This window comes from Paenibacillus sp. S28 (assembly GCF_016624415.1).
In the GTDB taxonomy this organism is placed as follows: domain Bacteria; phylum Bacillota; class Bacilli; order Paenibacillales; family Paenibacillaceae; genus Paenibacillus_AQ; species Paenibacillus_AQ favisporus.
In genome coordinates, this window is record NZ_JACVTM010000021.1 from 1 (window position 1) to 57,671 (window position 57,671).

Here is a 57,671-nt window from a genome sequence, read left to right on the forward strand (position 1 = left end):
GGCTTCCTGATATTGCAAGAAAAACTTCCTTTAAACGCGGTCTGTCTTCTTAGAAGGTACGTCGATAGACGTTTTTCTTATTTCTCCGACTGATCCCGGAGTTGAAGTACGGATAACCGTGTTCTTGCTGCATCCCACAAACGGAGGTTACTGCGGAACGCTGCCGTTTAATCTCTTCAAGGCTTCCTCCACCGGAGTATCGCCTTCAAGCAGGTCGAACGACTGGTTATGGGTCTGCCGGATTTGCAGCGCCGCGAGAACAGCTGCGGCCACATCATCTCTGGATACCCGGCCGTGACGCTGCAGCTCCGGAGCGGCATGCACCTTGCCTTTGCCAGGCTCGTTTGTCAGCCCGCCCGGACGGATAATCGTATAGTTCAGTCCGCTTTCCTCCAGGATGGTCTCGGCCTTGCGTTTGGCCATCAGGAAGGGCTTCAGGAAAGAAGGCATGGCGTCCGGATCCTTGGTGCCCATAGAGCTGATCAGCACAAACCGCGGAATTTGCTCCAGCACGCTCTGCTCAATGAGCCGAACGGTTCCGACATGATCCACATGCTCCGGATCACCCGAGGTGCCGGCCCCTGCGGCGCAGACGACGATGTCCGCTCCTTTCATACCGTCAGAGAAAGCCCCCGACAAGTCTCCAAGGTAACCCTTGGCTCCTGCGGATTCCAGATCCCGGAGGTAGTCTTCTTTACGGACCAGCCCTCTCACGTCATAACCTGCCTCAACCAGCTTCGATACGATTCTGCGCCCGGTCTGCCCGTTTGCGCCTGCCACAAAAACGGTTGTCATCGTTGATCACCTCTACGTATGCATTACCCCGATGTCCAGGGCGGGAACACAGGTTTTGATAGGATTCCAAAAATAAACAAATTCGCCAGGTCGGCGTCCGGGGGAACGAAACATCGACCTGGCGAATTCGGTTGGGAGTGGTCCATGATATATGGCATAGCAGGCAGGGCGAACACGGTTCGTCCACTCTATGCTCCTGTTCTTTTTATACCCGGCGGCCATAGGGTTGAAACAGGAGTCCTCATTTTTTCTTTTGCGGATTTTGCCGACTCGCTTTAAGATAGAAATACAAGCATATACAGACTTCATATAGAGGGAGATGGAGCGGGAGATGATCGAGCAAGAGAACGGCGTTTTTCCTGCGGTGTGCCCGCTGGACTGCCCGGATACCTGCGGCCTGCTGCTGCACAAGGAGAACGGTAGAATCGTCAAAGTGACCGGCAACCCGGATCACCCGATTACTCAGGGTGCGATCTGCAATAAGGTAAGAAACATGACAGAGCGGGTTTATCATCCGGACCGGGTGTTGTACCCAATGAAGCGTACGGGGCCCAAAGGGGAAGGCCGTTTTGAGCGGATTACCTGGGACGAAGCCGTGACAGAAATTACTCAGCGCTTTCGGGATATTATTGCGGAGCATGGCTCCGAAGCGATACTGCCCTACAGCTTCTACGGCAATATGGGCATTCTCAGCGTCGACGGCATGGACCGGCGTTTCCTCAATGCGCTGGGTACAAGCCGTTTGGACCAAACGATATGCAACTCCGCCGGCGGCGCCGGCTGGAAATATACGATGGGCTTCGGCGGCGGGACGACGCCGGAGGATACTGAATACGCCGACCTGATTCTGGTCTGGGGCGGCAACATCATCAGCACGAACATGCACCAAGTCGTCATTGCGGAGAGAGCCCGCAAGCGCGGAGCCAAAGTGGTCGTCATCGACGTGCACCGCAACCGCACCGGCCAGTGGGCCGACTGGTTTATTCCGCTGTATCCCGGAACGGATACGGCGCTCGCACTGGGCATGATGCACATCCTGTTCCGCGACGGACTGACGGACAATGACTTTATGGTCAAGTACACTGTCGGCCATGAGGAGCTGCGGGAGCATGTGAAGGCGTACACCCCGGCCCGTGTATCCCAAATTACGGGCATTCCTGAGGAAGATATCGAGAAGCTGGCCCGTATGTACGGCGAGGCGGAAGCCGCCTACATCCACATCGGCAACGGGCTGCAGCATCATGACAACGGCGGCATGAACATCCGCAGCATCGCCTGCCTGCCGGCGCTGACCGGCCACTGGCTGAAGCAGGGCGGAGGTGCCGCCAAGTCCAACGGCGGCTATAACGCGATGAACAGCGAAGCGCTGGAACGCCCGGATCTGCGGCCGAATCCGGAGGCGCGCAGCATCAACATGAACCGGATCGGGGAAGCGCTGGCCATGACGGAGCAGCCGATCAAGGCGCTGCTTGTCTACTGCAGCAACCCGCTCGTCGTCGCGCCGGATACGGCACGGGTTCAGGCCGGATTTGCCCGGGAGGACCTGTTTACGGTCGTGCATGACCTGTTTATGACCGATACGGCGAAATACGCCGATATCCTTCTGCCGGCGACCTCTTCCTTTGAGAGCACAGATTTGTTCGGTTCATACTGGCATCAATATGTTCAGATCCAGGAGCCGGTCATTCCCGCGCAGGGCGAGAGCAAGAGCAACGTGGAGCTGTTCTCTCTGCTGGGCCGGGCGATGGGCTTTGATGAAGAAGCCTTCTCCCAGACAGAGGAGCAGATGATCGAAGCGGCGCTGGATTATCCGGACAATCCCTATCTGAACGGAGTAACCTTGGAGTCGCTGAAGGAGCGGCGCTTCGTCAAGCTCGACATGACGCCGAAGCAGCACTATTTGGACCGGCTGCCGACCCCTTCAGGCAAAATCGAGCTGTATTCCGAAGCGATGAAGCAGGCAGGATTGCCGCCACTGCCGGAGTATGTCCCGCTGAAGGAAGGCTATGACGGTGAGCGACGTCCTGCGGCAGGAGAGAGCTTCCCGCTCATGTTCATTTCGCCGCCGAACCACAATTTCCTGAACTCCACCTTCGCCAATGTGGAAAAGCATCAGAAGCTGGAAAAGGAGCCGGTGCTGCAGATCCATCCGGAAGACGCCGCTGCTCGCGGCATTACCGACGGGGATCCCGTCTGCGTATACAACGAGCGGGGACAGTATGAGCTGAAGGCTGTGGTCACGGATAAAATGCTTCCCGGCACTGTCGTAAGCCAGGGATTGTGGTGGGCAAAGGACGGCCGCAGACAGCGGGCCAACGCCTTGACGCCCGACCGCCTGGCCGACATGGGCGGTGGAGCCACGTTCTTCTCAACCACTGTCGAAGTAAAGCGTCAGTGAAGGTCATTGCGGGATGACACAATATGATAGATACTGTCATGTGGGACGGCAGACATAACGAAAAATTGCTACAGGTGTCAGCCGGCTTTACGCTTGGCGGACACCTGCCGGAGAGCCCCCAGGGGCTTTCTTTTTTTCGTTCGTTATCTGCCGGTTTCAGAAGCCGGACATCTGCCCGGCCTTACCACATACCGCTGCACAGGAGATTCCTAACATGAAATTTCTGCAATCCTATCCAAGGGAAGTTCAAATATTTTTGGCGGCCAGCCTGATCAACTCGGCGGGCGGGTCGCTGATGTGGCCGCTCACCACCATGTACGTGTTTGAGGAGCTGGGCCACTCGATGGCCGACGCCGGCCTGGTCATCATGGTCCAGGCGCTGGGCGGCATCATCGGCCAGCTGCTCGGCGGAGCGCTGTACCACCGGGTCGGGGTGAAGCGGCTCATCGTCGGGTCGCTTGGCCTCAATGCGCTTGGTTTGTTCGCCCTGCCTTTCATCAGCCCGTATTGGTATTTATACATGGCTTTGATGGGCTTTATCGGCTTCTGCAACGCCGTGTCCATGCCGGCGATCCAGGCGTTCATCGGGTACCGCTTCGCCGACCGGCGGGGCGAGCTGTTTAACGTCGTGTACGTCGCCAACAACATCGGCGTTGCCCTGGGGACGGCACTGAGCGGATTCCTTGCCGATCTGTCCTATGACCTGACCTTTATTCTGAACGGGGTCACCTCGGCGGTTTTCGCGATGTTTTTCCTGAATTATCTCAGCCGGCTCGATAAGGAGCAGGGGCCGGTTCATCTGCAGAAAAAGGACAAGCCCGAACGTGCCGAAGGTACCTGGTCCCTGCTCTGCAATACGAGGGTTTACCTGTTCATCGGCATCGGTTCCCTGTTTCTCTGGCTGGGGAACTCGATCTGGAACACAGGCGTGTCCCCGTTCATTATCTCCGAGGGCATGCCGAAGCGGGCCTATGGCTTCCTGTGGACGATGAACGGCATTCTCATTTTTGTCGCCCAGCCGCTGACAAGCCTGATCAAGCGCTGGTTCGCACGGACCTCGTCGGCCCAAATTACGGCCAGCGGCCTCTTTTACCTTGGGGCCTATCTTGTCATTGCTGGTCTGCACAGTTATCCGGGAATGGTCATGGCTATGATCCTGGCGACGCTCGGAGAGATGCTGATCTCGCCGGCCATCCCGGCTTTTATTTCCGATCACGCCTATAAGGCGGCTCCGTTCTATATCGGTTTGACCGGGGGAATGGGGGCCGTCGGAAGAATGGCAGGGCCCTATGTCATGGGAATACTGTATGATAACGGAGGAATCATGCCGGTGACCTGGCTGGCGATTGGGGTAGCGGTGCTGTCGGTCGTGTTCTTTGTGACGCACGCGGTTCGCAACCGGCAGGCGGAGATCGATCTGGCCGAATCCTTCGGAAGCTGACGATGACTCGAATACCCCCCCTGAACCTGGTCCTAGTTTACTATCAATTGAGGTGAAGCTGTTATGCCATCCGAACATCGTGTTTTGACCATCCGCCTCTCGGAAATGAGGGACGCCCTGGCGCTGATGGATATCGACGCCCTCGTGTGGAACGAGTGGACCGCTCCGGAACCGGTCCGCTGGTCTTCCCGGGAGGACTATCTGCGTCACTGCCCGCCGGGTTCCCAGCTGGTGGCCGTGGTGGACAACGTATTGTGCGGGTACATCGGATTTCGTCCGGCTACGGGCCTCTCCAGCAACAGCCATGTTTGTGAAATTAACATTGCGGTTCATCCCGATTATCAGCAGGAGGGGATCGGGTCGAGGCTGATCGAGGCGGGAAAGAAATGGGCGCAGGAGCAAGGAAAAAGAAAGCTGAGACTGCGGGTCCTGTCTTCCAACCCCGGAGCCATCGCATTTTACCGCAAATGTGGATTTATACAGGAGGGCTGCCTGGAACGGGAATTTTGTATCGGCGGCCGCGATGTCGATGATATATTGATGAGCTGTTTTCTGGCGCGTCCTTAATGGGGCTATGGGGCTATCCGTCCTGTAAAATACCATAATATGACATTTTTTGTGCATAATTAGTCAGTCTGCCCGATATAAAACGGTACAAAAGGGACTTTCACAAGGTGAAGGTTCCTTTTTATACTATAATTAACGCTTTGTCATCAGCAGCATTCAAGAATCCGAATGGTTTCATCCCCGAATGATCAGTTTATAAGGGTATAGCAGAATTTATAGAAGAGGGGTCATAAGAGAATGGATCTTCATCTTGAGGGTAAAAAGGCGCTTGTCATTGCATCCAGTCAAGGACTGGGCAAAGCGATCGCCGCTGAACTGGTGCGAGAAGGAGCCGATGTGATGCTGGTCAGCCGCAGCGACGGCAAGCTGGAGGCGGTACAGCAGGAGCTGCAGAAGCTCGGCAGCGGCGTGGTGGAATATTACGCGGCGGACATTACGATTCCGCATGAAGTGGAAGCGATGGTGCGTTATACGGCCGAGAAGTTCGGCCGCATCGATATATTGGTCAATAACGGAGGCGGTCCGTCTCCGGGAACGTTTGAAACGCTGACGGATGAAGACTGGGATAAAGCTTTCCAGCTGAACCTGCTCAGCTATGTCCGAATGATCCGTGAGGTGCTTCCACATATGAAGGGACTGGGCGGGCATATCGTCAATTTGACGTCGACGTCGATCAAGCAGCCGATTCCCGGGCTCATTCTGTCGAATACGTTCCGCAACGGCGTAGCCGGCATGAGCAAGTCTTTGTCTCAGGAGCTGGCTCAGTACGGAATCTTGGTGAACACGGTGGCACCGGGGCGGATCGAGACCGACCGGATCATCCAGCTGAACGAATCGAATGCGAAAGCGAAGGGTGTTAGCGCGGAAGAGGTCGCAGAGCAGTCCCAGAGCGAAATTCCGCTCGGACGGTACGGAACGCCGGAGGAATTCGCCAAGGGCGTCGTATTCCTGTTATCGGGTGCCAATACCTATATTACCGGCACAACCCTTGTCATTGACGGCGGGCTGGTACAGGCCCTCTAAGGGCCATCCCAGCTCGTGTAATTCTTTTGTACCGGCACACCCCCAAATGCTATGATGGGAGCAAGATGATCAATTTGGAGGGAAGCCGCAATGAATCAGGTGGATACCGCTTACCGGATCGTATCGGTGAACGTCGGCAAGCCGATCACGGTGGAGTATATGGGCAAACCGCTCACAACCGGCATACATAAACGCCCGATTGAAGGAGAAGTGTTCGTCGGACGCACGCAGATGGACGGGGACGGCCAGGGCGACATGATAAATCATGGCGGACCGAACAAGGCGGTCTGCGTCTATCCTGTAGAGCATTACGCTTATTGGGAGAGAGAGCTGGGGATTCCGATGGAATGCCCGGCCTTTGGCGAGAATTTGACCGTATCCGGGCTGCTGGAAGAAGAGGTGTGCATCGGCGATACGTTTGAAATCGGCGGGACGGTCATGCAGGTCGCCCAGCCGAGATTTCCCTGCTTCAAAATCGCCAGCAAGCACGGGGTGACCGACTTCCCGGCGCGGGTGCTGAATACCGGGTACAGCGGATTTTATCTCCGCGTACTCCAGGAAGGGGTGCTGGACCGTCAGTCGTCCATCGTCAAGCGTGAATCCTACCCGGGCGGCGTGACGGTAGCCGCGGTTCTGCGCCAGCTGGCGCTGGGACGCAAGCGGGCGGACCGGGAAGAGATTGCCCGGATGCTCCAAGTCGAAGCCCTTGCTTCGACCGTGAAGGAGCAGTTCAGCAACTGGCTGGCCTAAACCGGACATGCTGCGGCCAGACCGCCGGCCGCCCAGTTATCCAGGCTGCCGAACGTCTGCGCATCGCTGAATGACCGCTTCATCGTATGGCAAAAATGCCGCCGTCCCCTGTCCGTTGGACAGGAGCGGCGGCATTTTGTCTGCCTTGGAGGAAGGGTTTTCAAAACGGGCTACCGAAGCAGCTTCCATTCGCTTTGTATCATCCCATAGACCGCGTGATTCACGTATCCTTGGGGCAGCTTCTCCGCTTCACGGACGATTCCCTCGAGAACGAATCCCAGCCGTTCGGGGATCGCGCGGCTGCGGTGGTTGCCCGTTGCGCAGCGGATTTCGACCCGGTTGAGATCCATGTCCATCAGGGCATAATCGACAAAGGTCCGGCAGGCGCTGGTCATGATGCCTTTGCCTTCAAATTCCTTCCCCAGCCAGTAGCCGATGCTGACGGAGCGGTTGTTCCAGTCGATCTGATGGTAGCTGATCAGACCGGCGATCTCATCGTCTACCCAAATGCCGGCGGAAATGCCGCCGTTCTCGGCGCCCTGCTTAATGGCATTTTTCACAAAATTGGCCGTATGCTCCACTTCCCGGATCGCATCCACCCAGGGGAGCCATTCCCGCAGCCGGTCACGTGACCGGTCGGTCAAGTGAAACAGCGGGCGTGCATGCTGCAGCGCCAGGGGCCGGAGCTCAATTTGGTCGTCAAGTGCGTATGTAAACATGAATGAATCCCTCTTTCTTTTCCCAAGATCGGCGAAATTGGCGGCCAGCTTATAAATGTAACCAACCATGCGTTTTCACTTCTCCCCTCGTACTTAACGGGACGCTTTAACCTTTTGTTCCAATGCGTATATATCGTCTTCCAGGGATATCATTCTCTGGCTGACCACATGGCGGCAGTCGCTCAGCGCCTGGTTGTACACATGCGGAGCGATGCGCGTCATAAAGAAGTCCAGCACGCCGTCCGCTGCCAGCTCACCGATGGCTTCGCCGCGTTCATTCTCAAAAAACTGCTGGATCTGCTGAATCGCCTGGTCCCGCTGTTCCTTCGCCAGCTTCATCGATTGCATATGCCTTTAGGCCCCCTTCGGCTTTTATTTCCATGCTACCTTATTCCTCAATTGGCGTCAAAATGGTATTAGCCCCAATTTTCATGTTTGTCCCTGGGTTGGGGAAGGATGTATAAGGCTTCGCGTTCACGTAAAAGGGGAGAGGAGCGCGAATGATTGAACTCTCCCGGCATTACAGGTATATTTATATGAAACAAGCTTTATACAGAGAATAAGATGGACGAGGTCTATCTATAAAGAAGACTTTATGGATGAAAGGTTGATAACTGTGGAGAAACCAAGCACTCCCTCCAATTTTATTAAAAATGTCATAACGGAAGACCTGAAGTCGGGCAAGGTTCAGAAAGTAGTCACCCGCTTTCCTCCGGAACCGAACGGCTATTTGCATATTGGGCATGCCAAGGCGATCTGGATCAATTTCGCGCTGGCCGGCGAATTCGAAGGCGCAACGAACCTGCGCTTTGACGATACGAACCCGCTGAAGGAAGACGTGGAGTTCGTCAGATCCATTGAGGAAGACGTGAAATGGCTTGGATACGAATGGGCAGAGAAGCGTTATGCCTCGGACTATTTCGATGAGATGTACAACCGTGCGGTGCTCTTGATCAAAAAAGGCAAAGCGTATGTCGACGATCAGACAGCCGATCAAATCCGCGAGACGCGTGGCACGCTGACCGAACCGGGCCAGAACAGCCCTTACCGTGACCGCAGCGCCGAGGAGAACCTCGAGCTGTTTGAGAAAATGCGCAACGGTGAGTTCAAGGATGGGGAGAAGGTGCTTCGGGCCAAGATCGACATGGCCTCGCCGAACATCAACCTGCGGGATCCGGTCATTTACCGGATCGCCCATGCCACGCACCACAACACGGGGGACAAGTGGTGCATTTACCCGATGTATGCGTTCGCCCATCCGCTGGAGGACGCCATCGAAGGCGTAACGCACTCCCTCTGCTCGTTGGAGTTTGAGGATCAGCGCCCGTTCTATGATTGGGTCATCCAGGAATGCGAGATGGAGAGCACGCCGCATCAATACGAATTCGGCCGCCTGAATCTGGCGCAGACGCTGACCAGCAAGCGGAAGCTGAAGCTGCTCGTGGACGAGAAGATCGTCGACGGCTGGGACGATCCCCGCATGCCGACGATTTCCGGACTCCGCCGCCGCGGCTACACGCCGGAAGCAATCCGGAATTTCGTGTACGAGACCGGCATCTCGAAGAGCCAGGGCCTGGTGGATCTGCAAATGCTGGAGCATTTTATCCGGGAGGACCTCAAGCTGAAGGCTCCGCGCACGATGGCGGTGCTGCGGCCGTTGAAAGTGGTCATCACCAACTATCCGGAAGGCCAGGTGGAGTGGCTCGAAGCGGAGAACAATACCGAGAACCCGGACATGGGCACGCGGCAAATCCCATTCTCGCGCGAAATTTACATCGAGCAGGACGACTTCATGGAGAACCCGCCGAACAAATATTTCCGTTTGTTCCCGGGCAACGAGGTCCGGCTGAAGAATGCCTACTTCATTAAATGCCATGACTTCGTGAAGGACGAGAACGGCCAGGTGACGGAAATTCACTGCACCTATGATCCGGAGACGAAGAGCGGCACCGGCTTCACCGGCCGCAAGGTCAAGGGAACCATCCACTGGGTCGAAGCTTCCCATGCCGTACCGGCCGAGTTCCGTCTGTATGAGCCGCTGATCAAAGCGGAAGAGACGGATGCCCCAGCCGAGGAGAACGAAGCCGAAACGGCAGAGAAAAGCTTCCTGGACCAAATCAATCCGAACTCCCTCGAAGTGCTGCACGGCTTTGTGGAAGCGGACATGAAGAATGCCAAGCCGCAGGACAAGTTCCAGTTTTTCCGGCACGGATATTTTAACGTGGATTCGAAGTATTCTGCGCCCGGACAACCGGTATTTAACCTGGTCGTCTCCCTGAAGAGCTCGTTTCAACTGCCGAAATAAGGCGGAATCGTCTCGGCACAAGAACCTATGAGAAGACCTGCAACGTTCGAATGACATATAGAAAAGCCAGCCGCAGATGCAATCATCCAGCGGCTGGCTTTTTGTTTATGTTTAGCTTGCTCTGTCTCGCTTTTGTCAAGCTTTGGCCCGGCCAATCGAGTCCAGCTTCTTTAGAGCGGTGAATCGTCATCATCGGCAGGCCCGGTCACAGTTCCGGCAGCCCCTGCCTGGGTATGATGCTGAACGCGAATCCAGTACCACATAATGCCGAAGCCGGCCGCGCCGATCAGTGCCAGCATCACGCAAATTTTGTACATGGCAGCCCCGCCGAAGTTCTGGAACAGCCAGCCGCCGGCCAGGCTGCCGAGCATGCCGGAGATGCCGCTCCAAGTGAGCGTGTAGAGCGCCTGAGCGGGTCCGCGGAATGGGGCCGGCGTCAGCAGGCGCACCACCTGGGTTCCGACAAAGAAGAAGCCGCCGAAGGTGATGCTGTGAAGGATCTGGATGACGGCGATTTCGACCGGGCTCGTGGCGTTCGCCATCAGCTGCCAGCGAAGGACAAACAGAAGGCTCACAAGGGAAAGGCAGCCCACGAGCGTGGACAATTTACGCCTTAGATAACGATTGAACAGAATCAGCACGCCCATCTCCAGAATGGACGACAGGAAGACGGCAAGTCCCACTACCGTTTTTGATCCTCCCAGTTCCGTGATGTAGAGCGACATGAACGTATTATTCATAAAGGTAGGGACGGAGACAGCCACCCCCAGAACGATAAAAGCGATAAAATAACGGTTCACCGCAAATCTGCCAAAGCCCCGAAGACGCATCGGCGGCGTTTCGGAGGTCCGCTTGAGCGGAGGCAGGAGCAGGACGGACACGATCGCCAGGACAAGGATTCCCGTAAACACGAAGGAAAGGCGGGAGATTCCGATCCGGTCGAGGAAGAGGCCGGCCGCCACAGCCGTCACCGCCCAGCCTATAGAGCCCCACATCCGGAACGCGCCGAACCGGTGCGGCTGATCCGGAATATAGCCGAGAATCAGCGTGTTGCTCTGCGCAAACATCGGGCTTTGAAAGAAGAAAAAGAGCATCATGGCCACATAAATCATCGTAAACGTATCGGCATGAAATACAAATTGAGTCAGCAGCAGGGTGCCCGCCATCATGAGCAGCAGGCTGCGCTTGGTGTCCCGCAGGCGTTCGCTGGCAAACGTCCAGACCGGATTGGCCAGCAGGGAGATCAACGGCCCCAGTGCCATCAGGCTGCCGATTTCCAGTTTGTTCATTCCCGCATCCTGCAGGTATAATTGAAAATAGCTGGTGAAAATCACCATGGTGCCGTAAATTAAAAAGTTGAACGCCTTGAGCGACGTTAACGAAGACGGCTTGATTCCGTTTTCCTGCACGCTAGCACATTCCTTTCCGGCCGTTTGCTAATATATAGGTTGAACTGAAGTTCCGCATTGTAATCTTCTGATGACCCGCTTCTATGCGCAAAGTTAGAAATTCTTCCGTTCATTCCATATCGAAAGCGGCGTTTTAAAGACTGCCAATCCCACTTTATCATTAGTTGAAAAGGGATACAAACCAACTTTTGAGAATTATCCCATAATTTATTTGGAGCTACTTTAAATGTATGAAAAATAGGACCTGGATTGCCTGTTCATGCTTGTAACGAGAGGGATGAGACGAACGATGTTCAAGGTCACAGGAATTTTGCTGGCCGGGGGTCAATCCAGCCGGATGGGGACCGATAAGGCACTGCTGAGCGTGAACGGCGAAACGGTAATCGAGCGGATCGTCCGCTTGATGTCGCCGTCTGCTTCAAATATCATCATTTCGGCTAATGACGACGAAAAATATGCGTTCCTGGGCAAAGATGTGGTGCATGACCGTTATCCGGGACAGGGACCGCTGTCGGGATTGCATGCCGGACTGCATGCTGCCGCCACGCCTTGGAGCATCGTCACGGCTTGTGATATGCCGTTTGTGACGGAAGAGGTTTTTCGTTTTCTGGCACAGAAGGCAGAAGAAGCGGTGGCGGTTATGGGTGATGATAAAAGCGGACTCCAGGCCATCGTCCCGGTATCGGGGGGGCGCATTCAGCCGCTGCTGGCTGCCTACCATCGCAGTGTTCTGCCGTCCCTGGAGACGTGCTTGTCTTCCGGCCGGCTGCGTCTGACCGGGTGGCTGGAGCAGCTGAAGGTGTGCTATGTCTCCGAGGAAGAGCTCATCCAGGAGCTTGGGCCTGGTGCGGACAAAGCCTTCTATAACATGAATGAGCCTTCAGACTATAAGCGTGCCATGACAGGTCTTTCTTGAGAGAGGATTTTTGTTAAGTTGTCTGTATATTCCGATTTTATGCATAGGTTAGTAGGTTAGGTTTCGTCGGCAAGCCTAAACTCTATAGAAAAAGGACGTGCCCTTTCCCGTTAGGGAGAGAAGCACGTCCTTTTTATTTGAAGATATTAATCCTCTACTTTCGGTTTCCGGAATTTCATCAGGAACTCGTACACAACCGGCACGATAACCAGCGTCAGCAGCGTGGAGCTGACCAAACCGCCGATAACCGTGATGCCGAGACCTCTGGAGATGATGCCGGCACTGTTCTCCAGTCCCGATACGAGCGGCAGCAGGGCACCGATGGTGGCGAGCGCCGTCATCAGAATCGGACGGAGACGGGTGGCTCCGGCTTCCAGCAGTGCTTCGCGCGTCGACAAGCCTTCGCGTTCCTTGTGAATGACCCGGTCGATCAGAACGATCGCGTTGGTTACGACGATACCGATCAGCATCAGGGCGCCCATCAGGGCTGATACGTTCAGCGTCTCTCCGCCGATCCAGAGGCCGACAAGTCCGCCAATGATCGTAAACGGCAGGGAGAACAGGATCGCAAACGGCGCCAGGCCGCCGCCGAAGGTTACGACGAGCACGAAGTAGACGATGGCGATCGCCGCAGCCATGGCCAGGCCGAGCTGGGTGAACGTATCGTTGATCTGCTGGGTGGTGCCGCCGAATTTAACTTCGACGCCGTCCGGTAAATCGATCTTGTCGATTTCCTTCTGCAGGTCCGAAGAAGCTTTGCCGACGTTGGAGGTGACGATGTTGGCCGTCACGTCCACGACCATTTTGCCGTCGTTGCGGGTGATCGTATCCGGCGATGTGCCTTTTTCCACTTTGGCGACGTCTTTGATCGGAACGTTCATGCCAAGCGGCGATTGAACCGTTTCGTTGGCAATATCGTTGATGCTCTTGTATTCCTTGTTGTCGGTTTCGATATAAACCTTGTAGTCTTTGTTGTCGACCGTCACTTCGGTCAGCACCGGACGTTCGCGGACCGGGCTCAGCTTCATGGCGATTTGACCGGCCGTCAAGCCCATCGAGCTGAGCTTTTGCTGATCCGCCACGATCGTGTATTGGTCATAAGCTTTGGTCAGGCTTGTTTTCGCTTTTTCAAAATTATCCTTGTCTGCCTGCACCAGCTTCAGGATTTGCTCGGAGACCGGCTTGATATCATCCAGACTGTTGCCGTAGACGCTGACGCTGAGCGAGCTTCCGCCCATGCCGCCGGACATGTCCATCAAGCTCCATTCTCCGGTGGATACTTGTTTCTTCAGACCTTCCACGAGGTTTTTCTTCACGTTCTCAAAGTCTTTCGTATCTTTGTTGTACTCTACATAGAACAGACCCGAATTGGACGAAGATCCTCCAGCCAGCGGATTGCCGCTGCCGCCGACGGAGTACTGCATCTTGTCGATGTTCGGCTGGCTCAAAATGTATTTCTCGGCTTCAAGGGCCCGCTTCTCTACGGTTTCCAGCTGAGCGCCAGGTTCAGGCGAGTAGGTCACCATGATGTATTTGTCTTCCTGGTCCGGCAGGAAGCTGGTGCCGATCAGCGGGGTCAGGAAGAAGCTTGCCACGAGCAGAATAACCGCTGAGCCGAATGTGATCAGCTTGTGGGACAAGGCCCAGTTCAGAATCCGCTGATAGCCGCGGGCCATCCGGCCCGGCTTGTCGTGGTCATGCTGCTTGGAGGACTTGATGCCCTTCTTGAACAGGCTGTGGGCCAGCATCGGCACGAGCGTGATCGCCACGAGCAGGGAAGCCAGCAGGGCGAAGACCATCGTGAGCGCAAACGGCAGGAACAGCTCGCCGACCATGCCGGTGACGAACGCCAGCGGCAGGAAGACCGCAATCGTTACGATCGTCGAGGACATGATCGGAACGAACATTTCGCGCGTCGCTTCGCGGATAAGTTCGCGTCCGCGCAGCTTCTCGCCGCTGCTGGTCAAGCGGCGGTAAATGTTCTCGATGACGACGATGGAGTCGTCGACGACGCGGCCGATCGCGACGGTCATCGCGCCGAGCGTCATCATGTTGAGCGTAATATCGAGCCGCCACAGAATCAGCAGGGCGATCAGCAGCGACAGCGGAATCGACAGGATCGAGATGATCGTGGAGCGAATGTTCCGCAGGAAGATCAGGATGATGATAACGGCGAAGAGCGCGCCGAAGACCGCTTTATCCAGCATCGTCGACACGGAGTCTTCGATCGGTTTGCCCTGGTCGAGCAGCACCGTAAGCTCCATGCCCTTGAACTGGCCTTCAAGGTCTTTGGCTTTGTCCTTCACGGCATTGACTACGTCCACCGTGTTGGCGTCATTGTCCTTGACGATTTGCAGGCCGATCGAGGCCTTGCCGTTCGTGCGGGACACCGACTCCGCGCTGCCGACGACCTTGATGTCGGCGATATCGCTGAGCTTCACCGTCGGAATGCCGGTTGGAACGCCGGCCTGGCCGCCTTGAACGGAAGCTGCAGCATTGCCTGCCCCAGCACCGGCTGCGCTGCCTGCGCCTGCACCAGCAGCAGCGCCCGCGCCACCGGTACCTTGACCGGCTGCCCCGGCAGTGCCGCTCTGTCCTTGTGCGCTGCCCGCTCCCGGCGTAACCGGAATCGTCAGTTTTTTCAAATCATCGAGCGTTGTGATGTTGCCATCCACGACAACCGCTTTGGAGGACTGCTCCAGATTGAACAGACCGAGCGGAACCCGTACGGAGGAGCCTTGAACGATGCCCTTGACGGTATCTTCGGTCAGGCCGAGCTGAGCCATTTTCTCCTTATTAAATGTCAGCTGGACGTCTTTCACGTATTGTCCGGAGACGGAGACGGAAGCGACGCCTGGAATTTTCTCCAGTTCAGGCACGACTTCATCCTCAATGTTCTTGGTCAGACCCTCAAGATCGCTTGAGCTGTCGGACGCGCTGAGGGATACGACCGGAAACGAGCTCAGGCTGAACTTGGAGATCGTCGGCTTCTGGGCGCCGTCAGGCAGCGTCACTTCGTTGAGCGCTTCCCGGACAGCTGCGGTGGCCTGATCGAGGTCCGTGCCGTAGTCGAATTCCATGGCGATGTTGGCTGCGTTCTCCATAGACGTAGAGGAGACGTTCTTGACCCCGTCCACGTTCTGCAGCCGCTGCTCCAGCGGGATCGTAATATCCTGCACGACGCCTTCCGGCGCTGCGCCCGGGTAAACGGCGGTCACGCTAAGAAACGGGATGTTGATGTTCGGAATCGTCTCCTGCTTCATCACCAGCCCGCTGTACAAACCGGCGGCGGCGACGATGACCGTCAGGATCCAGATGGCGAATTTATTGTTCAACGAAAAATTAATAATGCTCTTCATTTCGCAGGTTTCTGCTCCTCTCCTTTATATCTCTTGCTCACGCTTCAGGTACGGTCGGTTCTTGAAAACACGTACAGCTTGCAGATTTCCTTCAGTTCGCGGCTTAAGGAACCAAGCTCGGGCACGCTCTCCAGGTTGGCGATCATGCCGGCCAGGATCGCTTTGCGCGGTTCGATGTCCCGAAACTCCTTATCGATGATGTCGATCGACTCTTGGGCCAGATCACGCTCTGGTCCTTCCGGCAGCTTGTCCTTCAACAGATCCCGCATCTGCTTGGTAATGATTAGCGGATGCCGCAGGCTTCCGCCGGACCGGTCCTTCAGCTTCTCCGTCCACTCGGTCCATATCCCGGGGGAAATAAGCGGATCCCGCTGTGACCGGACCATGCCGCCGACGACTTCGTCCAGCAAGTACACGATATGGTCGGCAACCCGCCGGATGTTCAGCGGCAGACCCGGAATAAACAGCGTCCGGATATATCCGTCGAGAAGGCCCACCACAAACATGGTAAGGTCCAGCGTGTAAGGATACACGTCATCCCCATAAATTTGCTCGAGCTTGTTTTTAAACCACTGGATGCCGATGATTTGCTTTTCACGCAAATGTTTGTGGGACGGAGGCTTTTTTCCCGAAGCATGGTGATCCTGAATTTGCACCACCAGGAACTCGCGGAGCTCCACGAGCAGATTCAGCACGACTTCCAGCTGTTTCCGCAGCTGTTCTTTGGGAGTCAGAAGGTGTTCCTGTTCCACCTGCATGACGCTGTCCCGGATCAGGCCCTCACAATACAGATAGATGCTGCTCTCCAGATCCTCCTTGGATTTGAAATGCAGATACAAGCTGCCTTTGGACATGCCGCAGTATTCCGCGATTTCCTGCATGGAGGTAGCCGAAATTCCCTTTGTGGAAAACAGCTGCAGGGCGGTTTTCAGAATCTGTTTTTTCTTGTCCGCCAATTTCTCAGACAAATGCACCTTCACCCCTTTCTGACACTTCGGTTCTCAAATTGACCGCCTAGTCAGAACGATTATATTACAAAGCGAAGGTGGTTTTCAAACAACCCGGCGCCATTTACAAAAAAAGGCACCTTCCTGGTTGTAATACGCAGGAAGGTGCCGGTTGGGCTCCATATTTATAGAGAATGAATATGGCGAAATTGTGACGGTTTTGATAGGCGGTTCTCTTAACCCATACAGCCCGGGAACATGCCGGTCGAAATGGCTAAACGGTTCCAGCAGTTAATGGCGTTGATCGCCATCAGCAGGTCGACGATTTCCTTCTCGTCAAAATGTTCCCTGACCCTGCCGAACACTTCTTCCGGGACGCCCGCCTCGGAAATTTTCGTCACGTATTCCGCAAGCTCCAGCGCAGCACGCTGCTGCTCGGTGAATACGGGAGCTTCCCGCCATACGCATACCAGCGTCAGCTGCTCCTGGTAATCTCCCAGCTTGAGCAGGTCCTTGCTGTGCATATCCAGGCAAAACGCGCATCCGTTAATTTGCGACACCCGGATCTTGATCAGCTCGTAGAGAACCTTGTCGATCGAGCTGCCGTGGGCAAACTGCTCAAAAGCAAGCATCGCTTTAAAAGCCGGCATATTGGCGTCCCTGTAATTCAATCTGATTTTCATCGATAACAGCCTCCTTTAGGTTCATTCACTAAGAAGACTAATCAGGGACGGAATTTGTGACATCAATCCATAAAAAAGCAAAAAAATTATGAGATCAGCTTCAAACCTACCGCTGAGGCCAAAATCATCGCAATAAACAGAATTCGCCGCCATTCCTTGGGCTCGCCGAACAGAAACATGCCGGCCAGCGTGCTGCCGACCGTACCGATGCCGGTCCAGACGGCGTACGCCGTTCCCATCGGAATCGAGTTCATGGCGTAGGACAGCAGGGAGAAGCTGACGATAAAGGACAGGATCAGCATGACATATGCCGGCAGCCCTTTCTTTTGCGTGACGCCCTTGATCCCGATGACGCCGAACATTTCGCACAGGCCGGCGATGACGATTGCAATCCAAGCCATCAGTGATTCGCCTCCTTTTGTCCCTTGCCGTCTTTGTCAGTGACCAGCTTAAGGCCGATCACTCCGGCGAGAAGAACGAGAATGAGCAGCGACTTGGACCATCGGAACGGTTCGCCGAAGAACAGCATCTCGGCAACGACGGTGCCGGCCGTTCCCAGGCCGGTAAACACCGCGTACACCGTCCCGACCGGCAGATGGTTCGAAGCGTTAATAATGAGAATGAAGCTCGCGATGATGGCGATGACAGTGAGAATCCATTCAAGCGCATTGTCCGAGTGCTTCAGGCCGGACACCCACAGCACTTCCACAACGCCCCCGATAATAACAGAAAGCCAGTGGCGGTTCATGATGATCCTCCTTTATTTGTCCGTTAGGATGCCACTTGCGTCAAATATGATGAATGCCCGCCCAGTATACGGGCCATGATGCCGTCAGTCTTCGCTGCGATCCCTCCAGCCCGCCGCACACCATTTCGATAAGGACCCCGTCAATCAGCGTCATATAGGCGACGGCTGCACCGTCCGGATCCTTAACCGGGAGGTGGCCGGCGGAAGCGTGGTGGCGCATGACGCGAATCATCCGCTTTTCCATCGAATCCAGAAACGGAAAGACCAGTTCCATGACCTGATCATGCAGCGAGGAAGGCGGAAAGTAGGCCATGCGCAGCACAAACTTGGTTTTGCTGCTCCGGGTGTACTCCTCCTGGAGATACTCCAGCAGTCCTTTGAGCCGCTGCTCGAGCGGCTGGTCTTTCAGGCTGATATAGCGGCGGATAATACGGGTCCCTTCCTCATCGAGGGCGCCCTTCAGCGTTTGCAGGAACAGCTCATCCTTCCCTTTGAAATGCGCGTAGATGGATGGCTTTTTGATGCCGACTTCCTCGGCTATTTTTTGCAGGGACGCTCCTTCATATCCATCCTTGGCAAAATGCGATAATGCAGCTTCGAGCAGGGTGTTTTTGGCGTTCATATCATCGACTCCTATTGACTACCTAACGGTCGTTAGGTGATATTTTTTCACACAATGCAGCCAATGTCAAGAAGATGGGCATTCTAACATCAGGCATGCACGGAAATTTCAGGCGGGCTTGTCCATTCGATAAAAATTCGTAGGAACTTTGAACTTGTTCATGTAAAATATACCTTATGGGTTTGGACGATGACCATGGATATGCATGTTTTTTAATGATACTTAAGAGAGGTAACATATGAGACGGGGAATACAAATCTTTATCATTGCCGCGATATTATTTGCGTTTTACTATTTTGGTTTCGGCGTGTTCGGCAAAACCGCGGGAACCATTGTCAGTATATTTTCCACGCTTACCGTCGTGTCGCTCGGGTTCATGATTTTTATGGAGAACCGCAACCCGTCCTCGACGATGGCCTGGATTCTGCTGCTCGCCCTGATGCCGGTGGTGGGTCTGTTCTTTTATCTGCTCTTCGGGCAAAACTACTTCAAACGTCGCAAGTTCGATAAAAAAGCCGAGCAGGATCTCAGAACATATGACCGGCTGGAGGAGAATGGTGCGCGGTTCCATCCGGATCTATCTTCCTTTAATCCCATGCAGCAGCAGCTGCTGCATCTCTCGCAGCGGCTGGCGCGGACTCCGATTTCCTTCTCCAGCGATACCAAAGTGCTGACCAACGGGCAGGAAACGTTCTCCACCCTGCTGAAGGAGCTTGAGAAGGCCAGGCATCATATTCATATGGAATACTACATTTACCGCGCCGATCATATCGGAACAAGGATTCAGCAGATTTTAATTGAAAAGGCCAAAGCCGGCGTGCAGGTCCGTTTTATGTACGATGCCTGGGGAAGCATGCAGCTGCCCAAATCGTTCCTTCGGGCCATGCAGGAAGCCGGGGTTCAGGTCGTCGCGTACGGAAGCTCCAAGGCGTTTTTTCTCTCCCGGGTCAACTTCCGCAACCACCGCAAAATCGTCGTGATCGACGGCAAGGTTGGCTTTATCGGCGGGCTGAACGTCGGGGACGAGTACCTGAGCCGCAATGCGGCATACGGCTTCTGGAGAGACACCCATATGCGCGTCAGGGGCGAGGCGGTGCGGACGCTGCAAATTATTTTCCTGCAGGACTGGCTCTATATGACCGGGGAAAAGGTGCTGGACGCCGAATATCTGTCTCCCGAGCTGGCGGAAAGCAGCGGCGGCGCCGTGCAGATTATCCCGAGCGGACCGGACAACGACCGGCGTACGCTCAAAAATATTTTTTTCTCGATGATCACCTCGGCGCAGAAATCGGTCTGGCTGGCGACGCCTTATTTTATCCCGGACGACGATATCCTGACGTCCTTGCGCGTGGCCGCGATGTCGGGGCTCGACGTACGCATCCTTTTTCCGTCCAAGCCGGATAAGTGGCTGCCGTTCCTGGCTTCCCATTCGTATTTTCCTTCGCTGCTCGACGTGGGCGTCAAAATTTACGAATACGAAAAAGGGTTCCTGCATTCCAAGCTGCTGATCATTGACGGCGAGGTGGCGACGATCGGAACCGCCAATATGGACATGCGAAGCTTCCATTTGAATTTTGAAGTGAACGCGCTGCTGGTGCAGACCGAGAGTGTGCAGCGGATCGTGTCGGACTTTGAACGGGATTTGGTATATACGAAGCAAATCATTCCCGATAAATTTAATAAGAAAAAAATACCGGAACGCTTTATGGAGTCGCTCGCGAGGCTGCTATCCCCTTTGCTGTAGCGGCTTTGCGGTGGTACGAGGTAGGCGAAAAAGCTTCTTTGGGCGGCCCGTGAGTGGTTGACATTCACGCGGCCGCCGATTATATTTGTGATAATGATTCTCATTATTGTGGACGGACGTTATTAGGCAGTTTTAAATCATAGGATAGGCAGAATTGGGGGTTACGGGAAAGATGACGCTTTTGCAAACGGAAGCACTGACGCTGGGGTACGGCGATACCGATATTATTAAAGACCTGCATTTGGACATTCCCGAAGGCAAAGTTACGGTTCTGATCGGCAGCAACGGGTGCGGCAAATCCACGCTGCTTCGTTCCATGGCGCGTCTTTTGCGTCCGAAGAGCGGATCGGTTCTGCTCGACGGCAAGGAAATCCATCGGACGTCGACCAAGGAAGTTGCCCGGAATATGGCAATTCTGCCGCAGGGACCGACGGCTCCGGAGGGGCTGACCGTGCTTCAGCTGGTGAAGCAGGGGCGTTATCCGCACCAATCGTGGCTGAAGCAGTGGAGTGCGGAGGATGAGCGTCTGGTGAACGAAGCGCTGGAAATGACGCGCCTCACCGATTTGGCCGACCGCGCGGTCGACTCCCTGTCCGGCGGACAGCGGCAGCGGGCCTGGATTGCCATGACGCTGGCGCAAAACACCGACCTGATTCTGCTTGACGAGCCGACGACGTACCTGGATTTGAGCCATCAGATCGAGGTGCTGGATCTGCTGTATGAGCTGAACCGTGAGCAGGGACGGACGATCGTGATGGTGCTTCATGACCTGAACCTGGCCTGCCGTTACGCCGATCATATGATTGCCGTGAAGAACCAGGGCGTCTATTGTGCCGGTGCACCGGAAGACGTGCTGACGCCGCAGATGGTCAAGGAAGTATTCTGCATGGACTGCATGATTGCGGAGGATCCGATCTTCGGAACGCCGATGTGCGTGCCGCACGGCAAAGGCCGCTTGTGCGGAGACCGGTGCAAGCTGTCGGCGGTCTGCGAAGCTTAGTGAATCCGTTCCGCGAGCAGGAATTCACTTGAATTGTAATAACGAGATGGAACATATAACAGAAGGCGCTTCTGCATTACAGAAGGCGCCTTTTTTGCGTTATATGATCAATAATGGCCAATATCGGTGGATCCATCCGGATGAAATGACTGTGCTGATAAGGCCTAGGTCCAAACCGGGAGAATTGAGGACATCCGTGAAAGCATCGGCACTTGGTGACAGATCAGAAGGTCGTAAATCCAAGCAGCTTCTGCACCCGGAACAGAAAGTCCTTGAACCAGGTGGACTTTTCCTGATACGCGCTCAGGTCCAGACTGTAGTGCCCGTCCCGGTTGTTCCAGAGCCGGTCAAAATAGCCGGCCATCTGCCGGTCCAGCGCATCGCCGTGTGGAACGGATATCCAGAGGTCGTTCTCCAGATTGTAATTGTCCAGGTTCCGCGGCGTGAGATTGGTTGAGCCGCCCATGATCACGGAGCTGCCTGAAGGATTGGAGATGTACATCAGCTTCGTATGATACTGTTCCTCGGTCGTGTTGTACCAGCGGATGGCGATACGGCCATCGGAACGCTTGGTGAGCTCTTTCGCTACCGGACGGTTCGGGATGCCGATTTTGTCCTGACCAAAAGCGTTCTGATTGGGGTCAAGCAGCAGCCGGATGTTAACGCCGCGGTCGGCGGCATCCAGCAGGGCGCTCATCACCTTTTCATCGGCCAGATAGAACATGCCCATCCACAGGGTGGACCCTTGCGGCGCCTGGTTGATCTCCAGCAGCGTATACTTGTCGATTTTGCCTTCGGTCAGATAGCGGACGGCTATTTTCCCTTGGGATGATTTCTTAGCGTCCTCGGAGGCAGGGGTATAAACCGGGAGCCGGTAGTCTCCGGACAGCCGGGCCGCGGCCTGCTCGCCTTTCAGGATATCGCCGATAATCGGGCCTTGCACCTCAAAGGCAATATTGGAGTGGTAAGCGCTGGCATCATGCACGTTACCGGAAGAGACCAGAGCGGTCTTCTCGCTGACCACAACCTTGCGGTGGTTGGCCTTAACGTTCAGCATTTTTAAATACGACCTTGCGGTGACCTTGGGCCCGTCGTTGGCCATCAGATTCGGAATCCATCCGTTGCCCGACTGGCCGAACCACTGGATAAACGTCCGCCACACGGCGGAATAGATCGGGTTCGAATCCCGCAGCGGATCCACATCGGTCACGACGACCTGGATGCCCGCAGCCTTCATCGCTTCGAGCAGGGGGTTGGGGGCGGAGCCGTAATTCGTATTGATCTGGTCCGTAATAAAGACGATCTGCATCTGGGGATACTGCTTTTTATGCGCTATGAGCTTGTCCGCCAAGTCCTTGCTGACGGTCGGAAACTTCTGCCCTTTATGCTTGTAATCGTTAAACAGGAACAGATCAATGACAAGAAACTCCCTGGATTCATCGACAATCTGCATGATCCGATTCGTAATCTGGGGCTCATGGATGACCTGCCCTTGGTTATCAGGGTAAGTCAAGTCGCGATAGAAGCGGACTTGATCGACATGGTAGAGCGGGCTCTCGTAGGAAATGCCGGGAGGAAGCGGCTTGTGTGTCTGATAAACGATGACCCCGGCGAGCCAAAGGATGAGCAAGCAGGCCGCAGCCAGAATCCAGCGCCGAACCCGGCGTTTACGGCTTTTCCCCTGCGGCTGCCAGCTGGCCGTACGCGAATGGTACGGTTCAGGTGCGTGCTGAGATGGGATATGGTGGGTCATCGAGTCATCGCCTCCTTTGCTTGTCCACTGCAGCCGGGTTAAACGGCAGGGTTCTCTGAGGGAATGCCCCACGGTTTGGAACCCTGCCTTGCTTGGTACAGCGGTCTAACCAACTATTAACGTCGAAAGGGCCTGTTTGAAGCAGCGGAACGTTGTCATCATATGGGAAAAGGGCATGGTGACCCTCGGTAGCCTAGAAAAACGTGCCATACAGCAAATAGATGTTCAGCGCTGCGATGACGGCTGCTACGATCCATGCCAGTATCCGCACCCAGCGCGGGGCGATAAAAGGTCCCATCTTAACGGGATCGGATGTGAATTTGACGAGCGGGAACACGGCAAAGGACAGCTGCAGCGAAAGGATGACCTGGCTGAAAATCAGCAGCTGGCCGGTGGAGCCTTCCCCGTAAATTCCGATCACGATCACGGCGGGAACGATAGCGATCAGGCGCGTAATCAGACGGCGGATCCATGGCTTCAGGCGGATGTTCATAAAGCCTTCCATAACGATCTGGCCTGCGAGGGTTCCCGTCAGCGTCGAGTTTTGGCCGGAAGCGAGCAGCGCGACGGCGAACAGAACGCTGGCCGCACCTGTGCCGAGCAGCGGAGTAAGCAGCTGGTAGGCGTCTTGAATCTCCGCTACTTCAGTATGCCCCGTTGAATAAAAGGCAGACGCCGCAAGGATCAGAATGGCCGCATTGACGAACAGGGCGATGGTGAGCGCCACGGTGGAATCCGCGGTTGCGAAACGGATGGCCGATTTCTTGCCGGCGATGGACTCATCGTACCGCCGGGTCTGCACGATCGAGGAGTGCAGGTACAGGTTGTGGGGCATGACGGTCGCGCCGAGCATGGCCAGGGCGATGTACAGCATTTCCGGGTTCTGCACGATGTCTGCCGTTGGAACGAATCCGGCCATGACCGCGCCCATCTCCGGCTTGGACAGGAACAATTCGACCCCGAAACACATGATGATAACAGCGATAAACGAAATGACCAAAATTTCGATATGCCGAAATCCTTTGTTTTGCAGCAGCAGCACCAGAAGGACGTCCACAGATGTAATGAGGACACCGGCCAGCAGCGGCAGGCCGAACAGCAGCTGCAGCGCGATGGCTGAGCCGATGATTTCGGCCAGATCGCAGGCCGCAATCGCCAGCTCGCATAATATCCAGAGCCCAACGCTGACGGGCTTGCTGTAATGATCGCGGCAGGCCTGGGCCAAGTCCCTTCCCGTAGCAATGCCAAGGCGGGCGGACAGGGACTGGAGTAGAATCGCCATGAGGTTCGAAATCATGATGACCGACAGCAGCGAGTAGTTGAACATGGCGCCGCCGGCCAAATCGGAGGCCCAGTTGCCGGGATCCATGTATCCGACGGCGACGAGGTATCCGGGACCCGCGAAGGCGAGCATTTTGCGGAAGAAGCTGCCCTTCAAGGGAACCTTCATCGATTTATGGACCTCGGGCAGGCTTGGCGGACCGCCTCCTTTGCGCCAGCCGCTTCCGGCGGCGGCCAGTCGGCTCTCCTCACTTGCGTTCATGGGCAGCACTCCTTTCACAACATTCTTTCGATTCAAATCGAGTCTAAACGGCTATCACATCCTATTGGAAAGCACCTGGGCGGTTGCATGTACTTCAAAAATTTTCCCCAAGGAAACTTTGTGGGCTCCTAAGCTAACGCTTCGGCCGAACAACCTGCAAAGCATTTATGGCTCGCTGCTGTGATATGTGCCTGTGTGAGCAGCCAGCATTACACTGCGATGTGTGAACCGGGTCGTGGGAGAAGAGAGGCACGGCGTAATCATCGGGATGTACAGGATGGAAGGTCGGCTCGGTTTGAGGCAAGTTGGCGAATTTACCAGAGGTTCTGTGGTATAATACTTTCTTTAGAGAATCGTGCGGTGACGAGCGGGTCACGAAGTGAATCAAGGTTTGCAGCATATCCATGAAAGGGGCGCATCAGATGAACGGAAACGAAGCGGAAAGCGGGTCTTTGCTGCCCGAAATACCTACAGGGGAAAGAAAAATCGAGCACGTGCGCCTGTGCTTGAACGAAGATGTGGGCAGTGGCGTAACCTCCGGCCTGGAGCAGTACCGCTTTCGCCACTGTGCGCTGCCGGAGATCGGCTTCGAGGAGATTTCCCTCGAAGCCTCCTTCCTCGGGCGGACGCTCCGGACGCCGCTCCTGATCAGCTCCATGACGGGCGGAAGCGATGCGACTGGGGCGATTAACGCTCGCCTGGCTGCCGTCGCCGAGCGGCGCGGCTGGGCTCTCGGGGTCGGCTCGGTCCGCGCGGCGGTGGAGAAGGAGGAGCTCGCGCCGACCTTCCATGTGCGCGCGCATGCGCCGACGATCCCGGTGATCGCGAACCTGGGCGCGGTCCAGCTGAACTACGGCTTCGGCGTGGAGCAGTGCCAAAGGGCCGTCGATATCGCCGGAGCGGACATGCTTGTGCTGCACCTGAACGGCCTGCAGGAGGTGTTCCAGCCGGAGGGGAACACGAATTTCAGCGGCCTGCTGTCCCGGATCGGAGAGGTGTGCCGCCGGCTGGACGTGCCGGTCGGCGTCAAGGAGGTCGGCTGGGGCATCGACGGGGACACGGCGGCGCGGCTGTACGACGCGGGCGCGGCCTTCGTCGATGTGGCCGGCGCCGGCGGGACTTCGTGGAGCCAGGTCGAGAAGTTCCGCAGCCGGGACGTGGTTAGGCGCCGGGCGGCGGAGGCGTTCGCGGGCTGGGGCATCCCGACCGCGGAATGCATTGCCGAGGTGCGGGCGGTATCCCCGCACGGAGGGCTGATCGGCAGCGGCGGGCTGCAGGGCGGCGTGGACGCCGCCAAGGCGCTGGCGCTCGGCGCCGATCTCGCGGGCTTTGGCCGCAGCCTGCTCGGCCCGGCCGTCTCGTCCGAGCAGGCGCTGGACGAGGCGCTGGCGCAGGTCGAATTCGAGCTGCGCACCGCGATGTTCGGCATTGGCGCGGCGGACGTCGCCGCGCTGAAGGGTACGCGCCGGCTGGTGCGGACCCGGCCGTAACCTGGGCGGCGGACCGCAGTCCCCAGGCCGCAGGCAGCTGGATGATGGCAAAAAGCAAACAATCAACCAAAGGCCCATTTTCCTCATCGGAAATTAGGCCTTTTTTGCTGCCCTTATGGGTGTTGCCGCATTCCGTTGGGTCATAGATCCAAAAAATTTATATAATATTTACCAAAAAAAGTTTTGCCTTCGTTTCTGCCTGCCCTTATATTAAGAGTACAAATAACGTGAAATGTTCGCCTTTAGGACATGAAGGTTGTTGAATTTGATGTAAAGGGGAAGGTGACTCTGCTTTGAAGAAATCCATTTTTCAGTTGAACACAAGAACTGTGGTGACGATAGGCATCGGTGCGGCCCTCTATGGAGCCACCAGCTTTATTGGAATTCCCGTGGGACCCGATACCTCGCTGCGTCCGGCGATTGCGCTGCTGGCGATTTTCGGCGCCCTGTTCGGCCCGGTGGTCGGGTTTATCGCAGGGCTGATCGGCCACGTGCTGAACGACCTGCTCACCAGCGGTACGGTATGGTGGGGCTGGGCGCTCGGTTCCGGCATTACAGCCGCATTTATGGGACTCATTTACTTATCCAAGGGGTTTGACCCGCAGAACGGTACATACAAAGGAAAACATATCGGATTGTTCATCGTATACGGCGTCGTCGGCATCATTCTGTCGCTGCTCTTCTCGGGATGGTTTGACATCACGTTTATGGGCGAGCCGTCGGATAAGCTGCTGGTGCAGGTTACGGCCGCTTCGATTTCGAATATCGTCGTCTTTTTGGTGCTCGGGGTTCCGGCTGTGATCGGATTTGCCCGCAGAAACGCCAAAGTCAGCAATTTAAGCGTCAACGAGTAGGTGCTTGGCAGAGCGCCACAGGATAGGAGATTTACGTCATGATGCAGCCGATCATCTCGTTTCAACAGTACAGTTTTAAATATAAAAATCAGTCGGAGCCCACGCTGAAGGACATTACGCTGGACATTTATCTCGGAGAAAAGATCTGGATCGCCGGTCCCAGCGGCTCCGGCAAATCGACCTTGGCCCATTGTATCAATGGGCTTATTCCTTTTACCTACGGCGGAGACATCCGCGGCAGTCTGAGTATTGCCGGACGGAATCCCGCCGAATTGAGTATATTCGAACTGAGCCGCACGGTGGGGACGATTTTGCAGGACCAGGACTCCCAGTTCGTGGGCTTAAGTGTGGCCGAGGACGTGGCGTTTGTCATGGAAAATAAAGCGATGCCCCGCGAGCAAATGAAGCGGGAAACGGCCGCTTCCCTGGAGCGGGTCGGCATGCTGGATTATATCGACCACAGCCCTTACGAGCTGTCGGGCGGGCAGAAGCAGAGCGTGTCCCTGGCCGGCGTGCTGTCGACGGATGCGGAGGTGCTGCTGTTCGACGAGCCGCTGGCCAACCTCGATCCGGCAGGCGGGCGCAAAGCGATGCAGCTTATCGACGATATCCACCGGCAGGGCGGCAAAACGGTTATCATCATCGAGCACCGGGTGGAGGATGTGCTGCAGCAGCCGATCGACCGGATCGTGCTGATGAAGGACGGAGGCATCGAGGCGGTCGGTACGCCGGACGAGATTCTGGCGTCCGGCCTGCTGCGCGGCTGCGGCTTGCGGCCGCCGCTGTATGTCGATGCGCTGCGGTATGCCGGCGTATCCCTGGATGGCGTTCAAGGCCTCAGCCGGCCGCAGCCGCTGGGCATTCCCGGCCTTGGTGAGCGGCTGGATGGATGGAGCGAACAAGCAGCTGCCGGGGCGCCGTCACAGCCAGCAGAACCGCTGCTGGACGTACGCGGGCTGACCTTCGGGTATGAGCCCGGGCAGCCGGTTCTCAAGGATGTGTCGCTGCAAGTCGGCGCCGGAGAAATCGTTGCGCTCCTGGGGAACAACGGGGCGGGCAAATCGACGCTGTCCCAGCTGATTACGGGCATTCTGAAGCCGCAGTCCGGCTCGATGCGGTATGCCGGCCAGGATATGGCCTCGTGGTCGATCCGCCGCCGGGGTGAAGCGATCGGCTATGTGATGCAGAACCCGAACCGGATGATCACGCAGCATATGATCGCGGACGAGGTTGGCCTCGGCCTGAAGGTCCGCGGCGTGCCTGCCGCTGAGATCAAGGAGCGGGTCGCCGGCGTTCTGCAGACCTGCGGGCTGTATCCTTTCCGCAACTGGCCCGTTTCCGCGCTCAGCTACGGCCAGAAGAAGCGGCTCAGCATCGCCGCGATTCTCGTGCTGGCGCCGAAGCTGATGATTTTGGATGAGCCCACGGCCGGCCAGGATTATCGGCATTACCAGGAGTTTATGGATTTTATCGAGCAATTGGCCGGACAAGGCATCGCATTCCTGCTCATTACGCACGACATGTATCTGGCTTTGGAGTACGCGCAGCGCGCCGTGGTGCTCAGCGGAGGAGAGGTGCTCGCCGCCGACACGGTCGCCTCGGTGCTCAGCCGTCCGGAGGTGACGGAGCCGGCCCATTTGAAGGAGACGTCGCTGTCCCTCTTCGCCAAAGCCAACGGCCTGGCTTCGCCGGAGCGGTTTGTGCGGGCTTTTATCAACGCAGAGAAGAAGGGGAAGAAGGGCCATGAATAGAACGGGCAGCCTCTATGTCACGGGGAACTCGCTGTTTCACCGGCTGGACGGAGCGGTCAAGCTGGTGCTGTTTATGGCCTGGACGGTCATGACGTACATGTTTCTGGACCTGCGGGTGTTTGTGCTGATGCTGGTTGTCGGGATCGCGCTGCTGATGACGGCAGGGATTCCTTTTAAAAAGATGGCGTTTTTGTTTTGGCTGATGATTATTTTCACGGTACTGAACGGCATCTTTATTCTGCTCATCACGCCGACCTTCGGCACACGGCTGACGGGGACGGATACGCCGCTGATTCCGCTCGGCTATAACACGATCAATGCGGAGACGCTGTTTTATGTGCTGACGCTGTCGGCTAAATATTTGACGCTGCTGCCGATTACGATCCTGTGCATTTTTACTACGCAGCCTAGCGCATTTGCCGGTAGTTTGAACCGGATCGGCGTCCCTTATAAAATCGCCTACGCAGTGAGTATTGCCCTCCGCTATATTCCGGACCTGACGGAAGAATTCCGGAGCACGCTGAACTCGATGCAGGCACGCGGCATGGGGATCACGAAAGAGGACGGGAGCATTGCGCAGCGCCTGCGCAATCTGGCGGCGGTCGTCGTTCCTGTGCTGCAATCGGCACTGCACCGGATCGATTCGGTGACCAACGCGATGGAGCTGCGGGGCTTTGGCACGCAGAAGAGGCGCACCTGGTACAGCGGCAAGGAGATGGGAGGGCTGGACTGGACGTTAGCCGTGCTTGGCGTGCTGCTGCTGGCTGTGGGCATTTGGCTGAAGGTGCGGGTGCTGAAAGGATTTTGGTATCCTTTTTAGAGATCGTCTGGCAAATGTTCTGGTAAGGGGCCCGGAGAATCCGGGTCTTTTTCGTCGAAAGCTTGATTGCCTGCGTCTGCGGCATTGGTTTTCGCAGCTTTCTTTCATTCTGCCGCCTTTTCGTTTTCACACGCTCGCTGCATCTTTATCCTTACGCACTTTACTCTCCCCGGTTCAGATCGTCCCAGCAGCAAGGCGAAATGAAGGCTTAAGCCGGGCATCCGATAGTAAAGTCCAATCCTTGCCGCTCCGGGGGTTCTAATATATAATGGGTAGGATTGAGAGACGTCTGTTTAACTATTACCTAAATAGGAGTTGTCATATAAATGGCTTTGAAAGCAGGGATCGTTGGACTGCCGAACGTCGGCAAATCCACGTTGTTTAACGCAATTACCCAGGCGGGCGCCGAGTCTGCCAACTATCCGTTCTGTACGATTGATCCAAACGTCGGGGTTGTCGAAGTTCCGGACGAGCGTCTGGATAAGCTGACCGAGCTGGTTCAGCCGAACAAAACCGTACCGACCGCTTTTGAGTTCGTTGATATCGCCGGCCTGGTCCGCGGCGCGAGCAAAGGGGAAGGTCTGGGCAACAAGTTCCTCGCCCATATCCGCGAGGTGGATGCGATCGTGCACGTGGTGCGCTGCTTCGAGGACGAGAACATCACGCACGTGGACGGCAAGGTCAACCCGGTCAGCGACATTCAGACCATCAACCTGGAGCTGATCCTGGCCGACCTGGAGAGCGTGGAGAAGCGCATCGACCGTTCGCGCAAAAACATGAAGGGCGGCAACAAGCAGTACGCCCAGGAAGTTGAAGTGCTGGAGCGCCTGAAAGAAGCGCTGTACAATGACCAGCCGGCCCGCAGCGTGGAGCTGTCGGACGAAGAGAAAGTGATCGTGCGCGATCTGCACCTGCTGACCCTGAAGCCGGTTCTGTACGCGGCCAATGTGAGCGAGGACGGCGTGGCTGATGCGGACAGCAATCCGTACGTGCAGCAGGTCAAGGACTTTGCGGCAGGCGAGAACGCCGAAGTCGTTCCGATCAGCGCCAAGGTCGAGGCGGAAATCGCCGAGCTGGAAGGGGAAGACAAGGAAATGTTCCTGGAGGAGCTCGGTCTCGAAGAGTCCGGCCTGAACCGTCTGATCAAGGCGGCTTACCGCCTGCTCGGCCTGTACACGTACTTTACGGCAGGCGTGCAGGAAGTGCGCGCGTGGACGATCCGCAAAGGAACGAAGGCGCCGCAGGCAGCCGGCGTTATCCACACCGATTTTGAGCGCGGCTTTATTCGTGCCGAAGTGGTCTCCTACGACGACCTGGTCGCCGCCGGTACCATGAACGCCGCGAAGGAACGCGGCCAGCTTCGCCTGGAGGGCAAAGATTATGTCGTTGCGGACGGCGACGTAATGCATTTCCGTTTCAACGTGTAAACGTGTAACGGATGCGAACATTTGGATTTCGAGTAAGCTGATAATCAACGTAAAACCGCCATTCCCCGGGTAACCCTTGGAATGGCGGTTTTTTGGTAGGGCTGAGTGGTCGGTTATCCCCGTCCTACCCAGCGCAAAAGGCCGATTATCGCTTGCAGCCTGCGACGCTCACAGCCCCTTAATGATTCACGGTAATGCTGCCGTTGGACGTGGCCAGCCCCACGGTAAACTGTCCGTCCCCCAAGGTGGCCGTGGCGCGGGAGTCGCTCTCATCCACCCAGCCAATGTTGCCCTTGATGGAGGAGTTGGACGTCTTGGCGGTCAGCTTGGCGCTGGCGCCCTCGGGAACGGTCAGGTTAATGCTGCCGTTTGAGGTTTTCACGTCCCAATTGCCGGCGATGCCGCTATCGCCCCGAACGGCACCGTTGCTGGTCCGGATGTAGACCGGGCCGCCAAGCTGGTTGGCCGTCACCGTACCGTTGTTGGTCACCAGCTCGGAAGGGCCGCTGATGTTCGCAGCTACGATCCGGCCGTTGCTGGTCTTGGCCGACACCTTGCCCTGAATATCCTTTACGTTCAGAGTGCCGTTCGACGTCACGGCCGTCAGTCCGGCATGAAGTCCGGAAGCGTCGATGGTGGAATTTTTCGTATGCACTTCCACTTCGACTGACTCCGGAACCTGGAGGTTAAAGTAATCTTCAGGCATCGCCCAGCCGCCGATCAGGACGATATCCGGCTGGTGTTTATCCAGTGTCAGGGTCAGCGTGTCTCCTGACGTTTCCGACTTCCAGTGCTGGTTCGTCCATTTGTCGGCATTAGCCTGGGAGGATTCGGTGCGCACGCGGACTTTTCCCTCATAGGCAATATTCGAGCCTTGAGCTTCCGTTACGTTGACCTTGCCGCTGTCGAGGAAAACTTCCACCCGCTTGATCTCTCCCTGCGCCGGAACCGATCCCTGCACGGCGCTGAGGTAACCTTTGTTAAAGAGGAACGTCCAGTCGGGGTAAATCGCCTGGGCTCCACTGACAATCAGAAGCAGAATCAGGATCGTGACGCTTCCGCCGCCCAGACGAACCCGCTGGTTGGCATGCACGACATTGGAAATGACAACTTCAATGCCGAGCAGGATGAGCAGGGTGGGCCATACATATTTCAGAACTTCAAAGCTGATGAACTGATTCATTTGAAGAATGATGATGACCCCAAGGCCGATCAATCCGATGGCGGTGGTCCATTTGCCGATCTTTCGGACCGGCGGGCGCGTCTCAAGCGGTGCGGTCACAGATGCTCACTTCCCTTATGGTTTGGTCTTTTGCCAAGCAGCCACATGCCGTAAACGATCAGGCCGACGGCCAGCAGCACGCTGGTAATATTGCGGTTCAGCAGCCATTCCCACAGGCCGGGGAAGACGCCGACGAGGAGGACGAGAATGCCCATGCCGATGCAGGTCGCCCCGATCCAAAACGGATGGACTGCCGATTCTTTCTGATATCCGTTCATTTGAATCCAGTCACGCTCGGTCCAAGGATAGCCGAAAGTATCCTGGCCCATCATCATCCGCTCATGCTCCATGGCCGCGGCTTTCATCCAGCTCGCCTTCTGCAGGGCGTCAAACAGCTGGTAGAACCACAAAATCGCCAGAGCGAACGGAAACAGCATCGGAATCGACGGGATGAGGATGATGCAGACGCAGGCGCCGATCATGTACTGCAGTCCCTGTTTGGCGAATCCTAAATATAAATGGCCGAGGCCGGGAATCATGGACAACATAAACGTGAGCCATCTACTTTTTCTAATCATGGGTTACCCTCCTTAAATATGTGCTCCATTCGAGTGGATAAATGCTGCGTGGCCTCCGTCAGCCCGTTCCCCAGATGCTCGAAAATCCCGAATTGGAATAAGCAAAAGGTCAGGCAGGCCGCAAGCCCGAAATGGGCCAGCTTGGATTTCTGCGACTCGCGGGGCCGGCTTCTTGGCAGCGATCTTACCGCCAGCGGCGGCATTTGACGGACTTCCTCCATCACGCCGGCAACGATATCCGGCATATCTATGACCGGACCGGGATTCTCCCAAATTTGAGACATCTCCACAATTTCCTGATACCAAGCCTGGCATTCCGGACAATGGTTCAAATGCTTTTCGATCAAGAGGGAGGTTTCGGGCGGCAGTTCATGGGCGGCGTAAGCGGCCATCTGGTATTGAATGAGTTCGCATTTCACCTGAGCTCCTCTCCTTTCTGACGCATCATTTGTCTGGCACGGTATAATTGGGACTCAACGGTTTTGGCGGTAATGCCCCGCCTCTTGGCAATCTCCTGATAGGAGCATTGTTCAAAATAATACATCTGCACGGCCGACTTATACGGCTCCTGCAGCTCATCGACGATTTGACGGATCCGGCTGTTCATCTCTTCGGAGAGGACGATCTTCTCGGGTGTCTCGGCGGTTACCCAATCGTTTTCGCTAACCTCTCCCATCGTCCTTCGAGCCTGTTCCCTTTGGTGGGCCCTTTTCCAGTCCAGGCACTTCCGGACGGCGATTTGATACAGCCAGGTGGAGAAGGAGGATTCTTCCCGAAAAGCAGGCAGGGCCGAATATGCCTTAAGGAAAATGTCCTGCGACAAATCTTTCGCCGAGACGCTGTCGGCGGTCATTTTCAGGCATACGTGGTATACCATGCTCTGGTACCGCTGCACCAGAAATTTATAGGCTTCCGGATGGCCGGCTTTGACCGCCCGGATCCACTGCAACTCTTCTTCCAGTCTTCTCCCCTCCTCCCGATACGTTAAGTTAGACGCCGCATGTCGAGGCATCCCTGCAAAGTTTTTTAAAAAAATGTATTCAGCCGTTTTGCCGCCATCTGGCGGCATGTTCCCGGGACAGGCGGATGAACTCCCCAAGGGCCGGAGACAGCCACTTTCCGGGATGGTACAGCATTTGCGTGGCCACTTGGCAGGGGCTGTCGTCCCAAGGGAGCCGGATGAGCCGGCCGGAGGACAGCTCGTCCTTGACCGCAATGGCCGGGAGCAGGGAGATGCCAAGACCGGACATGACGCAGTGCTTGATCGTCTCGATGCTCCAGAACTCCAGGTCGCTGCTGCTGTAGATCGCGTGGTTGTTTAAATGCTGCTCGAGCAGCAGACGGTAGCTGCAGTCCGATTCGGTATGGATAAAAGAAACGTCTTTCAAGTCCAAAGTATCGACCTGCGGCAGCAGGGTCAGGGGATGCGCAGGCGGCGCAATGAGCGCCATCGGTTCATGGATCAGCGTCTCCGACTGCAAGTGCGGGTCATCCGCTTCCGGCTCCAGCACGAACACCAGGTCCATATCGCCGGACAGGGCCAATTTCTTGAGCTCCTTGCAGCCGGCCGGCCGGAGAATGATCTTCACGTCCGGGTACAGCTCCGTGTATTCCTTAATAATGTCCGGGAGCCGGAACGCCGCGAGGGACTCGGGTGCGCCGATGTTCAGCGTGCCGGATGGCAGGCTTCCGCCAGCGGACATTTCGGCCAGCGCCCGGTCGTGCAGCTCCAGGAGCTGGATGGCGTAGGGCAGCAGGCGCTCGCCTGCGGATGTAAGCTGTACCTTTTTCCCAAGACGGTCAAACAGCTTCGAGCCGACTTCCTCCTCCAGCGCCTGAATTTGCGCCGTGACGCTCGACTGGGCGTAGGACAGGATTTCGGCGGCTTTGGTAAAGCCATGCGTATCCGCAACGGTTCGGAAGGTGTGTAAGTGTTTTAAGTCCATCAATGTCCTCCATGATGCGAAATATGAATTCGTAGCAATCATCAACTATCGGTTCTCCCGATGGAAACGATCAAAATAATCTGTTTTACCTATTCATCTATTATCTGTTAAGCTGTGAGCACTGCACAACCCTAGAATGACCGGTAATCCCTGCCGGTTACACCATTAACAGCAGATAGGATGATCAAATATATGGCTTCATTAGAAAAGACCTCATTCGAAAAGACCTCATTCGAAAAGACTTCTACAGCATCACACTTAACCTCTTCCATTCGGCTGCCTCAAGCCATCGCTTTATATATCGGTTCGGTGCTCGGATCAGGTATCCTGATTGTGCCGGGGCTCGCCGCGCATATCGCGGGTCCGGCCTCGCTCTTGTCCTGGGGGCTCATGACGATGCTCGTCCTGCCGATGGCCCTCGTGATGGGGCTCCTGTCGGCGCGTTACCCCGATGCCGGGGGCGTGTCCTCGTTTGTTTCCAGAGCGTACGGCACCAAAGCCGGGACGCTGGTCGGCTGGTTTTTCCTCATGTCGGTGCCGATAGGTGCACCGGTGGCCGCATTGACGGGGGCGGGGTATATGACTGCTGCCTTTGGTCTGGGTGACGGCGCCAGAATCGTCATCGCCGCGCTGATGCTGGCCGTGTCCCTGTTCATCAACGTCTTTGGCATGAAGCTGGCCGGCAGCGTGCAAATCGTCGTCGTATCGGTGATCGTGCTGGTGCTCATCCTGGCGATATCCGGTTCTTTTCCCCATATGGAAGCAAGGCATTTCACGCCTTTTATGCCGGAAGGGTGGATCAGCGTCGGGCAGAGTGCGGCAATTCTGTTCTGGTGCTTTATCGGCTGGGAAGCGGTATCGCATTTGTCCGAGGAGTTCGTGGACCCGAAACGGGCGGCGGTGCAGGGCGTGACGGTTGCGGCCATCATCGTCGGCGTACTGTATTTCCTGACGGCATTGGCAACGGTGGGAACGCACAGCTATGGGGGGAGCGGCTCGGACGTATCGCTGCTGCTGGTTATTGAAAAGCTGCTCGGTCCAGCCGGGGCCGTCATCGCGGGCTTGACGGGGATGTTTATTTGCACAGCCACGGTCATTTCGTATACCGGCGCATCGTCGAGGCTGGCTTACGCGCTAGCCCGGGAAGGAAAGGCGCCGGCCTGGATGGGGAAGATGTCGTCCCGATTCCAGACGCCTGTCGGGGGACTGGGCTTCCTGGCGGGCTGTTTCGTGCTCGTGCTCGTTCTGTACGGAACCGGCGCGGTGTCACTGACCACGCTGATTACGCTCCCCAATGCCACGTTTATTTTGACGTATCTGGGCGGCTGCGCAGCCGGGATCCGGCTGCTGAAAGGCCAGCGGTGGGGACGGACGGTCAGCTGGCTGTCCTTTATCCTCACGGCGGCGGTGTTTCCGTTCGTCGGGTGGGCGATCTTGTATCCGCTGGTCATTTGCGGCGTTTATTTTTTGGTAAGTATAGGGCGGAAAAACAAGGCGCAAGCTTAACATAACAGGCTTTTCGGGCTGTCTTGTTCACCAATGTCGGCTATGGTAAATATGTATGTATCGTGGTATAATATAAAGTCGTCTACCCTCTATTTTTGATAGAGAGCGGCGATAACGATCAGAGCATATATATATACCTAGTGTATTTTTTAAATAGGAGAGGTGAATCCCAGTGTTGGACCGATTGCAATCCTTGGCGGACCGTTATGAGAAGCTTAGTGAACTGCTTTGCGATCCTGACGTTGCGAACGACAGTAAGCGACTGCGGGAATATTCCAAAGAACAATCCGATTTGCAGCCTGCATATGAGGCTTATACCGAATATAAATCCGTTATGGAAGAACTCGAATCCGCCAAAGCGCTTCAGGCTGAGAAGCTGGACGACGAAATGCGTGAAATGGTCAAGATGGAAATCGAGGAGCTGACCCAGCGCCGTACCGAGCTGGAGGAGCGCATCCGCATTCTGCTCCTGCCGAAGGACCCGAACGACGACAAGAACGTCATCGTGGAGATCCGCGGCGCGGCGGGCGGCGACGAAGCGGCTTTGTTCGCTTCCGACCTGTACCGGATGTACACACGTTATGCGGATACCCAAGGCTGGCGCGTAGAGCTGATGGACGCCAATACGAACGATCTGGGCGGTTTCAAGGAAGTCATCTTCATGATCAACGGACGCGGCGCTTACAGCAAAATGAAATACGAAAGCGGTGCGCACCGTGTGCAGCGCATTCCGACGACGGAGTCCGGCGGACGGATCCATACCTCCACTTCCACAGTGGCGGTCTTGCCGGAAGTCGAAGATATCGATATTGAAATCCATGACAAGGATATCCGCGTCGATACGTTCTGCTCCAGCGGTGCGGGCGGACAATCCGTCAACACCACGAAATCCGCCGTTCGCGTGACCCATATTCCAACCGGAATCGTGGCCACCTGTCAGGACGGCAAGTCGCAGAACTCGAACAAGGAAAAGGCGCTTCAGGTGCTTCGTGCCCGGATCTTTGATATGATGCGGCAGGAAGAAGAAGCGAAGTATGCCGGTGAGCGGAAGAGCAAAGTGGGTACTGGCGACCGCAGTGAGCGGATCCGCACGTACAACTTCCCGCAGAGCCGGGTGACCGACCACCGCATCGGATTGACGCTGCACAAGCTCGATTCGGTGATGAACGGCGAAATCGAAGAGATCATTTCGGCCCTGAACATTGCGGAGCAGGCGGAAATGATGGATAAAGGGGAATAAGGCTTTGAAGGAAAGCACGTTTGTGATGACGACAAAGCAGAGTATACGGGAAGCCTTTGCGGAGGCTTCCTCTTTTTTAGCGGCGCATGAAGTGATGGAGCCGCAGCGGAACGCCCAGCTGCTGCTTGAGCATGTGCTGGGCCTCTCCGGCGCGGCCTATTACATGGCGCTGCCCGATCCGTTCCCGGACGAGCGGAAAAAGGCATGGGAGGAAGTCATCTCCCGCAAGGCGGTGGGCGAACCGGCCCAATACATTATCGGGGAGCAGGAGTTCTACGGCATCCCCTTTCAGGTGACGCCCGCCGTTCTGATCCCGCGGCCCGAGACGGAGCTGCTTGTGGAGGCCGTGCTGCAGCAGGCCGCGCGGCTGTGGCCGCAGGGGGCAGCACCGACTGAGCGAGCGGCGTCTGCGGCGGAGCAGGAGCCGCCGCAAGGGCAGGGAGCCGGCCGCGTTCCGGGGCCGGCTGACGCGGAGCAGCCGGACCGCGAAGCGGCTCGTCCGGCGGCACAGGGCGCCGCAGACGGCCTGCGCCCACTGGTCGCGGCCGACATCGGCACCGGCAGCGGCGCCATCGCGGTCACGCTGGCGCTGCACGCCCCGCGCTGGCGCGTCTACGCCAGCGACATCTCGGCGGACGCGCTGCGGGTCGCCGCGCGCAACGCCGAAGCCAACGGCGCCCAGGTTACCTTCGAAGAAGGCAACCTGCTGGAGCCGTTTGCGGGCCGGCGGGTCGACATCCTGGTGTCGAACCCGCCGTACATTCCTGCGGCCGATATTCCCGGCCTGCAGCCCGAGGTGCGCGACCATGAGCCGCGCACGGCGCTGGACGGCGGAGCGGACGGGCTCGCGCCTTACCGCATCATGATGCAGCAGCTGCCGCTGCTGCAGGAGCCGCCCCGGCTCATCGGATTCGAGCTGGGCATCGGCCAGGCGGGCGAGGTCGCAGACCTGCTCCGCCAGGCGGGCCATTGGGATGAGATTATGATCATCCCGGACCTCGCCGGCATTGACCGCCACGTTCTCGGCGTCCGCCGGTGATCCCATAATTTTCTTTTTGACCCAATTTCCTCTACAATGGAACTACCTATGTTTTCCCTGGAGGAAAGGATATGCTGCGCAAACTGAAACAATTGGATTTCGCCGTCATACTGGTGCTGCTCTGCCTGATGGCATTCAGTCTGACTTCCATATACAGTGTCACCGCCGGCCGGCCCAAAACCGATCATTATTCGGTGCGGATGGCAGTCTATTACGTCATCGGCTTTGCAGGGTTTCTGGCGACTTCGCTCGTCAATTATAAGCTGCTGATCAAATATGCACTGTACGTGTATATCTTCGGCCTGATGCTGCTCTTATTCGTCCTGTTTGCCGGTAACGAATACTACGGTGCCCGCGGCTGGCTCACCCTTCCCGGGGGACTCAGCCTGCAGCCGGCCGAGCTGTTCAAGCTGTTCCTGGTCATTTTTCTGTCCAGCCTGCTGCTGAGGAAAAATCGAGACCGGTCCCGCGGCCTGTACTTTTGGCGGGATGTCGTGCCGATGGGGCTCCTCACCTTTGTTCCGCTTATGCTGGTGATGGCGCAAAACGACCTTGGGAACGCGCTCTGCTATCTCCTCATTCTGGTAGGGCTCCTGTGGATCGGCGGCATCCGGTATGTTCATGCGCTGATCGGTTTCGCCGTGGCCTTTGCCGCCATCTTCGGCGGAATTCAGGCGTACATTCATTATCATGACGAGGCGGCGAAGTTGTTCAAGTCCATTGGCCGCGAGCATTGGATCGCGCGTTTTGACCCTTGGCTCGTTCCGGACAAAGCTTCCCGTGACGACAGCTGGCAGACCTACAACGCCAAGCTTGCGATCGGGTCGGGCGGCCTGGACGGCAAGGGCTACATGCAGGGGACGACGATCCAGTCCGACGGCCGGGTTCCGCTGGCTTTTGCCGACTCGATCTTCGTCCAGATTGCCGAGGAGTACGGGTTTATCGGCTCGTCGGCGCTGCTGCTGCTGTATTTTATTCTGATCCACCGCATGATTCTGATTGCCGCGGACTGCCGCGACCGGGCGGGGCCATACCTGATTACAGGCATTATTACGATGTTCATTTACCAGATTTTTGTCAACATCGGCGCCTTTATCGGTCTGATGCCGCTGACCGGCATTACGCTGCCTTTTATCAGTTATGGCGGCACCTCACTGGTGATCAACATGGTCAGCATCGGGGTGGTGATGAGCGTCCGGATTCACGGGCAGGAGGAAGAGGAGCTGCTCCCGCTGCAGAACGAACCGGCTCCGGCCACAGGGACGGGCAAAATTCTGCGCCTCATCCGGGATGGATTTAACAGGAATTGAATATGGCATGGCTGTTCTATTACAATAGACAGGTACGCATCAGGGGCAACGAGGAGCGGAAGGCTCCGCACAGGAGGATAGCCATGCTTCAAAAGCTGAAAAAAGTGGATTATGTCGTCGTTTTTATTCTTTTGATTTTCATGGGCATCAGCATCATGTCCATTTACAGTGTCACACAGGGGACGAAGTTTGCCGGTTCCCATATCAAAATGATCGAGTTTTACGTGCTTGCCTTCATCGCATTTTTCGGGCTGGTTATCTTCGATTACAAGCTGCTTGTCAAATATGCGCTTTATCTGTATTTGTTCGGGTTGGCCCTGCTCGTGGCGGTTAACTTCATCGGGACCGACGTCAACGGCGCCCAGGGCTGGATCAAGATGGGAAGCTTCAGTTTGCAGCCTGCGGAGTTGTTCAAGCTCATCCTGATTATTTTTCTGACATATATCATTATGCGCAAAAATAAATCGAGGCTCTCGTTCTGGCATGACGTGGTCCCGATCGGACTGCTGACGTTCGTGCCGTTTGCGCTCGTTATGATCCAGAATGACCTCGGGAACGCGCTCAGCTACGTTCTGATTTTGCTCGGACTGCTCTGGATCGGCAACATCAAGTTTTGGCATGCGCTGATTGCGCTGGTGATTTTGGCGGCTGTCGCCGTCGGGGGTATTCTTTCGTATATTCATTTTCACGACAATATCGAGAAGTTTATGAAAGACATCAAACGGGAGCACTGGACCGAGCGGCTCGACCCGTGGCTGGTGCCGGATAAGGCGACGGCCAAGGCGTCCTACCATACGAAAAACGCCAAGCTGGCGATCGCCTCCGGCGGCATGATGGGTGAAGGGTATATGAAAGGGTCCTCGGTTCAATCCGGGCGCGTGCCGTATACTTATTCGGACTCTATTTTCGTGGAAATCGCCGAGGAGTTCGGCTTTGTCGGTTCATCGGTTGTGCTGCTGCTGTATTTTATCCTGATCCACCGGATGATTCTGATCTGTCTCGAGTGCCGGGACCGGGCAGGGCCAATTCTGATCGTGGGCATTATCGCAATGATGCTCTATCAGATCTTCGAAAATATCGGTGCCTTTATCGGCCTGATGCCGCTGACCGGGATTACGCTGCCGTTTATCAGTTACGGCGGAACCTCGCTGCTGATCAATATGGCAAGCATCGGAATCGTCATGAGCGTGCGCGTTCATGGGGAGGAAGTGGACGACGAGATGCTGACCCCGGCTAAGGGGACTGCTGCTCAAGGCGGACAGGCGAAAGCCGGCATGTGAAGCTGATGATTTACAAGAAACGACCGTTTTCGACAAGTCCTCGGGCTTGGGAAGGCGGTCTTTTTTTGTGGGTAAGAAGCTCGTAGAAAATACTAGATAAGATGAATTCGAGTTTTTCTTTTCATTCCTTGTTTCCAAGGGGAATATCCGTGTCAAAGGTGTGATTTCTTTAATTCAATCTAAATAGATTGCTAGGTTTAGACTCTACCATTCCCGGACATACTGAGAACTATCATAGATTTGTTCTGATAGAGAGGGGCCCGGGGAAAATGGAAAAGACGATGAAGCAGGGGAAATATAGAGGACAAGACTGGCTGCGCGACTTGGTGAAGGATACCGCCATTATTTTTTGTATTTTGTTTATGATCGCCATGATGTGGGAGAGCCAAAAGACCGACGCGGCCGTGGCCGGCGGGCCGATTCCGCAGGAATCCATCCGCCTGCGCATCCTGGCCAATTCCGATAATCCGGATGACCAGCTGGTCAAACGCGAGATTCGTGATGCCGTGGTAGCGGAGATGAACGGCTGGGTACAGGAGCTTGAGGACCCGCAAAGCCTGGATCAGGCGAGAACGACGATCCGGGAGCATTTGCCGGAACTGAACGATCTGGTGGGCCGTGAGCTGGAGAAGAGAGGTATTCATTACGATTACAATGTTGAACTGGGCATCGTGCCGTTCCCGACCAAACTGTACGGCGGTACGGTCTATCCGGCCGGGAACTACGAAGCGCTCCGGATCACGCTGGGGGCAGGCAACGGTCAAAATTGGTGGTGCGTGCTGTTCCCTCCGCTCTGCTTCATCGATGCGGCCAGCGGGGATGCGGCGGCTCAGCCCGCAGATACCAAGGCTCAGTCTGCGGATGCCAAGGGTGACGCTAAGGGTGCCGTGACCACTGCATCGGCCAAGGTGACGGATACTGCAGCCGCTCAAGCTTCCGGGAAAGCAGCTGCTGATGCTTCCCAGCCGGAAGTTCGCTTCTTCCTGGTAGACATGCTCTCCGGGCTGTGGTCCTGGCTGACGGGGCTGTTCGCTTAGGAACTACGGCCATCCTGTCCAGGAGCATGCGTCATGGAGATTTTGCAGATGTGCTATAATAAAACATACCAATTTCGATGACAGGAATGAACAGCGATGAAAGGTTTGAACCAAGGGCAGGATGGAGGGAACGCTCTTTCCGCCCATGATGTAAATAAGAGCCATGCCACACCGGTATGGGATGTGACTGTATTGATGGGACGCAGCACCGCTGCCGCAGAAGCGGAGAGGGAAGCGGTGTCCCGTGCAGAGCGGTCGATCGGCCGGGCAGCCGCCATTCTACGGGATGGCGGTACCGTTGCTTTTCCGACAGAAACCGTCTACGGCCTTGGGGCGGATGCCCGGAATACGGAGGCTGTCGAGGCGATTTTCAAGGCCAAGGGCCGGCCGTCCGACAATCCGCTCATCGTCCACATTGCGGATGCAAGCCAATTGGATGGGCTCGTGACGGAGGTCAGCGATACGGCGCGGCGGCTGATGGCGGCCTTTTGGCCCGGTCCGCTGACGCTGGTGCTGCCGCTTCGGCCGGGCGTGCTGTCCCCGCGGGTAACGGCGGGGCTGACGACGGTCGGTATCCGGATGCCGGACCATCCGATCGCACTGAAGCTGATCGGTGAGTCCGGCTGTCCGGTGGCGGCGCCGAGCGCCAACCGCTCGGGACGACCGAGCCCGACGCTCGCGGGCCATGTCGAGGAAGATTTGAGCGGGCTGATCGACGGTATTCTGGACGGAGGGCCGACTGGGGTCGGCCTTGAATCCACCGTCGTGCAGGTCCAGGAAGACGGCAGCGTCACCGTTCTCCGGCCCGGCGGCATTACGAGCGAGCAGCTAGCCGCCGCTTCCGGGACGGCGGTGACGACCGATCCGGGAATCGAACGCTCTCCGGATGAAGAGGAGATTGTCGCTCCGAAATCGCCCGGCATGAAATATACGCACTACGCTCCCAAGGGTGCGCTCACCATTGTGCAGGGCGGCACGCCGGAGCAGGTATCCGGCTGGATCAATGAGCAGCTGAAGGCAGCGGCGGGACGCGGGGAGAGAACAGGCGTGATGGCTTTTGAGGAGCACATCGGCCGCTACGCCGCGGATTGCGTGCAGTCCCTCGGCAGTCTTGCCGGACTGGAAGCGGCCGCCCACCGGCTGTACGCCGCTCTTCGCCGCATGGATGAAGAAGGCGTGACGTTTATTTTATCGGAAGCCTGCCCGGAAGAGGGTCTGGGCGCTGCCATCATGAACCGGCTCCGCAAGGCCGCCGGCCAGCGGGTTGTGCGCTTGTGACCTCTCGCCGCACCTTTTAAGAGACATCATTTACCTCTTGTCCGCATATGGTTGTACAAGAACCTAACGGACATGGGGGAATAGGGATGTTGGAGACTTCTGCCGGTTTAGGGCAGCTGATGACAATCATGATAATGGCCGTCGCATTAGGACTGGATGCGTTCTCTCTGGGCGTAGGAATCGGCATGAAAGGAATCCGGCTGCTGCATATTCTCAAGATCAGCTTGCTGATCGGCCTTTTCCACGTGTTGATGCCGCTGCTGGGCATGTTTATGGGATATTACGTCAGTTCGCTGCTCGGACAAGTTGCCGCCCTGGTTGCCGGCGGGCTGCTTGTGCTGCTGGGCGGACACATGGTCCTGAATTCCTTCAAAACAAGCGAAACGCGAATGGTGGATCACCGCTCCTTGCTGGGGATGCTTCTGTTCTCGCTCAGCGTCAGCATTGACTCCTTTTCGGTAGGCGTATCCCTGGGGATGTTTGAGAGCAACCGGATTCTGACCGTGATGGCTTTCGGGATCTGCGGGGGCGCGATGGCCGTGCTTGGACTCCTGCTCGGCAGGAGGGTAAGCCGGAATCTCGGCGAATACGGGGAGGCCCTTGGCGGCGCGATTTTGCTGGCATTTGGCCTCGCCTTTATCTTTTGATACAATATCGGCAAAGACACTTCGGGAGGTGCTAGAGACGTGAAGCATATTTTGTTTGTCTGTACGGGAAACACGTGCCGCAGCCCGATGGCCGAAGCTCTGCTTCGCAAGCTGGCCAAGGAGCGCAGCGTTCCGCTCGAAGTCCGTTCGGCCGGCGTGGCCGCCCTTGAAGGGACACCGATCTCACGTCATGCGGAAGCGGTGCTGCGGGACCACGAGATCGATGAGCATTTGACCGCCAAGCCGCTCAGGGCCGACACGGTGAATTGGGCGGATTTGATTTTGACACTGACCCAGGGGCATAAGCAGCATGTGATCCGGAGCTTTCCGCTCGCGGCTGACAAAATTTATACCCTGAAGGAATACACCGAAGATGACGAGAACGTGATCAAGGACCTGCAGGAGCTCGATAGCCTGTACGCCACTTGGGAAATGAAGCGGGCGCTCGGGCAGCAGCTGGAGGACGAGGAACGGGAGCGGCTGATCGAGATCCAGCAGCGGATCCCGAGCTTTGATATTTCGGACCCGTTCGGCGGGTCCCGCGACGATTACGATGTAACCGCCGCAGAAATCCGCGCCGCCATCGAGCGGCTGCTGGATAAGCTGGAGGCGTTCCGTACATTTTAAGAAAGAAGCTTAAATTGGCACTTGGGCGGGAGCCTAAGCCTGAAAAAATGGAGTAAATTTGCAGATTGATTTTCATCGCGTCATGCTTTATGATGAAGTTGAAAAACATCGGTTCCGGTGTAACTGGCGACAATGTGGATCCAACCACGATGGAGCACCGGAATATACGGCCGGTCGCCTGGGCAAAAGAGCAATTCTGCTTAAGAAAGAAGCTTAAATTGGCACTTGGGCGGGAGCCTAAGCCTGAAAAAATGGAGTAAATTTGCAGATTGATTTTCATCGCGTCATGCTTTATGATGAAGGTGAAAAACATCGGTTCCGGTGTAACTGGCGACAATGTGGATCCAACCACGATGGAGCACCGGAATATACGGCCGGTCGCCTGGGCAAAAGAGCAATTCTGCGGAATGATCCGCGGACTGCTCTTTTTTTCGTCTAGTGGCTGCAAATGAGTTATAATGGTACAAGAAGTCACGGGAATACCGGGGAGCGCTAGATTCGTTTCTCTGTATTGCGCGAAATTTTAGGAGGTTTTTCGAAAGATGAAAATTGCTGTTGGAACAGATCATGCGGGTATACGTTTGAAAGAAGACATCATTGCCGTGATCGAAGGGATGGGGCATCAAGTTGCGGATGTGGGATGCGGATGCACGGATTCCGTGGACTATCCCGACTATGCTCTCCCTGTGTGCGATCTGGTTACCAAAGGCGAGGCCGACCGGGGAATCCTGATCTGTGGAACAGGCATCGGCATGAGCATCGCGGCGAACAAGGTTCCGGGCATCCGGTGCGCCTTGGTCCACGATGTGTTCTCGGCGATTGCCACCAGGGAGCATAACGATTCCAACGTGCTGGCGATGGGCGAACGCGTCATCGGTCCAGGTCTGGCCCAGGAAATCGTCAAGGCTTGGCTGGGCACGGAGTTCAGCGGCGGCGAGCGTCATGTCGGGCGCGTGAACAAGATTAAAGCGATTGAAGAGCGGTATCTGCACAATTAGGGAGGTTTTCTCATGGAAAGCATGTCAGGAGGCAGTCCATTGGAAGTTTCGCTGGGAGAACAGGTATCCCAAATCCTTCATGAGCTGGTGGAAGCCGCAGGGCTTGGCCCTGGTAAGGTACTGGTTGTCGGAACGAGCACCAGTGAAGTGGCCGGGAAACGCATCGGCACTTCGGGGGCGCTCGGGGTTGCTGAGGAGCTGCTGCAGGCGATCGGCGAGGTCCGGGCCAAGTTCGGCTTCGACACGGTGTTTCAGTGCTGCGAGCATTTGAACCGGGCGCTTGTGATGGAGCGTTCCGTACTGGAGCGCCTTCGCTTAACCGAGGTCGCCGCCGTTCCTGTTCCGAAAGCGGGCGGCTCTATGGCTGCCGCTGCTTACCGTTCCATGAAGGAGCCTTGTCTGGCCGAAGCGATTGAAGCTCATGCGGGCATCGACATCGGCGAGACGATGATCGGCATGCATCTGCGGCGTGTGGCGGTGCCTTTCCGCCCGACCCTGCGCTATGTGGGGCATGCGCGCGTGAATGCGGCCTACACGCGGCCCAAGCTGATCGGCGGCGAACGGGCGGTGTACCGTCTGGATGAAGAAGCCGGCAGAGCCGACCGTGACGGCGGCAGTTCAGATCTTTGCGATTAACATGAGCGGATGATTAAAAGTGAACATTTTATTTTGAATTCCAATAAGGGAGGAACTATTAACATGGATCAATTGCGTAAGAAGGACCCGGCTGTACTCGAGGCCATGAATTTGGAACTGAAGCGTCAGCGTGCAAACATCGAGCTGATCGCATCGGAGAATATTGTCAGTGAAGCGGTTATGGAAGCCATGGGCTCTGTCCTCACGAACAAATACGCCGAAGGATATCCGGGCAAGCGGTACTACGGCGGCTGCGAGCGCGTCGATATCGTTGAAGATATTGCCCGTGACCGTGCGAAAGAACTGTTCGGAGCCGAGCATGCCAACGTGCAGCCGCACTCCGGTGCCCAAGCCAACATGGCCGTATACCTGGCAGCACTGAAACCCGGGGATACCGTGCTCGGGATGAATCTTGCCCATGGCGGACACCTGACGCACGGAAGCCCGGTGAACGCTTCCGGTCTGCTGTACAACTTCGTCGCTTACGGGGTCCAGGAAGATACGTTCCTCATTGATTATGACGAAGTCCGCAAGCTTGCGTTCAAGCACCGTCCGCGCCTGATCGTCGCCGGTGCGAGCGCCTATCCGCGTACGATTGATTTCGAAGCTCTCGCTTCGATCGCCAATGACGTGGGCGCGCTGTTCATGGTCGACATGGCTCATATCGCGGGCCTGGTTGCAGCCGGGCTTCATCCGAACCCGGTGCCTCACGCCCATTTTGTCACGACGACAACGCACAAAACGCTCCGCGGACCACGCGGCGGTATGATTCTGTGCAAGCAGCCTTGGGCTGCGGCCATCGACAAGGCCGTCTTCCCGGGCACGCAAGGCGGTCCGCTGATGCACGTTATCGCGTCCAAAGCCGTAGCCTTGGGCGAAGCGCTGGACCCATCGTTCAAAACGTATGCCGAAAACGTGGTGAAGAACGCCAAAGTATTGGCTGAGACGCTGATCAGCGAAGGCCTGAACATCGTATCCGGCGGCACGGATAACCACCTGATGCTGGTGGATACCCGCAGCGTAAACATTACAGGGAAAGACGCCGAGAAGGTGCTGGACTCCGTCGGTATCACCGTCAACAAAAACGCCATTCCGTTCGATCCGACCAGCCCGTTCGTCACGAGCGGAATCCGGATCGGTACGCCGGCTGCGACTTCCCGCGGCATGGATGAAGCGGCTATGGTGACGATCGGCAAAATCATCGCCATGACGCTGAAATCGCCTAAGGACGAAGGCGTGCTGTCCAAAGCAGCGGCTATGGTGAAGGAACTGACGGATCAATATCCGCTGTATCCTGAACTTAACTACTAATAGGACACAGATCTTGAGAAGTACAGGTCTGTGAGAAAATAAGGGACTGGGGAATGTTCTCCGGTCCCTTTTTTTTAGAGATAAGAAATAGAGATTTTCCGAGGTTTCGAGGCTAACCATCCCGATCTCGAAAAAGAAACTCCCGCTAAACGCGGTCTGTCTTTTTGAATATATACGCCGATAAACGTTTTTCATTACGTTCACAGAAGCCGCATAGGTCAATAAACCATTCTGCCGCTATAGCGGTTGTGTGCCTTCACACTCTTAGAGTGGCTTTTATATAGTAGTTCAGAGGGAGATAAACTGCTAGATTTAAGACTGGTAGGTACGATGGGCAGATGTTAGATTGGCGGGTCTTTACGGGGAGTATCGCCATGCCGGTTCCCTTGCGCGGTCTTTCGGTTAACGTTTAAGCCGGCTGATCTTTGGGCCAGAATAAACATATCTTTCTTGGGTGCAAAATCATTTCCAGGAATGATATAATAAATAAGATTTGTGTACTTGCATGTATCGTATGCGAATGGGCATCTAACTAACCGACAATGACAGCACTTAGACTTACGATTTAACCGGAGGGACTAACATGGGAAAACTGGTGATTTGTGATCACCCTTTGATTCAACACAAACTGACATTTATCCGCGATGTGCGGACGAACACGAAAGATTTTCGCGAACTGGTCGATGAGGTTGCTTCCTTAATGGCTTACGAAATTACACGCGAGGTTCCGCTCGAGTCGGTGAAGGTGCAGACACCCGTCGCCGAGATGGACGGCAAGGTTTTGGCGGGCCGCATGCTCGGCCTGATTCCGATTCTGCGCGCCGGGCTCGGCATGCTCGACGGCATGCTGAAGCTGATTCCCGCCGCCAAGGTGGGACATGTCGGCCTGTTCCGCGATCCGGAGACGCTGCAGCCTGTCGAGTATTACACGAAGCTGCCGACGGACGTGACCGAGCGCGAGCTGATCGTCATCGATCCGATGCTGGCGACCGGTGGATCGGCTATTGCCGCGATCGACGTCCTGAAGAAGCGGGGGTGCACCCAGATCAAGATGATGAACCTGATCGCCGCGCCGGAAGGAGTCAAAGCCGTGCAGGAAGCTCATCCAGACGTGGACATTTATGTAGCGGCCCTGGACGAGAAGCTGGACGATCACGGTTATATCATTCCGGGACTGGGAGACGCCGGAGACCGGCTGTACGGAACCAAGTAAGGAGAGGGAAACCATATGTCAAAAATTAAAGTGATGACGATCTTCGGGGTGCGCCCGGAAGCCATCAAGATGGCTCCGCTCATCTTAGAACTGCAGAAGCATCCCGAACATATCGAATCCGTCGTCTGCGTAACGGCCCAGCACCGTCAGATGCTGGATCAGGTGCTAGAGGTATTCAAGATTACGCCGGATTTCGATCTGGACGTCATGAAAGAGAACCAGACGCTGAACGAGGTGACCATCCGCGTTCTGCAGGGCCTGGAGCCGGTTTTGAAAGAGGCCAAGCCTGATATCGTTCTGGTGCACGGAGACACGCTGACGACCTTCCTGGCCAGTTATGCAGCCTTCCTGCAAAAGATCCAGGTAGGACATGTCGAAGCGGGCCTGAGAACGTGGAACAAGCTCTCTCCTTATCCGGAGGAGATGAACCGCCAGTTGACCGGCGTGCTTGCCGATCTTCATTTTGCCCCGACCGACTGGTCTGCAGGCAACCTGAAGAAGGAGAACAAGAACGAGTCCCACATTTACGTGACTGGCAATACCGTTACCGACGTATTCCAGTACACCGTCAAGTCGGATTATGACCATCCGGTGCTCGATTGGGCGCAGGGCAAACGGCTGATTCTGATGACGGCGCACCGCCGAGAATCGCAGGGCGAGCCTCATCTGAACATCTTCCGTGCCGTGAAACGGATCGCTGACGAATTCGACGATATCGCCATCGTGTATCCGGTCCATCCAAGCCCGGCGGTCAAAGAACCGGCGCATCAAATTTTGGGCAATCATCCAAGAATTAAGCTGATTGAACCGCTGGATGTTGTAGACTTGCACAATTTTTATCCGCATACGCATCTGATCTTGACGGACTCCGGCGGTCTTCAGGAAGAAGCTCCATCCTTCGGTGTGCCGGTGCTGGTGCTCCGTGACACGACCGAGCGTCCGGAAGGGATCGAGGCGGGAACGCTCGAGCTGGTGGGAACGGATGAGGAACAAGTGTACGGACGGACGAAGCATTTGCTGACCGATCAGGAGGCCTATAATGCGATGAGCGGCGCCGCGAATCCTTACGGAGATGGCAAGGCATCCCAGCGGATTGTCGACGCGATTTTGCATCATTTTGGCATCAAAAATGAACGTCCGGAACAATTTCACAGAATGTTCACAAAGGAAAGTTAAGCCATATTCTGAGGGCAAAGAGTACAGCATACAGTTAAACTGTACGGTTGACACGGATTTGCGGGCTTTTTGCAGTGATTTTAGTCACATTTCCAGCCAGTTTCGACACGGATTTGTTCAATTGACAAACTCTCGGGTCATTCAGTAAAATGAACTGGGATTAGAGGGTGGACAGAGATGAATCAACCTGATAAGCCGCAAAAATCCAATAAAAATGCTGCAAGCCCTCTGAAGTATGCGGGCCTTGTAAGCGCCATCGGAATCGATCTGGCCGCGTGTACTTTAGGGGGCTTTTATCTCGGCTCCTGGCTGGACAAGATTTGGGGAGGACCCGGACTCTGGATTGCATTCGGAGTTTTGCTGGGTCTGGCGATTGGCGGCGTAAGCGTTTTTATGATCACCAAGGCAGTCATGGGGGAAAGTGATGAGTGAACTATGGAAATACCGCAGGGTATTGACTAGAGCGACACTTTATTTCCTGGCTCTTTGCTTCTTGGGTGCTGCTGTCTTCCCGCAATACCGGAGTATAGCGCTGGGTATGGTGCTTGGCTCCAGTGTCAGCCTTGCTAATAGCTTTTACTTAGGCTATAAAGTGCAAAAAGTGTTGGATACAGTCGAAGGCGGGGGCGGCAAGAGAGTAAATATGGGTTTTCTGACCCGTGCAGCCCTCAGTGTGCTGGCCGTCGTTGTGGCCTATCAAAGGCCGGAGACGTTTAACCTGTATGCCGTTGCGGCAACACTGGTATTGGCACAGTTTCTTCTCTTATTCATAGGGATTCGATTGTCTCGTAAACAGGAGTAGACCTTCAACTGAGAAAGGGGTGAGAAAAACATGCATACATCACCGATTATTGAATTGGGCGGCATAAAATTCGACCTTTCCACAATCCTGATGCTCATCGTAACCTCCGTAATCGTGTTTGTGATCGCGAAGCTGGCAACCCGTAAATTGTCAGTCGAAAACCCGGGGAAATTGCAGAATTTCATGGAATGGACGGTGGAATTCGTCCAGAACCTGATTTCCAGCACGATGGATTGGAAGAAGGGGAGGCACTTTCTGTCCCTTGGATTGACGTTTATTATGTTTATCTTTGTCGGTAACCTATTGGGTCTTCCATTTGGTATCGTTACAGGAGTCCACGATCCGGAACATGCGCATATCTTTGGCAAAGAGATCGTATCTGTCACCGAAGAGTTTGCGAAGCATCCGGATGTAGAAGAAGTCGAGCTAGCTTGGTGGAAATCACCTACGGCTGATGCTTCGGTTACCATGGGGCTCGCGTTTATCGTATTCTTCCTTTCGCACTTCCTGGGAATGACCAGAAATACAAAGAGTTATTTCAAGCACTATTTCCAACCTTACTGGTTCTTCTTCCCGATCAACGTTATCGAGCAGTTTGCGAAGCTGCTGACGCAGGGCATGCGTCTATTCGGTAACATCTTCGCGGGTGAGGTGCTGATCTCGGTTCTGTTGAAACTGACCGCAATTGGCGCAGGCGGATACATCGCTTCCGTGCTCGGTCTCATCGTTTGGCAGGGCTTCAGTATTTTCGTCGGTGCCATCCAGGCTTTCGTCTTCACGATCCTGACGATGGTTTATATCTCTCAGATGATCGAGAGCCACGACGAGCACGAACATTAGCTTCAAAGTTAAGCTTGGAGTTTTCTTTCTTCACTCTTAACTAAACATAAATAATAATAAAATACACATCTCTAAGGAGGATTTTACAAATGGGAGTTTGGGCATTTCTTGCAGCTGCGATTGCAGTAGGTTTGGGCGCACTTGGCGCAGGTATTGGTAACGGTCTGATCGTAAGTAAAACGGTTGAAGGTATCGCTCGTCAGCCAGAAGCGAAATCCACGCTTCAAACGACAATGTTTATCGGTGTAGGTCTGGTCGAAGCCCTTCCAATCATCGGTGTCGTACTCGCGTTCTTGTTCTACGCAGGAGCTTAATTTAAGCAGTAAGGTTTGGCGGGGAAGGCCACGGCCATCCGCGCCTTCTTTTTAGCCGTCAGATAAGGAAGGTTCTTGGATCCTTCCTTATCTGACTGTCTGATGAACAAGACTGAACGTGCACCGGAAAGGAGTGACTAGATTGACTATTATCCCTTCGTCTTTCATTGTGGCATTGATTGCGTTTGTGATTCTGTATTGGCTTCTGAGCAAATACGCTTTCGGTCCGTTGTTCTCCATCATGGAGAAGCGCCGCGAGCTTGTGACGAGTCAAATGAACGAAGCGGCACAAACCCGCGAACAAGCCATTGCTTACGTAGAAGAGCAGAAAAAAGCTCTGGAAAATGCGCGCAAAGAGGCTTACGACATTATCGAGCAATCCAGACAAACGAGCAGCAAGCAGGCTGACCAAATTATGGAACAAGCCAAGGTGGAAGCTTCTCGTATTAAAGAGGACGCTGTCCGCGATATCGCAAGCGAAAAGAACAAGGCGGTTCAGGAGTTGCGCAGCGAGCTGGGCGCCGTATCCGTGAAGATCGCATCCAAGCTGCTTGAGAAGGAAGTCAGCAGCGACAAAGCTCAGGAAGAGCTCGTGGACCAGTACCTTAAAGAGGTAGGGGGCAGACCATGAGCCGGGAGACAATAGCAGCCAAGCGTTATGCGAAGGCGCTGTTTGAAGTGGCTGCGCAGCAGCAGAAAACGCTGGAAGTGGAGCAGGAGCTCAAGGCCGTCGTTGGGGCCATTACCCAGGATGACGAGATCCGCCGTTTTATCTCCACGCCCAACATTGCCGTATCGGTGAAACTGGATGTGCTGAAGAAGGCCCTTCAAGACAAAGTATCCCAGCCGGTCATGAACACCGTTGATATGCTGATCGAGCGGGGCAGAGCGGATCTGTTCGCCGACCTGCTGGACAGCTACGTCCGGATCGAAGGCGAAAGCCTTGGACTCGCGGACGCCACGGTGTACTCCACCTATCCGCTGAGCGACCAGGAAATCGAAACGGTTGCCGCGGAGTTTGGAGCATTGGCTAAGAAGAAAATTCGCGTAACCAACGTGATTGATAAAAATCTGCTCGGCGGTGTAAAAGTCGTCATCGGCGATATGCTGTACGACGGCAGTTTGGCAGGGAAGCTGGAACGGCTTGAAAAGTCTTTTAACAGACTAGCACAGTAGATAGGGGTGAAGACACTTGAGTATCAGACCTGAAGAAATCAGTACGCTGATTAAAAGTCAAATTGAACAATATAAATCTGACATCGAAGTGGCCGAAGTCGGCACCGTTATTCAAGTAAGTGACGGTATCGCCCGTATTCACGGGATCGACAATGTTATGGCCGGTGAGCTCGTCGAGTTCGCCAACGGTGTTGTAGGCCTTGCGCTGAACTTGGAAGAAAGCAACGTAGGTGTCGTTATTCTCGGACCTTACACGGAAATCAAAGAAGGCGACCAAGTGAAACGTACCGGACGCATCATGCAGGTTCCTGTTGGGGAAGCTCTGCTCGGACGCGTTGTCAACCCGCTTGGTCAGCCAGTGGACGGCAAAGGACCGATCGAAGCTTCTGCTTATCGTCCGGTTGAGAGCAGTGCACCAGGCGTTATCGACCGTAAATCGGTTCATGAGCCAATGCAAACCGGTATCAAAGCGATTGACGCTCTCGTGCCAATCGGCCGCGGACAGCGCGAGCTGATCATCGGTGACCGTCAAACGGGTAAAACCCAAATCGCGATCGATACGATCATTAACCAAAAAGGCAATGGCGTGAAATGTATCTATGTCGCCATCGGCCAAAAGCAATCGACGGTTGCGCACGTCGTGGAAAACCTTCGCCGTCACGGCGCTCTGGACTACACGATCGTCGTTACCGCATCGGCTTCCGAGCCTTCTCCGCTCTTGTACATCGCTCCTTATGCGGGCTGTGCAATGGGTGAGTACTTCATGTACAAAGGCGAGCATGCCTTGATCATCTATGATGACTTGACGAAGCAGGCAGCGGCATACCGCGAATTGTCCCTGCTCCTCAGACGTCCTCCAGGCCGCGAAGCTTATCCTGGTGACGTATTCTATCTGCATTCCCGTTTGCTGGAACGCGCGGCGAAGCTGTCCGATGAACTCGGCGGTGGTTCATTAACCGCTCTGCCTTTCATTGAAACACAGGCGTCCGACGTATCCGCATATATCCCAACCAACGTTATTTCGATCACGGACGGACAGATCTTCCTTGAGTCCGAACTGTTCTATGCTGGACAGCGTCCGGCGATCAACGTAGGTATTTCCGTATCCCGGGTAGGTAGCTCCGCTCAGCTCAAGGCGATGAAGAAAGTCGCCGGCGGTTTGAAGCTGGATTTGGCCCAGTACCGCGAGCTTCAAGCGTTCTCCCAATTCGGTTCCGACCTTGACAAATCCACGCTGGCCCGTTTGAACCGTGGTGCGAGACTGATGGAAATCCTCAAGCAGGGGGTTAACCAGCCGCTCAGCGTTGAGCAGCAGGTAGCCAGCTTGTACACGGCAGTCAGAGGACACCTGGACGACATTCCTGTCGGCGACATCCGTCGTTTCGAGAGCGAATTCCTGGCGTTCCTTGAAAGCAACCATCCTGAGATCATGGCATCCATCCGCGATACCAAAGATCTGGTTGCCGACAACGAAACGGCTCTGAAAGCGGCTATTGATAAATTTAAAAGAGGCTTTGCTGTGATGGCGTAAGCCTGGACGTGAACCGGGCCGCAAGGCTCGGGTTCATCTTTTTAGATATGCGCATCGAAGTCAGCTTTGACGATGTCAAAGCTCAGTAAATGCTTTCGAAGTAACTTTAGCTCTGCTAAAGTTCAGTTTCGCTTACGAAGTTAGCTTTGACTTCGTCAAAGCTTGAAGGTGGTGAAAACATGGCAAGAGGATTACGCGAAATTAAACGTCAGATCAAAAGTATTCAAGGCACGAAGCAGATCACGAAGGCGATGGAAATGGTCGCTGCCTCCAAGCTGAGAAGAGCCCAGGAGATGGCGCAGCATTCCCGTCCTTACTCCGAGAAGCTGAAGGAAGTGGTCTCCAGCATCGCGTCCGGTACCAAAGGCATCAAGCATCCGATGTTTGAGAAACGTCCCGTGAAGAAAACCGGATACCTGGTCATCACCTCCGACCGCGGTCTTGCGGGCGGTTCGAACGCCAACGTGCTGAAGCTTGTCTCGACGATGATTAAGGAACGCCATAAGTCCAACGACGAATACGAATTGTTCGTGATTGGACGGAAAGGCCGCGACTACATGCGCCGCAGAGAGCTTCCGATTGTGAAAGAGGTTACGGACTTGTCCGACACGCCATCGTTTGCCGACATCAAGTCGATCGCTTCCGCAGCGGTCCGCGAGTTTGAGGAAGGCAAAATCGATGAGCTTTACGTCATCTACAACCGCTTTGTGAACGCGTTGACGCAAATTCCGGAAGCCAATCTGCTTCTGCCGATGGACAGCATGGAATCCGCAGCTTCTCCGGTGGCCAGCTACGAATACGAGCCGTCTCCGGAAGCCGTTCTGGAAGCGCTGCTTCCTAAATATGCCGAAACCTTGATCTTCAGCGCACTGCTGGACGCCAAAGCCAGTGAACTGGGTGCCAAGATGACGGCGATGGGCGCGGCGACGAAGAATGCGACCAAGCTGATCAACGAATTGACGCTGTCTTACAACCGGGCGCGTCAGGCGGCGATCACGCAGGAAATTACGGAAATCGTATCTGGTGCGAACGCTCAGGTATAAGATTTTTAGACGGTGTCTTATTTTCGAATATCAGTTTTCATAACCCGGGGGTGCTTGTCCGTGTATGGAGAAGCCCCGCCTGGTTTTCAGCAGCAAACTCATCCTTAATCGGTCTGTCGGCTTCGGTTACCTGCGATAGACATGATCTATATTTCATATTAGAACCTTGCACGGAGCATACCGTTAAGCCGCATGGCTTACGATTTAGGTTTGCGAATACAGCAGACTTGTAGGAGGGAACAAAAAAGATGAACAAAGGACGCGTTGTCAGCATTATGGGTGCGGTTGTCGACATCGAATTCGAAAGAGGTCAACTACCGGAAATCTACAATGCAATTAAAGTTGAGGGCACAGTCGCTGGCGGACGCCAGATTGACTTGACTCTGGAAGCTTCAAACCATCTGGGCGATAACATGGTGCGCTGCATTGCCATGTCCTCTACTGATGGACTCGTTCGTGGTATGGAAGCAGTGGATTTGGGCGGCCCAATCACTGTTCCGGTAGGATCCGCTACCCTCGGACGCGTATTTAACGTACTGGGACAGCCGATCGACGAAGCGGGCGAAGTGACTTCCGAGGTTTCCAGCCCGATTCACCGTGAAGCACCAAAATACGACGAACTGTCGACCCAAGCAGAAATGCTGGAGACAGGGATCAAGGTTATCGACCTTCTCGCACCTTACCAAAAGGGCGGTAAAATCGGTCTCTTCGGTGGTGCCGGCGTAGGTAAAACCGTTGCGATCCAGGAATTGATCAACAACATCGCTCAGGAACACGGCGGTATTTCCGTATTCGCGGGTGTAGGTGAACGTACCCGTGAAGGTAACGACCTGTACCACGAGATGAGCGATTCCGGCGTTATCAGCAAGACGGCGATGGTATTCGGACAGATGAACGAACCGCCGGGCGCCCGTCTTCGCGTGGCACTGACAGGTCTGACGATGGCGGAATACTTCCGTGATCAAGAAGGCAAAGACGTGCTGCTGTTTATCGACAACATTTTCCGCTTTACCCAAGCCGGTTCCGAAGTATCCGCCCTCCTCGGACGGATGCCTTCCGCGGTAGGTTACCAGCCAACGCTGGCAACCGAGATGGGTCAGCTTCAAGAGCGGATCACTTCCACGAAAAAAGGTTCCGTTACGTCGATCCAGGCGATCTACGTGCCTGCGGATGACTATACGGACCCGGCTCCAGCTACAACGTTCGCCCACTTGGACGCAACGACCAACTTGGAGCGTAAAATTTCCGAAATGGGTATCTATCCGGCGGTGGATCCGCTGGCATCGAGCTCCCGGATCCTGACGCCTGAAATCGTGGGCGAAGAGCATTACAACGTCGCTCAAGGCGTTAAGCGTCTCCTGGCCCGTTACAACGAGCTTCAGGATATCATCGCCATCCTCGGTATGGATGAGCTTAGCGAGGACGACAAGCTGATCGTAGGCCGTGCCCGCCGCGTACAGCGTTTCTTGTCCCAGCCATTCCACGTGGCCGAAGCGTTTAACGGCATGCCGGGTATTTATGTACCGGTTAAAGAAACGATCCGCAGTTTCAAGGAAATTCTCGAAGGCAAGCACGACGACCTTCCTGAAGCAGCCTTCCTCTTCGTTGGAACGATTGAACAAGCCGTAGAAAAAGCGAAGACGTTGGAATAGTGTCCTGCCGGGAGCTAACTGCTTCCGAAGTGAGCATTCAGGGAGGGATGTAAGTGAGCACCTTTTTATTGGAAATCGTCACACCGGACCACGTGGCTTATTCCGGAGAGGTGGACAGCCTGGTTGTACGCGGTGTGGAGGGTGAGCTCGGCATTTTGCCGAACCACATTCCGTTGGTCACCCCGCTGCGGGTTGCTCCGATTGC

The 57,671-nt window shown here is 55.6% G+C and carries 56 protein-coding genes and 2 riboswitches (1 of these 58 running past the window's edge); of the genes, 38 read left to right on the top strand and 18 right to left on the bottom strand.

Annotated elements, in window-relative coordinates:
- Positions 1 to 147: 147 nt before the first annotated feature.
- A complete protein-coding gene (locus IAE55_RS29950) occupies positions 148 to 795 on the bottom strand; it encodes an SDR family oxidoreductase (protein WP_145162844.1) in 648 nt (215 codons plus the stop codon).
- A gap of 331 nt (positions 796 to 1,126) precedes the next feature.
- On the opposite strand from IAE55_RS29950, the gene IAE55_RS29955 reads away from it, so the two are divergent.
- From IAE55_RS29955 to IAE55_RS29975, 5 genes are all read left to right on the top strand, one after another.
- Complete coding sequence (locus IAE55_RS29955) at positions 1,127 to 3,193, top strand: molybdopterin-containing oxidoreductase family protein (protein WP_145162846.1); 2,067 nt, start codon at positions 1,127 to 1,129, stop codon at positions 3,191 to 3,193.
- Between the two features lie 214 nt (positions 3,194 to 3,407).
- Positions 3,408 to 4,634, top strand: a complete 1,227-nt coding sequence (locus IAE55_RS29960) for an MFS transporter (RefSeq protein WP_105444891.1) — start codon at positions 3,408 to 3,410, stop codon at positions 4,632 to 4,634.
- Positions 4,635 to 4,697: 63 nt separating this feature from the next.
- Complete coding sequence (locus tag IAE55_RS29965) at positions 4,698 to 5,201, top strand: GNAT family N-acetyltransferase (RefSeq protein WP_200634676.1); 504 nt, start codon at positions 4,698 to 4,700, stop codon at positions 5,199 to 5,201.
- Positions 5,202 to 5,438: 237 nt separating this feature from the next.
- Positions 5,439 to 6,224 carry an SDR family oxidoreductase gene (locus IAE55_RS29970; RefSeq protein WP_076174766.1) on the top strand — a complete coding sequence of 262 codons (786 nt, stop codon included), beginning with the start codon at positions 5,439 to 5,441 and terminating at the stop codon, positions 6,222 to 6,224.
- Positions 6,225 to 6,314: 90 nt separating this feature from the next.
- Complete coding sequence (locus IAE55_RS29975; protein ID WP_200634677.1) at positions 6,315 to 6,974, top strand: MOSC domain-containing protein; 660 nt, start codon at positions 6,315 to 6,317, stop codon at positions 6,972 to 6,974.
- Positions 6,975 to 7,010: 36 nt separating this feature from the next.
- Here the strand turns inward: IAE55_RS29975 and IAE55_RS29980 are convergent, their stop codons facing one another.
- The 3 genes from IAE55_RS29980 to IAE55_RS29990 all read right to left on the bottom strand — a co-directional run bounded on the left by IAE55_RS29980 (position 7,011) and on the right by IAE55_RS29990 (position 8,041).
- On the bottom strand, positions 7,011 to 7,163 hold the full coding sequence (locus tag IAE55_RS29980; protein WP_186382055.1) for a hypothetical protein: 153 nt from the start codon (positions 7,161 to 7,163) through the stop codon (positions 7,011 to 7,013).
- On the bottom strand, positions 7,145 to 7,693 hold the full coding sequence (locus IAE55_RS29985; RefSeq protein ID WP_089550478.1) for a GNAT family N-acetyltransferase: 549 nt from the start codon (positions 7,691 to 7,693) through the stop codon (positions 7,145 to 7,147). Before IAE55_RS29985 ends, IAE55_RS29980 begins: the two co-directional genes overlap by 19 nt.
- 93 nt (positions 7,694 to 7,786) lie before the next feature.
- Positions 7,787 to 8,041 (bottom strand): DUF2164 domain-containing protein, encoded by a 255-nt coding sequence (locus IAE55_RS29990; protein WP_145162852.1) that lies wholly within the window; start codon positions 8,039 to 8,041, stop codon positions 7,787 to 7,789.
- Positions 8,042 to 8,309: 268 nt separating this feature from the next.
- On the opposite strand from IAE55_RS29990, the gene IAE55_RS29995 reads away from it, so the two are divergent.
- Entirely contained in the window at positions 8,310 to 9,998 is a 1,689-nt protein-coding gene (locus IAE55_RS29995; RefSeq protein ID WP_186382056.1) for a glutamine--tRNA ligase/YqeY domain fusion protein, read from the top strand.
- A 170-nt stretch (positions 9,999 to 10,168) separates the two neighbouring features.
- Here IAE55_RS29995 and IAE55_RS30000 read toward each other — a convergent pair whose 3' ends face one another.
- Entirely contained in the window at positions 10,169 to 11,407 is a 1,239-nt protein-coding gene (locus IAE55_RS30000; protein WP_105444886.1) for an MFS transporter, read from the bottom strand.
- A gap of 259 nt (positions 11,408 to 11,666) precedes the next feature.
- On the opposite strand from IAE55_RS30000, the gene mobA reads away from it, so the two are divergent.
- The gene (gene mobA / locus IAE55_RS30005; protein ID WP_145162856.1) at positions 11,667 to 12,323 is read left to right on the top strand and encodes a molybdenum cofactor guanylyltransferase; all 657 of its coding nucleotides are present in this window, start codon (positions 11,667 to 11,669) and stop codon (positions 12,321 to 12,323) included.
- Positions 12,324 to 12,469: 146 nt separating this feature from the next.
- On the opposite strand, the gene IAE55_RS30010 is transcribed toward mobA, so the two are convergent.
- The 6 genes from IAE55_RS30010 to IAE55_RS30035 all read right to left on the bottom strand — a co-directional run bounded on the left by IAE55_RS30010 (position 12,470) and on the right by IAE55_RS30035 (position 18,682).
- Complete coding sequence (locus IAE55_RS30010; RefSeq protein ID WP_200634678.1) at positions 12,470 to 15,682, bottom strand: efflux RND transporter permease subunit; 3,213 nt, start codon at positions 15,680 to 15,682, stop codon at positions 12,470 to 12,472.
- 44 nt (positions 15,683 to 15,726) lie between these two features.
- Positions 15,727 to 16,650 carry a TetR/AcrR family transcriptional regulator gene (locus IAE55_RS30015; RefSeq protein WP_200634679.1) on the bottom strand — a complete coding sequence of 308 codons (924 nt, stop codon included), beginning with the start codon at positions 16,648 to 16,650 and terminating at the stop codon, positions 15,727 to 15,729.
- A gap of 215 nt (positions 16,651 to 16,865) precedes the next feature.
- A complete protein-coding gene (locus IAE55_RS30020) occupies positions 16,866 to 17,312 on the bottom strand; it encodes a carboxymuconolactone decarboxylase family protein (protein WP_200634680.1) in 447 nt (148 codons plus the stop codon).
- A gap of 86 nt (positions 17,313 to 17,398) precedes the next feature.
- Positions 17,399 to 17,713, bottom strand: a complete 315-nt coding sequence (locus IAE55_RS30025; protein ID WP_076174742.1) for a DMT family transporter — start codon at positions 17,711 to 17,713, stop codon at positions 17,399 to 17,401.
- Positions 17,713 to 18,060, bottom strand: coding sequence for a DMT family transporter (locus tag IAE55_RS30030; RefSeq protein WP_076174740.1), 348 nt, complete (start codon positions 18,058 to 18,060; stop codon positions 17,713 to 17,715). The genes IAE55_RS30025 and IAE55_RS30030 overlap by 1 nt, the downstream gene beginning before the upstream one ends.
- A gap of 40 nt (positions 18,061 to 18,100) precedes the next feature.
- Complete coding sequence (locus IAE55_RS30035) at positions 18,101 to 18,682, bottom strand: TetR/AcrR family transcriptional regulator (RefSeq protein ID WP_200634681.1); 582 nt, start codon at positions 18,680 to 18,682, stop codon at positions 18,101 to 18,103.
- 238 nt (positions 18,683 to 18,920) lie between these two features.
- Here IAE55_RS30035 and cls point away from each other — a divergent pair, with 238 nt between their 5' ends.
- Together cls and IAE55_RS30045 are read left to right on the top strand one after the other, a co-directional pair.
- Complete coding sequence (gene cls / locus IAE55_RS30040) at positions 18,921 to 20,426, top strand: cardiolipin synthase (protein ID WP_076174735.1); 1,506 nt, start codon at positions 18,921 to 18,923, stop codon at positions 20,424 to 20,426.
- A 172-nt stretch (positions 20,427 to 20,598) separates the two neighbouring features.
- Positions 20,599 to 21,426 carry an ABC transporter ATP-binding protein gene (locus IAE55_RS30045; RefSeq protein WP_076174732.1) on the top strand — a complete coding sequence of 276 codons (828 nt, stop codon included), beginning with the start codon at positions 20,599 to 20,601 and terminating at the stop codon, positions 21,424 to 21,426.
- Between the two features lie 223 nt (positions 21,427 to 21,649).
- On the opposite strand, the gene IAE55_RS30050 is transcribed toward IAE55_RS30045, so the two are convergent.
- Together IAE55_RS30050 and IAE55_RS30055 are read right to left on the bottom strand one after the other, a co-directional pair.
- Entirely contained in the window at positions 21,650 to 23,179 is a 1,530-nt protein-coding gene (locus IAE55_RS30050) for a phospholipase D family protein (RefSeq protein WP_200634682.1), read from the bottom strand.
- A gap of 193 nt (positions 23,180 to 23,372) precedes the next feature.
- Positions 23,373 to 24,722, bottom strand: a complete 1,350-nt coding sequence (locus tag IAE55_RS30055) for an Nramp family divalent metal transporter (protein WP_200634683.1) — start codon at positions 24,720 to 24,722, stop codon at positions 23,373 to 23,375.
- A gap of 422 nt (positions 24,723 to 25,144) precedes the next feature.
- Here IAE55_RS30055 and fni point away from each other — a divergent pair, with 422 nt between their 5' ends.
- The 5 genes from fni to ychF all read left to right on the top strand — a co-directional run bounded on the left by fni (position 25,145) and on the right by ychF (position 31,064).
- On the top strand, positions 25,145 to 26,212 hold the full coding sequence (gene fni, locus IAE55_RS30060; protein WP_234489974.1) for a type 2 isopentenyl-diphosphate Delta-isomerase: 1,068 nt from the start codon (positions 25,145 to 25,147) through the stop codon (positions 26,210 to 26,212).
- Between the two features lie 293 nt (positions 26,213 to 26,505).
- Positions 26,506 to 27,066, top strand: a complete 561-nt coding sequence (locus tag IAE55_RS30065; protein ID WP_084204127.1) for an ECF-type riboflavin transporter substrate-binding protein — start codon at positions 26,506 to 26,508, stop codon at positions 27,064 to 27,066.
- A 41-nt stretch (positions 27,067 to 27,107) separates the two neighbouring features.
- Positions 27,108 to 28,817, top strand: coding sequence for an ABC transporter ATP-binding protein (locus IAE55_RS30070; RefSeq protein WP_200634705.1), 1,710 nt, complete (start codon positions 27,108 to 27,110; stop codon positions 28,815 to 28,817).
- Positions 28,810 to 29,637 carry an energy-coupling factor transporter transmembrane component T family protein gene (locus tag IAE55_RS30075; protein ID WP_145162877.1) on the top strand — a complete coding sequence of 276 codons (828 nt, stop codon included), beginning with the start codon at positions 28,810 to 28,812 and terminating at the stop codon, positions 29,635 to 29,637. The genes IAE55_RS30070 and IAE55_RS30075 overlap by 8 nt, the downstream gene beginning before the upstream one ends.
- A 326-nt stretch (positions 29,638 to 29,963) precedes the next feature.
- Positions 29,964 to 31,064, top strand: coding sequence for a redox-regulated ATPase YchF (gene ychF, locus IAE55_RS30080; RefSeq protein ID WP_076174721.1), 1,101 nt, complete (start codon positions 29,964 to 29,966; stop codon positions 31,062 to 31,064).
- A 178-nt stretch (positions 31,065 to 31,242) separates the two neighbouring features.
- On the opposite strand, the gene IAE55_RS30085 is transcribed toward ychF, so the two are convergent.
- From IAE55_RS30085 to IAE55_RS30105, 5 genes are all read right to left on the bottom strand, one after another.
- Positions 31,243 to 32,346, bottom strand: coding sequence for a DUF4097 family beta strand repeat-containing protein (locus IAE55_RS30085; protein WP_145948006.1), 1,104 nt, complete (start codon positions 32,344 to 32,346; stop codon positions 31,243 to 31,245).
- On the bottom strand, positions 32,343 to 32,864 hold the full coding sequence (locus tag IAE55_RS30090) for a hypothetical protein (RefSeq protein WP_076174717.1): 522 nt from the start codon (positions 32,862 to 32,864) through the stop codon (positions 32,343 to 32,345). The genes IAE55_RS30085 and IAE55_RS30090 overlap by 4 nt, the downstream gene beginning before the upstream one ends.
- Positions 32,861 to 33,283 (bottom strand): anti-sigma factor family protein, encoded by a 423-nt coding sequence (locus IAE55_RS30095; protein WP_145162882.1) that lies wholly within the window; start codon positions 33,281 to 33,283, stop codon positions 32,861 to 32,863. The genes IAE55_RS30090 and IAE55_RS30095 overlap by 4 nt, the downstream gene beginning before the upstream one ends.
- Positions 33,280 to 33,813, bottom strand: a complete 534-nt coding sequence (locus tag IAE55_RS30100) for an RNA polymerase sigma factor (RefSeq protein WP_186327450.1) — start codon at positions 33,811 to 33,813, stop codon at positions 33,280 to 33,282. Before IAE55_RS30100 ends, IAE55_RS30095 begins: the two co-directional genes overlap by 4 nt.
- Positions 33,814 to 33,904: 91 nt before the next feature.
- Entirely contained in the window at positions 33,905 to 34,810 is a 906-nt protein-coding gene (locus IAE55_RS30105) for a LysR family transcriptional regulator (protein WP_200634685.1), read from the bottom strand.
- A 192-nt stretch (positions 34,811 to 35,002) separates the two neighbouring features.
- Here IAE55_RS30105 and IAE55_RS30110 point away from each other — a divergent pair, with 192 nt between their 5' ends.
- The 24 genes from IAE55_RS30110 to IAE55_RS30225 all read left to right on the top strand — a co-directional run.
- Positions 35,003 to 36,316 carry an amino acid permease gene (locus IAE55_RS30110; protein WP_200634686.1) on the top strand — a complete coding sequence of 438 codons (1,314 nt, stop codon included), beginning with the start codon at positions 35,003 to 35,005 and terminating at the stop codon, positions 36,314 to 36,316.
- A gap of 172 nt (positions 36,317 to 36,488) precedes the next feature.
- The gene (gene prfA, locus IAE55_RS30115; protein ID WP_105444869.1) at positions 36,489 to 37,556 is read left to right on the top strand and encodes a peptide chain release factor 1; all 1,068 of its coding nucleotides are present in this window, start codon (positions 36,489 to 36,491) and stop codon (positions 37,554 to 37,556) included.
- A 25-nt stretch (positions 37,557 to 37,581) separates the two neighbouring features.
- Positions 37,582 to 38,595, top strand: coding sequence for a HemK/PrmC family methyltransferase (locus tag IAE55_RS30120; RefSeq protein ID WP_200634706.1), 1,014 nt, complete (start codon positions 37,582 to 37,584; stop codon positions 38,593 to 38,595).
- 71 nt (positions 38,596 to 38,666) lie between these two features.
- Positions 38,667 to 39,905: an FtsW/RodA/SpoVE family cell cycle protein gene (locus IAE55_RS30125; RefSeq protein WP_200634687.1), complete on the top strand. Its 1,239-nt coding sequence runs from the start codon at positions 38,667 to 38,669 to the stop codon at positions 39,903 to 39,905.
- Between the two features lie 83 nt (positions 39,906 to 39,988).
- A complete protein-coding gene (locus IAE55_RS30130) occupies positions 39,989 to 41,185 on the top strand; it encodes an FtsW/RodA/SpoVE family cell cycle protein (RefSeq protein ID WP_105444868.1) in 1,197 nt (398 codons plus the stop codon).
- Positions 41,186 to 41,499: 314 nt separating this feature from the next.
- Positions 41,500 to 42,222, top strand: coding sequence for a stage II sporulation protein R (gene spoIIR / locus IAE55_RS30135; protein WP_200634707.1), 723 nt, complete (start codon positions 41,500 to 41,502; stop codon positions 42,220 to 42,222).
- Between the two features lie 195 nt (positions 42,223 to 42,417).
- The gene (locus IAE55_RS30140; protein WP_234489980.1) at positions 42,418 to 43,500 is read left to right on the top strand and encodes an L-threonylcarbamoyladenylate synthase; all 1,083 of its coding nucleotides are present in this window, start codon (positions 42,418 to 42,420) and stop codon (positions 43,498 to 43,500) included.
- A gap of 86 nt (positions 43,501 to 43,586) precedes the next feature.
- The gene (locus IAE55_RS30145; RefSeq protein ID WP_105444866.1) at positions 43,587 to 44,147 is read left to right on the top strand and encodes a manganese efflux pump MntP; all 561 of its coding nucleotides are present in this window, start codon (positions 43,587 to 43,589) and stop codon (positions 44,145 to 44,147) included.
- 39 nt (positions 44,148 to 44,186) lie between these two features.
- Entirely contained in the window at positions 44,187 to 44,774 is a 588-nt protein-coding gene (locus IAE55_RS30150; RefSeq protein WP_152399960.1) for a low molecular weight protein arginine phosphatase, read from the top strand.
- Positions 44,775 to 44,883: 109 nt separating this feature from the next.
- A riboswitch (ZMP/ZTP riboswitch) is annotated at positions 44,884 to 44,965 on the top strand.
- A gap of 122 nt (positions 44,966 to 45,087) precedes the next feature.
- A riboswitch (ZMP/ZTP riboswitch) is annotated at positions 45,088 to 45,169 on the top strand.
- Between the two features lie 147 nt (positions 45,170 to 45,316).
- Positions 45,317 to 45,772, top strand: coding sequence for a ribose 5-phosphate isomerase B (gene rpiB / locus IAE55_RS30155; protein WP_089549712.1), 456 nt, complete (start codon positions 45,317 to 45,319; stop codon positions 45,770 to 45,772).
- Between the two features lie 21 nt (positions 45,773 to 45,793).
- Complete coding sequence (locus IAE55_RS30160) at positions 45,794 to 46,408, top strand: TIGR01440 family protein (RefSeq protein WP_116233566.1); 615 nt, start codon at positions 45,794 to 45,796, stop codon at positions 46,406 to 46,408.
- Positions 46,409 to 46,471: 63 nt separating this feature from the next.
- Positions 46,472 to 47,719: a serine hydroxymethyltransferase gene (gene glyA / locus IAE55_RS30165; protein ID WP_089549713.1), complete on the top strand. Its 1,248-nt coding sequence runs from the start codon at positions 46,472 to 46,474 to the stop codon at positions 47,717 to 47,719.
- 583 nt (positions 47,720 to 48,302) lie between these two features.
- Entirely contained in the window at positions 48,303 to 48,932 is a 630-nt protein-coding gene (upp, locus tag IAE55_RS30170; protein ID WP_076174689.1) for a uracil phosphoribosyltransferase, read from the top strand.
- Between the two features lie 15 nt (positions 48,933 to 48,947).
- Complete coding sequence (gene wecB / locus IAE55_RS30175) at positions 48,948 to 50,108, top strand: non-hydrolyzing UDP-N-acetylglucosamine 2-epimerase (protein WP_200634689.1); 1,161 nt, start codon at positions 48,948 to 48,950, stop codon at positions 50,106 to 50,108.
- A 177-nt stretch (positions 50,109 to 50,285) separates the two neighbouring features.
- Positions 50,286 to 50,540, top strand: a complete 255-nt coding sequence (locus tag IAE55_RS30180; protein ID WP_076174685.1) for an AtpZ/AtpI family protein — start codon at positions 50,286 to 50,288, stop codon at positions 50,538 to 50,540.
- Positions 50,533 to 50,910 (top strand): ATP synthase subunit I, encoded by a 378-nt coding sequence (locus IAE55_RS30185; protein WP_145162894.1) that lies wholly within the window; start codon positions 50,533 to 50,535, stop codon positions 50,908 to 50,910. The genes IAE55_RS30180 and IAE55_RS30185 overlap by 8 nt, the downstream gene beginning before the upstream one ends.
- 30 nt (positions 50,911 to 50,940) lie before the next feature.
- Complete coding sequence (gene atpB / locus IAE55_RS30190; protein WP_200634690.1) at positions 50,941 to 51,750, top strand: F0F1 ATP synthase subunit A; 810 nt, start codon at positions 50,941 to 50,943, stop codon at positions 51,748 to 51,750.
- An 89-nt stretch (positions 51,751 to 51,839) separates the two neighbouring features.
- A complete protein-coding gene (gene atpE / locus IAE55_RS30195; RefSeq protein ID WP_036706394.1) occupies positions 51,840 to 52,064 on the top strand; it encodes a F0F1 ATP synthase subunit C in 225 nt (74 codons plus the stop codon).
- A gap of 142 nt (positions 52,065 to 52,206) precedes the next feature.
- Positions 52,207 to 52,695, top strand: coding sequence for a F0F1 ATP synthase subunit B (atpF, locus tag IAE55_RS30200; RefSeq protein ID WP_105444861.1), 489 nt, complete (start codon positions 52,207 to 52,209; stop codon positions 52,693 to 52,695).
- Positions 52,692 to 53,240 carry a F0F1 ATP synthase subunit delta gene (locus tag IAE55_RS30205; RefSeq protein WP_089549717.1) on the top strand — a complete coding sequence of 183 codons (549 nt, stop codon included), beginning with the start codon at positions 52,692 to 52,694 and terminating at the stop codon, positions 53,238 to 53,240. Before atpF ends, IAE55_RS30205 begins: the two co-directional genes overlap by 4 nt.
- Before the next feature lie 16 nt (positions 53,241 to 53,256).
- Positions 53,257 to 54,771, top strand: a complete 1,515-nt coding sequence (gene atpA, locus IAE55_RS30210) for a F0F1 ATP synthase subunit alpha (protein ID WP_145162900.1) — start codon at positions 53,257 to 53,259, stop codon at positions 54,769 to 54,771.
- 179 nt (positions 54,772 to 54,950) lie between these two features.
- Positions 54,951 to 55,814, top strand: coding sequence for an ATP synthase F1 subunit gamma (atpG, locus tag IAE55_RS30215; protein WP_076174672.1), 864 nt, complete (start codon positions 54,951 to 54,953; stop codon positions 55,812 to 55,814).
- A gap of 248 nt (positions 55,815 to 56,062) precedes the next feature.
- Positions 56,063 to 57,466, top strand: coding sequence for a F0F1 ATP synthase subunit beta (gene atpD / locus IAE55_RS30220; protein ID WP_076174670.1), 1,404 nt, complete (start codon positions 56,063 to 56,065; stop codon positions 57,464 to 57,466).
- 53 nt (positions 57,467 to 57,519) lie between these two features.
- Positions 57,520 to 57,671 carry the start of a F0F1 ATP synthase subunit epsilon gene (locus tag IAE55_RS30225; protein ID WP_076174668.1) on the top strand. 253 nt of this gene lie beyond the right edge of the window, so only the first 152 of its 405 coding nucleotides appear in the window; the start codon lies at positions 57,520 to 57,522; its stop codon lies beyond the right edge, outside the window.

Coding starts and splice junctions, on each gene's coding strand:
- atpE (WP_036706394.1), top strand. CDS start 51,840: ATGGGAGTTTGGGCATTTCTTGCAGCTGCGATTGCAGTAGGTTTGGGC.
- fni (WP_234489974.1), top strand. CDS start 25,145: ATGAACGGAAACGAAGCGGAAAGCGGGTCTTTGCTGCCCGAAATACCT.
- IAE55_RS30075 (WP_145162877.1), top strand. CDS start 28,810: ATGAATAGAACGGGCAGCCTCTATGTCACGGGGAACTCGCTGTTTCAC.
- IAE55_RS30145 (WP_105444866.1), top strand. CDS start 43,587: ATGTTGGAGACTTCTGCCGGTTTAGGGCAGCTGATGACAATCATGATA.
- IAE55_RS29960 (WP_105444891.1), top strand. CDS start 3,408: ATGAAATTTCTGCAATCCTATCCAAGGGAAGTTCAAATATTTTTGGCG.
- IAE55_RS30035 (WP_200634681.1), bottom strand. CDS start 18,682: ATGAACGCCAAAAACACCCTGCTCGAAGCTGCATTATCGCATTTTGCC.
- ychF (WP_076174721.1), top strand. CDS start 29,964: ATGGCTTTGAAAGCAGGGATCGTTGGACTGCCGAACGTCGGCAAATCC.
- IAE55_RS30140 (WP_234489980.1), top strand. CDS start 42,418: ATGGGACGCAGCACCGCTGCCGCAGAAGCGGAGAGGGAAGCGGTGTCC.
- IAE55_RS29990 (WP_145162852.1), bottom strand. CDS start 8,041: ATGCAATCGATGAAGCTGGCGAAGGAACAGCGGGACCAGGCGATTCAG.
- IAE55_RS29950 (WP_145162844.1), bottom strand. CDS start 795: ATGACAACCGTTTTTGTGGCAGGCGCAAACGGGCAGACCGGGCGCAGA.
- IAE55_RS30030 (WP_076174740.1), bottom strand. CDS start 18,060: ATGAACCGCCACTGGCTTTCTGTTATTATCGGGGGCGTTGTGGAAGTG.
- IAE55_RS30025 (WP_076174742.1), bottom strand. CDS start 17,713: ATGGCTTGGATTGCAATCGTCATCGCCGGCCTGTGCGAAATGTTCGGC.
- IAE55_RS30185 (WP_145162894.1), top strand. CDS start 50,533: ATGAGTGAACTATGGAAATACCGCAGGGTATTGACTAGAGCGACACTT.
- IAE55_RS29955 (WP_145162846.1), top strand. CDS start 1,127: ATGATCGAGCAAGAGAACGGCGTTTTTCCTGCGGTGTGCCCGCTGGAC.
- IAE55_RS30070 (WP_200634705.1), top strand. CDS start 27,108: ATGCAGCCGATCATCTCGTTTCAACAGTACAGTTTTAAATATAAAAAT.
- IAE55_RS30055 (WP_200634683.1), bottom strand. CDS start 24,722: ATGAACGCAAGTGAGGAGAGCCGACTGGCCGCCGCCGGAAGCGGCTGG.
- IAE55_RS30130 (WP_105444868.1), top strand. CDS start 39,989: ATGCTTCAAAAGCTGAAAAAAGTGGATTATGTCGTCGTTTTTATTCTT.
- IAE55_RS30045 (WP_076174732.1), top strand. CDS start 20,599: ATGACGCTTTTGCAAACGGAAGCACTGACGCTGGGGTACGGCGATACC.
- upp (WP_076174689.1), top strand. CDS start 48,303: ATGGGAAAACTGGTGATTTGTGATCACCCTTTGATTCAACACAAACTG.
- rpiB (WP_089549712.1), top strand. CDS start 45,317: ATGAAAATTGCTGTTGGAACAGATCATGCGGGTATACGTTTGAAAGAA.
- glyA (WP_089549713.1), top strand. CDS start 46,472: ATGGATCAATTGCGTAAGAAGGACCCGGCTGTACTCGAGGCCATGAAT.
- IAE55_RS30050 (WP_200634682.1), bottom strand. CDS start 23,179: ATGACCCACCATATCCCATCTCAGCACGCACCTGAACCGTACCATTCG.
- IAE55_RS30105 (WP_200634685.1), bottom strand. CDS start 34,810: ATGGACTTAAAACACTTACACACCTTCCGAACCGTTGCGGATACGCAT.
- mobA (WP_145162856.1), top strand. CDS start 11,667: ATGCTTGTAACGAGAGGGATGAGACGAACGATGTTCAAGGTCACAGGA.
- IAE55_RS30020 (WP_200634680.1), bottom strand. CDS start 17,312: ATGAAAATCAGATTGAATTACAGGGACGCCAATATGCCGGCTTTTAAA.
- IAE55_RS29965 (WP_200634676.1), top strand. CDS start 4,698: ATGCCATCCGAACATCGTGTTTTGACCATCCGCCTCTCGGAAATGAGG.
- IAE55_RS30160 (WP_116233566.1), top strand. CDS start 45,794: ATGTCAGGAGGCAGTCCATTGGAAGTTTCGCTGGGAGAACAGGTATCC.
- IAE55_RS29985 (WP_089550478.1), bottom strand. CDS start 7,693: ATGTTTACATACGCACTTGACGACCAAATTGAGCTCCGGCCCCTGGCG.
- IAE55_RS30110 (WP_200634686.1), top strand. CDS start 35,003: ATGGCTTCATTAGAAAAGACCTCATTCGAAAAGACCTCATTCGAAAAG.
- IAE55_RS30010 (WP_200634678.1), bottom strand. CDS start 15,682: ATGAAGAGCATTATTAATTTTTCGTTGAACAATAAATTCGCCATCTGG.
- IAE55_RS29975 (WP_200634677.1), top strand. CDS start 6,315: ATGAATCAGGTGGATACCGCTTACCGGATCGTATCGGTGAACGTCGGC.
- atpB (WP_200634690.1), top strand. CDS start 50,941: ATGCATACATCACCGATTATTGAATTGGGCGGCATAAAATTCGACCTT.
- IAE55_RS30205 (WP_089549717.1), top strand. CDS start 52,692: ATGAGCCGGGAGACAATAGCAGCCAAGCGTTATGCGAAGGCGCTGTTT.
- wecB (WP_200634689.1), top strand. CDS start 48,948: ATGTCAAAAATTAAAGTGATGACGATCTTCGGGGTGCGCCCGGAAGCC.
- IAE55_RS30120 (WP_200634706.1), top strand. CDS start 37,582: ATGACGACAAAGCAGAGTATACGGGAAGCCTTTGCGGAGGCTTCCTCT.
- cls (WP_076174735.1), top strand. CDS start 18,921: ATGAGACGGGGAATACAAATCTTTATCATTGCCGCGATATTATTTGCG.
- IAE55_RS30180 (WP_076174685.1), top strand. CDS start 50,286: ATGAATCAACCTGATAAGCCGCAAAAATCCAATAAAAATGCTGCAAGC.
- atpG (WP_076174672.1), top strand. CDS start 54,951: ATGGCAAGAGGATTACGCGAAATTAAACGTCAGATCAAAAGTATTCAA.
- IAE55_RS30090 (WP_076174717.1), bottom strand. CDS start 32,864: ATGATTAGAAAAAGTAGATGGCTCACGTTTATGTTGTCCATGATTCCC.
- atpD (WP_076174670.1), top strand. CDS start 56,063: ATGAACAAAGGACGCGTTGTCAGCATTATGGGTGCGGTTGTCGACATC.
- IAE55_RS29980 (WP_186382055.1), bottom strand. CDS start 7,163: ATGGAAGCTGCTTCGGTAGCCCGTTTTGAAAACCCTTCCTCCAAGGCA.
- IAE55_RS30125 (WP_200634687.1), top strand. CDS start 38,667: ATGCTGCGCAAACTGAAACAATTGGATTTCGCCGTCATACTGGTGCTG.
- IAE55_RS29970 (WP_076174766.1), top strand. CDS start 5,439: ATGGATCTTCATCTTGAGGGTAAAAAGGCGCTTGTCATTGCATCCAGT.